The sequence below is a fragment of the Kitasatospora sp. NPDC088346 genome (genome assembly GCF_044740765.1).
In the GTDB taxonomy this organism is placed as follows: domain Bacteria; phylum Actinomycetota; class Actinomycetes; order Streptomycetales; family Streptomycetaceae; genus Kitasatospora.
In genome coordinates, this window is record NZ_JBIURH010000007.1 from 1 (window position 1) to 57,671 (window position 57,671).

41 protein-coding genes (1 of these 41 running past the window's edge) are annotated in these 57,671 nt (G+C 72.4%); 22 read left to right on the top strand and 19 right to left on the bottom strand.

The genetic code is table 11. From position 1 onward, the window contains the following. Positions 1 to 249: 249 nt before the first annotated feature. Positions 250 to 1,617 (top strand): L-serine ammonia-lyase, encoded by a 1,368-nt coding sequence (locus tag ACIOFR_RS12165; RefSeq protein ID WP_400995368.1) that lies wholly within the window; start codon positions 250 to 252, stop codon positions 1,615 to 1,617. 179 nt (positions 1,618 to 1,796) lie between these two features. Here the strand turns inward: ACIOFR_RS12165 and ACIOFR_RS12170 are convergent, their stop codons facing one another. Then, entirely contained in the window at positions 1,797 to 2,222 is a 426-nt protein-coding gene (locus tag ACIOFR_RS12170; RefSeq protein ID WP_400995371.1) for an ATP-binding protein, read from the bottom strand. 174 nt (positions 2,223 to 2,396) lie between these two features. Here ACIOFR_RS12170 and ACIOFR_RS12175 point away from each other — a divergent pair, with 174 nt between their 5' ends. From ACIOFR_RS12175 to ACIOFR_RS12185, 3 genes are all read left to right on the top strand, one after another. Further along, the gene (locus tag ACIOFR_RS12175; protein WP_400995831.1) at positions 2,397 to 3,185 is read left to right on the top strand and encodes a helix-turn-helix domain-containing protein; all 789 of its coding nucleotides are present in this window, start codon (positions 2,397 to 2,399) and stop codon (positions 3,183 to 3,185) included. Next, complete coding sequence (locus ACIOFR_RS12180) at positions 3,182 to 3,376, top strand: DUF397 domain-containing protein (RefSeq protein WP_400995373.1); 195 nt, start codon at positions 3,182 to 3,184, stop codon at positions 3,374 to 3,376. The genes ACIOFR_RS12175 and ACIOFR_RS12180 overlap by 4 nt, the downstream gene beginning before the upstream one ends. Before the next feature lie 276 nt (positions 3,377 to 3,652). After that, on the top strand, positions 3,653 to 4,558 hold the full coding sequence (locus ACIOFR_RS12185; RefSeq protein WP_400995375.1) for a hypothetical protein: 906 nt from the start codon (positions 3,653 to 3,655) through the stop codon (positions 4,556 to 4,558). 366 nt (positions 4,559 to 4,924) lie between these two features. Here ACIOFR_RS12185 and ACIOFR_RS12190 read toward each other — a convergent pair whose 3' ends face one another. The 3 genes from ACIOFR_RS12190 to ACIOFR_RS12200 form a co-directional block, all read right to left on the bottom strand. After that, a complete protein-coding gene (locus ACIOFR_RS12190) occupies positions 4,925 to 5,395 on the bottom strand; it encodes an ATP-binding protein (protein ID WP_400995377.1) in 471 nt (156 codons plus the stop codon). Positions 5,396 to 5,599: 204 nt separating this feature from the next. Beyond that, positions 5,600 to 6,832, bottom strand: a complete 1,233-nt coding sequence (locus ACIOFR_RS12195; RefSeq protein ID WP_400995379.1) for an Ig-like domain-containing protein — start codon at positions 6,830 to 6,832, stop codon at positions 5,600 to 5,602. A gap of 171 nt (positions 6,833 to 7,003) precedes the next feature. Beyond that, positions 7,004 to 8,269: an Ig-like domain-containing protein gene (locus ACIOFR_RS12200; protein WP_400995381.1), complete on the bottom strand. Its 1,266-nt coding sequence runs from the start codon at positions 8,267 to 8,269 to the stop codon at positions 7,004 to 7,006. Positions 8,270 to 8,671: 402 nt separating this feature from the next. On the opposite strand from ACIOFR_RS12200, the gene glgX reads away from it, so the two are divergent. From glgX to ACIOFR_RS12215, 3 genes are read left to right on the top strand one after another with little or no spacing between them, the layout of a single operon-like run. Then, positions 8,672 to 10,933, top strand: coding sequence for a glycogen debranching protein GlgX (glgX, locus tag ACIOFR_RS12205; RefSeq protein ID WP_400995383.1), 2,262 nt, complete (start codon positions 8,672 to 8,674; stop codon positions 10,931 to 10,933). Positions 10,934 to 10,976: 43 nt separating this feature from the next. Next, on the top strand, positions 10,977 to 12,827 hold the full coding sequence (locus ACIOFR_RS12210; protein ID WP_400995385.1) for an ABC transporter ATP-binding protein: 1,851 nt from the start codon (positions 10,977 to 10,979) through the stop codon (positions 12,825 to 12,827). Beyond that, positions 12,824 to 14,653: an ABC transporter ATP-binding protein gene (locus ACIOFR_RS12215; RefSeq protein WP_400995388.1), complete on the top strand. Its 1,830-nt coding sequence runs from the start codon at positions 12,824 to 12,826 to the stop codon at positions 14,651 to 14,653. The genes ACIOFR_RS12210 and ACIOFR_RS12215 overlap by 4 nt, the downstream gene beginning before the upstream one ends. 17 nt (positions 14,654 to 14,670) lie before the next feature. Here the strand turns inward: ACIOFR_RS12215 and ACIOFR_RS12220 are convergent, their stop codons facing one another. The 3 genes from ACIOFR_RS12220 to glgP all read right to left on the bottom strand — a co-directional run bounded on the left by ACIOFR_RS12220 (position 14,671) and on the right by glgP (position 19,245). After that, positions 14,671 to 15,783 carry an AAA family ATPase gene (locus ACIOFR_RS12220; RefSeq protein ID WP_400995390.1) on the bottom strand — a complete coding sequence of 371 codons (1,113 nt, stop codon included), beginning with the start codon at positions 15,781 to 15,783 and terminating at the stop codon, positions 14,671 to 14,673. Next, entirely contained in the window at positions 15,780 to 16,427 is a 648-nt protein-coding gene (gene pnuC, locus ACIOFR_RS12225) for a nicotinamide riboside transporter PnuC (RefSeq protein ID WP_400995393.1), read from the bottom strand. The genes ACIOFR_RS12220 and pnuC overlap by 4 nt, the downstream gene beginning before the upstream one ends. Positions 16,428 to 16,524: 97 nt before the next feature. Then, positions 16,525 to 19,245, bottom strand: a complete 2,721-nt coding sequence (glgP, locus tag ACIOFR_RS12230; RefSeq protein ID WP_400995395.1) for an alpha-glucan family phosphorylase — start codon at positions 19,243 to 19,245, stop codon at positions 16,525 to 16,527. Positions 19,246 to 20,188: 943 nt separating this feature from the next. Between glgP and ACIOFR_RS12235 the strand changes: the two genes are divergently transcribed. The 7 genes from ACIOFR_RS12235 (at position 20,189) to pyk (ending at position 33,260) form a co-directional block, all read left to right on the top strand. Next, positions 20,189 to 22,144, top strand: a complete 1,956-nt coding sequence (locus ACIOFR_RS12235) for an alpha-1,4-glucan--maltose-1-phosphate maltosyltransferase (protein ID WP_400995833.1) — start codon at positions 20,189 to 20,191, stop codon at positions 22,142 to 22,144. Continuing rightward, the gene (gene treS / locus ACIOFR_RS12240) at positions 22,141 to 23,844 is read left to right on the top strand and encodes a maltose alpha-D-glucosyltransferase (protein ID WP_400995398.1); all 1,704 of its coding nucleotides are present in this window, start codon (positions 22,141 to 22,143) and stop codon (positions 23,842 to 23,844) included. The genes ACIOFR_RS12235 and treS overlap by 4 nt, the downstream gene beginning before the upstream one ends. 255 nt (positions 23,845 to 24,099) lie before the next feature. Then, positions 24,100 to 25,590, top strand: a complete 1,491-nt coding sequence (locus ACIOFR_RS12245) for a maltokinase (protein WP_400995400.1) — start codon at positions 24,100 to 24,102, stop codon at positions 25,588 to 25,590. A 35-nt stretch (positions 25,591 to 25,625) separates the two neighbouring features. Further along, positions 25,626 to 28,130 carry a 1,4-alpha-glucan branching protein GlgB gene (gene glgB, locus ACIOFR_RS12250; protein WP_400995402.1) on the top strand — a complete coding sequence of 835 codons (2,505 nt, stop codon included), beginning with the start codon at positions 25,626 to 25,628 and terminating at the stop codon, positions 28,128 to 28,130. Positions 28,131 to 28,383: 253 nt separating this feature from the next. Beyond that, the gene (gene pta, locus ACIOFR_RS12255; protein WP_400995404.1) at positions 28,384 to 30,519 is read left to right on the top strand and encodes a phosphate acetyltransferase; all 2,136 of its coding nucleotides are present in this window, start codon (positions 28,384 to 28,386) and stop codon (positions 30,517 to 30,519) included. Then, positions 30,516 to 31,727, top strand: a complete 1,212-nt coding sequence (locus tag ACIOFR_RS12260) for an acetate kinase (RefSeq protein WP_400995406.1) — start codon at positions 30,516 to 30,518, stop codon at positions 31,725 to 31,727. The genes pta and ACIOFR_RS12260 overlap by 4 nt, the downstream gene beginning before the upstream one ends. Positions 31,728 to 31,829: 102 nt before the next feature. After that, a complete protein-coding gene (gene pyk, locus ACIOFR_RS12265) occupies positions 31,830 to 33,260 on the top strand; it encodes a pyruvate kinase (protein WP_033821714.1) in 1,431 nt (476 codons plus the stop codon). Positions 33,261 to 33,334: 74 nt separating this feature from the next. Here the strand turns inward: pyk and ACIOFR_RS12270 are convergent, their stop codons facing one another. The 6 genes from ACIOFR_RS12270 to trxA all read right to left on the bottom strand — a co-directional run bounded on the left by ACIOFR_RS12270 (position 33,335) and on the right by trxA (position 43,026). Next, positions 33,335 to 33,850, bottom strand: coding sequence for a hypothetical protein (locus tag ACIOFR_RS12270; RefSeq protein WP_400995408.1), 516 nt, complete (start codon positions 33,848 to 33,850; stop codon positions 33,335 to 33,337). Positions 33,851 to 33,869: 19 nt separating this feature from the next. Further along, complete coding sequence (locus ACIOFR_RS12275) at positions 33,870 to 38,495, bottom strand: LamG domain-containing protein (protein ID WP_400995410.1); 4,626 nt, start codon at positions 38,493 to 38,495, stop codon at positions 33,870 to 33,872. Between the two features lie 322 nt (positions 38,496 to 38,817). Next, entirely contained in the window at positions 38,818 to 40,095 is a 1,278-nt protein-coding gene (locus tag ACIOFR_RS12280) for a hypothetical protein (RefSeq protein WP_400995412.1), read from the bottom strand. Then, on the bottom strand, positions 40,092 to 40,649 hold the full coding sequence (locus ACIOFR_RS12285) for a DUF6114 domain-containing protein (protein ID WP_400995414.1): 558 nt from the start codon (positions 40,647 to 40,649) through the stop codon (positions 40,092 to 40,094). Before ACIOFR_RS12285 ends, ACIOFR_RS12280 begins: the two co-directional genes overlap by 4 nt. A 130-nt stretch (positions 40,650 to 40,779) precedes the next feature. Continuing rightward, positions 40,780 to 41,442, bottom strand: coding sequence for a DUF6230 family protein (locus ACIOFR_RS12290; protein ID WP_400995416.1), 663 nt, complete (start codon positions 41,440 to 41,442; stop codon positions 40,780 to 40,782). A 582-nt stretch (positions 41,443 to 42,024) separates the two neighbouring features. Further along, positions 42,025 to 43,026, bottom strand: coding sequence for a thioredoxin (gene trxA / locus ACIOFR_RS12295; RefSeq protein WP_400995419.1), 1,002 nt, complete (start codon positions 43,024 to 43,026; stop codon positions 42,025 to 42,027). A gap of 364 nt (positions 43,027 to 43,390) precedes the next feature. Between trxA and ACIOFR_RS12300 the strand changes: the two genes are divergently transcribed. Continuing rightward, positions 43,391 to 44,086, top strand: coding sequence for a TetR/AcrR family transcriptional regulator (locus tag ACIOFR_RS12300; protein ID WP_400995421.1), 696 nt, complete (start codon positions 43,391 to 43,393; stop codon positions 44,084 to 44,086). Between the two features lie 81 nt (positions 44,087 to 44,167). On the opposite strand, the gene ACIOFR_RS12305 is transcribed toward ACIOFR_RS12300, so the two are convergent. The 3 genes from ACIOFR_RS12305 to ACIOFR_RS12315 form a co-directional block, all read right to left on the bottom strand. After that, entirely contained in the window at positions 44,168 to 45,853 is a 1,686-nt protein-coding gene (locus ACIOFR_RS12305) for a methylmalonyl-CoA mutase (protein WP_400995423.1), read from the bottom strand. A 220-nt stretch (positions 45,854 to 46,073) separates the two neighbouring features. After that, complete coding sequence (locus tag ACIOFR_RS12310) at positions 46,074 to 46,406, bottom strand: DUF3817 domain-containing protein (RefSeq protein ID WP_400995426.1); 333 nt, start codon at positions 46,404 to 46,406, stop codon at positions 46,074 to 46,076. A gap of 116 nt (positions 46,407 to 46,522) precedes the next feature. After that, entirely contained in the window at positions 46,523 to 47,041 is a 519-nt protein-coding gene (locus ACIOFR_RS12315; RefSeq protein ID WP_400995429.1) for a MarR family winged helix-turn-helix transcriptional regulator, read from the bottom strand. Between the two features lie 503 nt (positions 47,042 to 47,544). Between ACIOFR_RS12315 and ACIOFR_RS12320 the strand changes: the two genes are divergently transcribed. Further along, positions 47,545 to 49,188 carry a M4 family metallopeptidase gene (locus ACIOFR_RS12320; protein ID WP_400995432.1) on the top strand — a complete coding sequence of 548 codons (1,644 nt, stop codon included), beginning with the start codon at positions 47,545 to 47,547 and terminating at the stop codon, positions 49,186 to 49,188. Between the two features lie 346 nt (positions 49,189 to 49,534). Continuing rightward, complete coding sequence (locus ACIOFR_RS12325; protein ID WP_400995434.1) at positions 49,535 to 51,151, top strand: M4 family metallopeptidase; 1,617 nt, start codon at positions 49,535 to 49,537, stop codon at positions 51,149 to 51,151. Positions 51,152 to 51,241: 90 nt separating this feature from the next. On the opposite strand, the gene ACIOFR_RS12330 is transcribed toward ACIOFR_RS12325, so the two are convergent. Next, positions 51,242 to 51,625, bottom strand: a complete 384-nt coding sequence (locus ACIOFR_RS12330; RefSeq protein ID WP_400995436.1) for a DUF3817 domain-containing protein — start codon at positions 51,623 to 51,625, stop codon at positions 51,242 to 51,244. Between the two features lie 226 nt (positions 51,626 to 51,851). Between ACIOFR_RS12330 and ACIOFR_RS12335 the strand changes: the two genes are divergently transcribed. The 5 genes from ACIOFR_RS12335 (at position 51,852) to ACIOFR_RS12355 (ending at position 55,722) form a co-directional block, all read left to right on the top strand. Then, positions 51,852 to 52,625: a DUF2127 domain-containing protein gene (locus ACIOFR_RS12335; RefSeq protein WP_400995836.1), complete on the top strand. Its 774-nt coding sequence runs from the start codon at positions 51,852 to 51,854 to the stop codon at positions 52,623 to 52,625. A gap of 103 nt (positions 52,626 to 52,728) precedes the next feature. After that, positions 52,729 to 53,367 carry an AIM24 family protein gene (locus ACIOFR_RS12340; protein WP_400995438.1) on the top strand — a complete coding sequence of 213 codons (639 nt, stop codon included), beginning with the start codon at positions 52,729 to 52,731 and terminating at the stop codon, positions 53,365 to 53,367. After that, entirely contained in the window at positions 53,367 to 54,017 is a 651-nt protein-coding gene (locus tag ACIOFR_RS12345; protein WP_400995441.1) for an AIM24 family protein, read from the top strand. Before ACIOFR_RS12340 ends, ACIOFR_RS12345 begins: the two co-directional genes overlap by 1 nt. 158 nt (positions 54,018 to 54,175) lie before the next feature. After that, a complete protein-coding gene (locus ACIOFR_RS12350) occupies positions 54,176 to 55,069 on the top strand; it encodes an AIM24 family protein (protein WP_400995839.1) in 894 nt (297 codons plus the stop codon). 137 nt (positions 55,070 to 55,206) lie between these two features. Beyond that, the gene (locus ACIOFR_RS12355) at positions 55,207 to 55,722 is read left to right on the top strand and encodes a MarR family winged helix-turn-helix transcriptional regulator (RefSeq protein ID WP_400995443.1); all 516 of its coding nucleotides are present in this window, start codon (positions 55,207 to 55,209) and stop codon (positions 55,720 to 55,722) included. Positions 55,723 to 55,800: 78 nt separating this feature from the next. Here ACIOFR_RS12355 and meaB read toward each other — a convergent pair whose 3' ends face one another. Both meaB and ACIOFR_RS12365 read right to left on the bottom strand, forming a co-directional pair. Continuing rightward, positions 55,801 to 56,757: a methylmalonyl Co-A mutase-associated GTPase MeaB gene (gene meaB, locus ACIOFR_RS12360; protein WP_400995445.1), complete on the bottom strand. Its 957-nt coding sequence runs from the start codon at positions 56,755 to 56,757 to the stop codon at positions 55,801 to 55,803. Positions 56,758 to 56,854: 97 nt separating this feature from the next. Beyond that, positions 56,855 to 57,671, bottom strand: partial view of an acetyl-CoA C-acetyltransferase gene (locus ACIOFR_RS12365; protein ID WP_400995447.1) — the 3' portion only. 371 nt of this gene lie beyond the right edge of the window; 817 of the gene's 1,188 nt are visible here — the last part of the coding sequence; its start codon lies beyond the right edge, outside the window; it ends in the stop codon at positions 56,855 to 56,857.

Consider the following 57,671-nt stretch of genomic DNA (forward strand, 5'->3'; position numbering starts at 1 on the left):
ATCGCCCAGGCCCTCCTCCCCGCCTTCGACGACGCCAAGGCCACCGCACTCAAGGCCCGCGTCACCGCCCTGGCCGAGAAGTACCCGCTCTACCCGAACCTGTAGTTCACCGGGGGGTGGGACGGGCGACCTCCGCCGTACCCCCCGGTTCGCCGGGGCACCGCGCACACTGGACAGTGGACCGCGGTGCCCCGCGCCGTGCCCGCACCCTCTAGCACGTCTCCACGAGACCAGACAAGGACGTCCCCCGTGGCCATCAGCGTCTTCGACCTCTTCTCCATCGGCATCGGCCCGTCCAGCTCGCACACCGTCGGCCCGATGCGGGCGGCCCGGATGTTCGCCCGCCGGCTGAAGTCCGAAGGGCTGCTGACCCAGGTCACCACCGTCCGGGCGGAGCTCTTCGGCTCGCTCGGCGCGACCGGGCACGGCCACGGCACCCCCAAGGCCGTCCTCCTCGGCCTGGAGGGCAACTCCCCCCGCACCGTCGACGTCGACCAGGCCGACCTGGACGTCGAGCGGATCAAGGCCGACCAGCGGCTGCGGCTGCTCGGCGCCCACGAGATCGTCTTCGACCCGGACACCCAGCTGGTCCTGCACCGGCGCAAGTCCCTGCCCTACCACGCCAACGGCATGACCCTCTGGGCCTTCGACGCCGCCGGCAGCAGCGTCCTGGAGAAGACCTACTACTCGGTCGGCGGCGGCTTCGTCGTCGACGAGGACGCCATCGGCGCCGACCGGGTGGTGCCCGACGACACCGCCCTGCGCTACCCCTTCCGCACCGGCGAGGAACTGCTGCGGCTCACCCGGGAGACCGGGCTGTCGATCTCCGGCCTGATGCTGGAGAACGAGAAGGCCTGGCGCACCGAGGCCGAGATCCGCACCGGACTGCTGGAGATCTGGGGCGTGATGAAGGAGTGCGTCGACGCCGGCATGGCCCGCGAGGGCATCCTGCCCGGCGGCCTCAAGGTCCGCCGCCGAGCCGCCTCCGGCGCCCGCGCGCTGCGCGCGGAGGGCATCGGGCCGGCCAACGCGATGGAGTGGGTCACCCTCTACGCGATGGCCGTGAACGAGGAGAACGCCTCCGGACAGCGCGTGGTCACCGCCCCGACCAACGGCGCGGCCGGCATCATCCCGGCCGTCCTGCACTACTTCCAGAACTTCATCCCCGGCGCCGACGACGACGGCATCGTCCGCTTCCTGCTCGCCGCGGGCGCGATCGGCATGCTCTTCAAGGAGAACGCCTCCATCTCGGGCGCCGAGGTCGGCTGCCAGGGCGAGGTCGGCTCCGCCTGCTCGATGGCCGCCGGCGGCCTCGCCGAGGTCCTCGGCGGCAGCCCCGAGCAGGTCGAGAACGCGGCCGAGATCGGCATAGAACACAACCTGGGCCTCACCTGCGACCCGGTCGGCGGCCTGGTCCAGATCCCGTGCATCGAGCGCAACGGCATGGCGTCCGTCAAGGCCGTCACCGCCGCCCGGATGGCCCTGCGCGGCGACGGGCGGCACCACGTGTCGCTCGACAAGGCGATCAAGACCATGAAGGAGACCGGCGCGGACATGAAGATCAAGTACAAGGAGACCTCGCGCGGAGGACTCGCGGTCAACGTCATCGAGTGCTGATCCGCCGGCCGGTCGGAGGCCGACCGGTCCGGGGAGCGTGAGGGTCCGCGAGCGCCCCTCCCGTACTCCGACGAGCCGTGCCGCACCGGGGCACCGGGTGGCACGGCTCGACGAACGGGACACCGTGACGGCCGCCGGGGACGAGTGCGCCCCGTCCCGTCGGCCCTCCGTCGTCCCGGTCACTCGGCCGAAGGTGCCTCGCCCCTGCCGAGTTCGAACCAGACCGTCTTGCCCGGGCCGGACGGCCGTGGGTGGCTGCCCCAGGCGGTGGCGAGGGCGGAGACGAGGGCGAGGCCCCGGCCGGACTCGTCGTCGGGGGCGGCCCGACGGGGGTGGGGGACGCCGTCACCGGGGTCGGAGACCTCCACGCGCAGGACGCCGTCCCGCAGGGTGCAGCGGATGCCGACCCGCCGGCCCGGAGGGACCCGGGCGTGCCGGCAGGCGTTGGTGACCAGCTCGCTGAGCAGGAGCAGTGCGGTCTCCGTCGTCTCCCCGGGCAGGCTCCACGCATGGGCCCGTGCCCGCAGCAGCGCGCGGGCACGGCCCGCACTGCGGGCGCGCAACGGCAGCAGCCACTCGGTGGGAACGGCGGTGTGTGCGGTCATGGTCGTCCTCGGGCCGGTTCACTCACGGGCGCGTTCTGCGCCGATCGACGCTCCCAAGGTGCCGGTCGGGCCCTACGCTCAGGAGTGACGCCACGGGTACAGCAGGTGGTCGTACCCGGCGCGTACCTGGAGAGGGGACGGCACCCGGTGACGAGCGAGACCGCCCGGCCGCCGATGGCGTGGCGCTACTGCGGCAACCAGATCAAGCTCTGGCGCACCCACGCGGGCGTCACCCGTGAGGAGTTGGGCCGCGCGGCCAACTACGAACCGGAGAGCGTGAAGTCGATGGAGCAGGGGCGGCGCAGACCCACCCTGCGGCTACTGGAGGTGGCGGACGAACTCTGCGGCGCGCAAGGGAAGTTGGTCGCCGCCACGGAGTACCTCACCCCGGAGCGGTTTCCGGCGCGCACGCAGGAGTTCATGACGCACGAGGCCGAGGCGATCGCCATCCACTGGTTCGAGACGCTGCTCGTCCCGGGCCTGCTGCAGACCGAGGAGTACGCCCGGGAGTTGATCGGCAACAGCTGCCCGCCGCTGGACGACGAGACCGTCGAGGCGCGAGTCGCCGGCCGACTCCAGCGGCAGGAGAGGCTCAGGCACTCGCCGACCGTGCTGTTCGCGTTCGTGATCTACGAGGCCGCGCTCCGCACCCTGGTCGGAGGCGGAGCCACCATGAGGCGCCAGCTCCGGCACCTCGTCGAGGTCGGCAGGCTGCGCAACGTGGTCATCCAGGTGCTGCCGGCCGACCGGGTGGCCTACCCGGGGCTGAGCGGCCCCCTGGTCCTGCTGGAGAACGCCGATCACGAGCAATTCGCCTACGTGGAAGGGCAGGAGACCGGCGCGCTGTATGCCGATCCGCTCAAGGTGAGCACCCTCGCCCAGCGCCATGGAATGATCCGGATGCAGGCTCTGAGCGCCGAGGAGTCGGCGCTGTTCATCATGAGGGTGGCGGAGGAACTGTGAGCAACACCGAGCTGACGTGGTTCAAATCCGGCTACAGCGACGACCAGGGCGGCGCCTGCGTCGAGGTCGCCTCCTCCCCCGGCACCGTGCACGTCCGGGACTCGAAGGACCGGGGCGGCCCGACGCTCGGGTTCCCGTCCGCCGCGTGGGCCGAGTTCGTTGCGTTCGCGGTGCGGCAGGAGCCTTCGTAGCCCCGAAGCTCAAGCCGCGGGGGTCGAGCTCTCTCTTGTCGGAACGGGTGGGTTACCCCTTCCCACCCACCCACCCAAGTGCCGCTGCGGCCATCAGATATGACCAATCGTCACCGAGTCGCGACCATGCGTCACGGCCGTGTAGCGTGCGCAGCAACGAAACGACCCCCGCCGGCGCTACCAACACCGAACGGGGGTCTGACCACACCAACCGGACAAGGCAATCCTGTGGCTTCCTCAGACTTTAGCGCTCCCCCGGCCCCTCACGCGCATCCGATGGCCAACACCGGCTTCGGAAAGCGGTCCGCACCGGCCGAAATCCCGTACAGCGCAGCGAACTTCGCACACCTGTCCGCCCGCGAGGCTTACCTGGCGGCGTTCATCGACCGGCTCCCCGAGGGCGCGGCGATCGACACCAAGACGCTCGCCCGCGAGCAGCCGTACTACGGCCAGCAGGCCGTGCGGTCCGCCCTGCGCAAACTGTCCGAGGCGGGCCACCTGCGCCGCTTCCGGGAGAACGCCGGTACGGACGGCGTCCGTTGGGTGCAGCGGACGTACTTCTCCCGGGTGCCGCGCTCGGACGCCTGGTGGCTGGCGTTCCTCGGCCGCGGCGTGCCCGCCGACGATCCGCCGGACGACTCCCCGCCCGCCGCCGATCCGCCACGGCCCCCACGGCCGTCGCGTCCGGCGCCGTCCGAGCGGGCCGCCCGCTCGGACGCGTACGAGACGCTGGCCGGTCTCGGCCGGGTCGACGCCCGGATGATGCTGTCCGCCGCCGAGTGCGCCGCGCTGGAGGGCGCGGCGGCCGAGTGGCTGGCGCGCGGTGCGACGCCGGAACAGCTCACGATCGCCCTCACCTCGGGGCTACCGCAGTCCGTGCACTCCCCGGGTGCGCTGGCCCGCAGACGCCTGGTCGAGAAGCTGCCGCCGGCGCCGCCCCCGCGGGCCGCCGCCGCGGCGCCGCGGGTGCGGATGATGGAGTGCACCGACTGCGGCAGACCCGGGCCGCCGAGGACCCTGCCGGGCGGCGTGTGCCACGACTGCCGCCGGGGCCCGGCCCCGCCGCGGCCGGCCCCGGAGTGGAGCGCGGCGGCGGGCCGGCACGTCGCACGGATGAAGGACCTGATCCGCGCCGGCCGCCCCGGTCAGCCCCTCGCGCCACCCGTTCACCGCAAGGAGTGAGTCGCCGAGCCGGGGGTTCACCCTCGGGTGCGTCCGGCCCGCCGACCGCGCCTGCGGTCGGCAGTGACGGAAAGATGGCCATCGACTGAATAATCACAGGCAGGCACGCGAATCCATACACACACCTAAGGTGAAGTGGGTTACGTGCCTTCCAATCCAATTTGCTCACATGCTGAGGCCGTGCAATAGTCGTACGAGTCCGGCGCTACGTGCGCCGACGCGATCCACGGCCTCCACGACCCGGTCCGGCCGTCACCACTGCGCGGCATGCACCCCCATCGGCCTGCGCGGTGACCTGCAGGGGCCCCCAGACCACGCACCATCGTGGACGGGGGGCCCCGCACTGGTTTCCGGGGCCGGCCGGGATCAACCCGCCACGCGTTCACGCACCTTGAGCTCGAACCAGACGGCCTTGCCGCGCGGCAGCAGGTCCGCGCCCCAGCGGTCGGAGACCTCCGAGACCACCCGCAGCCCGTGGCCGCTCTCGTGCAGCGGCTCGGTGGAGAGGATCAGGCAGGGCAGGGCCCGCGAGGAGTCCCGCACCTCCACCCGGACGCAGCCGGGCCTGCGCGCCATGCGTAACCCGATCGTGCGCCCCCCGGCGTGCCGCACGGCGTTCGCGACCAGTTCACCGGTGAGCAGTTCCCCCGCCGCCAGGTGCTGGTGCAGCCCCCAGTCCGCCAGGACGGCGAGCACCACCCGGCGGGCGACGCCGGCCGACTGCGGACGGGACGGGAGTCGGGCCTCCTCGTCCGGGGAATGGCCCCTGAGCTGCTGGAACGCGGCCCTCTGCAGTTCCGGGGGAGTGCGCCGTTCCAGCTCCGACAGTGCCGGCACCCGGCACGTCGAAAGGCCGTCATCGGCCAGTGCGGCCAAGGAATATGATGCCTGGTCCGCTTCGCCCCATCCTGCCATGCGCCCATCATTGCGGAACGCATGCAGGCGCGCACGGACAATGACCAAACGATCACTATTCGTCTGGCATATGCCCGGCGCAACCGAACACCGGCCCGGACCGGCCGTTCGAACCGCGGCCGGCGCCTACCAGGAGGCCCAGTCGAGGTTCCAGCCGCTCAGCCCGTTGTCGGCCGAGACCTTGCCGCCCTTGGAGTTGACCACCGTGACCACGTCGCCGACCAGCGAGGAGGCGTAGAACTTTCCCGCTCGCGACCCGGCGGTGCCACCCTTGCCGTCGGCCAGGCCGATGCAGCCGTGGCTGGCGTTGTAGGAGCCGAACGCGTTGCCCCAGTAGTTGCCGTGCACGTACGTGCCGGAGTCGGTCAGCCGCATCGCGTGCGGCACGTCGGAGATGTCGTACTCGTCGCCCGAGCCGACCCCCGCGACGCCCTGCGAGGTCATCCGGGTGGTCTCGGACATGTCCTCGATCACCATCGTGCCGTTCCAGGTGTCGAAGCCCGGCTTGCCCGCCGTGAACGGCACCGTGTCGACCTGCTGCCCGTCGCGCACCACCGCCATCTGGTGGGTGGCCACGTCCGCCGTGCTGAGCTGCGAGCGGCCGATGGTGAACGGCTCGTCCCGGTCCACCCCGCCGTAGACGCCGGGCGCGACCTCGACGCTCTTCAGCCGGTAGTGCATGGTGACCTTGGTGCCGGCCTTCCAGTACTCGGCCGGGCGGAAGTCCACCCGCTGGTTGCCGAACCAGTGACCCTTGACCACCGTGCCGTCCGAGGTCTCGAAGGTGACGCCCTTCTCCACCGCCGCCCGGTCCTTGACCGGCCGCTCGAAGGTCAGCGAGACGATCATCCCGACACCGTAGGTGGCGTTGTCGGCGATGTTGTCGTGGGCCCCGGCGTCCTTGGCCGGGGTGAGGGTGGTGAAGCCGCTCTGGGCCGTCGTCGCGATCCCGTTCGCGTCGGTCGCCGTCGCCGCCACCCGGTACTGCGAGGAGACCGCGAGGTTGCCGGCCGGCACCCAGCTGAGCCCGTCCGCGGCGAGTGCACCGGGCACCTGGGCACCGTCCGGGCCGGTGACCGCAACGGTGGTCAGCTTGCCGCCGGTCACCCCGACCTTGAGCGCCCCCGCGGGCTTGACGCCCTTGGCGCCGTCGGCCGGCTCGATGCTCAGCACCGCCGCGGAGGCGGTGGGCGCGGCGGAGGTGGGGGACGTCGCCGGGGTCGGGGCGAGCGCGGCCGCCGGGCCCGCGGCCGTGCCGCCGCCGGCCGCGTTGCAGCCGGTCGCCAGCAGCACCAGCGCGCCGGTGACCGCTCCTGCCGCCAGACCCGTACGTATCGACTTCACTCGCTTGCTCCCCATCTCCCCAGTCGGCCGTCAGCCCTTTACACGTGGGGTCCTCCCGCAAGGTTGCGTGACCAGGGTCGAGATTCGGTCACGAACAGAGCACGGCCCGGTCGTTCCGGAGAACGACCGGGCCGTGACGGCTCCGGGGACGGTTCGCGGTGCGACACCGCGTGACCGGGGGACGGACTACCAGCTGCCCCAGGCGACGTTCCAGCCGCTCAGGCCGTTGTCCGGGGAGACCTGCTTGCCCTTGGAGTTCACGATCTTGACCACGTCGCCGACCATCGAGCCGGACCAGAACTTGCCGGCGGTCGAGCCGTCGTCGCCGCCCTTGCCGTCCTGCATCGAGATGCAGCCGTGGCTGGCGTTCGACTTGCCGAAGGCGCTGCTCCAGTAGTTGCCGTGCACGTAGGTGCCGGAGTTGGTGAGCCGCATCGCGTGCGGGACGTCCGGGACGTCGTACTCGCCGCCGACCACGTTGGCCACCGTGGCCGAGTTCATCCGGGTGACCTTCTCCTTGCTGGAGACGACCATGGTGCCGTTCCACGACGGGTTGTCGTCGTTGCCGGCGGTGATCGCGATGGTCTGGGTGGTGCCGTCACCCTTCTTGACCGTCATCTGGTGGCTGGCCGCGTCCGCGGTGCTCACCTGGTAGCGGCCGATGGTGAACGGCTCGTCCTTGTCCACGTCACCGTAGACACCGGGTGAGACCTCGACGTTCTTCAGGCGGTAGTGGATGGTCACCTTGGTGCCGGGCTTCCAGTACTCGGCCGGACGGAAGTCCAGCCGCTGGGTGCCGAACCAGTGGCCCTTGACGACCGTGCCGTCGGAGGCCTCGAAGGTGATCCCCTGGGTGACCGCCTCCTTGTTCTTGATCGGCTTGCTGAAGGCCACCGAGACGATCATCCCGACACCGTAGGTGCTGTTGTCCGAGATGTTGTCGTTGGTCGCCGCGGTCTTCGCCGGGGTCAGCGTGGTGAAGGTGCTGGTCGAGGCGGCCTCCAGGCCTGCCGCGTCCTTGGCCTGCGCGTTCACCTTGTAGACCATGCCGACGGCGAGCGCGTCGGTCGGCTTCCAGCTCAGGCCGTCGGCCGCGATCGCGCCGGCCACCGCCTTGCCGTTCTTGTCGGTCACCTCGACGTTGGTCAGCTTGCCGCTGGCCACCGCGACCTGCAGTCCGTTCGGGGCCACGTCGGTGGCGCCGTCCTTGGGCGTCACGGTCAGCTGGGCGGTCGAGACCTTCGCGGGCTCGGCCGCCGAGGCCGAGGAACCCCCGCCACCCGTCCCCCCGCCGGAGCCCCCGTCGCTGGAGCCGCCGCCCCCGGAGCTGCACGCCGACCCGAGCAGCAGGACGCCACCCATCAGCACCGCGACCCCGGCCTGGCGGACGGCCCGTCCGGTCGTCCCCGTGTTTCTGCGTATTGCGGCGTCGGCCGCCTGAACCGGCTTCACGTCGGTCTCTCCCCTCCCGGTAACCCAAAGCGAATACACGCGCTGTGCCCGGGTCGGGTTGCACCGGGCGAAGGACTTCTTTTTTTCGCGCTGCTCGCCGGACACGGACCCCGGACCGGCGCGGGAGGTCAGGATAACTGGCCCGTCCGGGTGAATCTTCGAGGGGCGGCAGGTGCCGTTTCCGTGAATGGCCGGCCGTCGGCCGGGGCGCTTCACCCGGGGACCACCACATGGACCCGGGGACACGGGGGAACGAGTTCACCCATCGGGCGCCGTCCGGACGCACGGCGGGACACAATCGTTCACAGTCCGTCACGAGGGCCTTCGCCACGTGACGGCGGCATCCGATCAGGGAACAACAGGAAGGCGGGGACGGGACCCCCGCGCTGGGAGGGTGCGGCGATGACTGCGTGGCAGGAGCTGGACACGGGGACGGACCGGGACGCGCCACGGCCCCGTACCGCGTCCTCCAACGGCACGGCGCCCCACCCGGTCCCGCCCGACCCCTGGCCCGGCAGCTGGCAGCCGCTCGGCGCCCGCTTCCGCACCGACCCGCACGGCGGCCGGGGCACCAACTTCGCGCTCTGGGCACCCGCCGCCGAGGCCGTGGACCTCTGCCTCTTCGACGAGCAGGGCCGCGAGAGCAGACACCGGCTGACCGAGCAGACCTTCCAGACCTGGCACGGCTACCTGCCCGGCGTCCTGCCCGGCACCCGGTACGGCTACCGCGTGCACGGCCGCTGGGACCCGTGGACCGGCGCCCGGTGGAACCCGGCCAAGCTGCTGCTCGACCCGTACGCCCGCGCCGTCGACGGCCACTACACCGCCCACGACGCCACCTGCGCCGCCGTCCGCAACTGGCCCGAGCACGAGGTCGCCGACACCGTCCGGGACAACCGCGACTCCGCGCCCTACGTGCCCCGCGGCGTGGTGGTGCACGACGACGACGACTGGTACGACGACCACCGGCCCAAGACCCCCTGGGCCGAGACCGTCCTGTACGAGCTGCACGTGCGCGGCTTCACCATGCGCCACCCGGACGTGCCGCCGCACCTGCGCGGCACCTACGCGGGCCTGGCCCACCCCGCGGCGATCGAGCACCTGACCCGGCTCGGCGTCACCGCCGTGGAGCTGCTGCCCGTCCACCACCACGTCAGCGAGGACCACCTCCAGGCCCGCGGCCTGACCAACTACTGGGGCTACAACACCCTCGGCTACTTCGCCCCGCACGCCGGCTACTCCTCCGCCGGCAGCCGCGGCCAGCAGGTCGGTGAGTTCAAGCGGATGGTCCGCGCCCTGCACGCGGCCGGCATCGAGGTGATCCTCGACGTGGTCTACAACCACACCGCCGAGAGCGGCACCATGGGCCCGGCGCTCTCCCTGCGCGGCATCGACAACGGCGGCTACTACCGGCTGGACCGCAGCCGCCGCGGCTACGCCGACTACACCGGCTGCGGCAACACCCTGGACACCCGCCAGCCGCACACCGTCCGGCTGATCACCGACTCGCTGCGGTACTGGGTGACCGAGATGGGCGTCGACGGCTTCCGCTTCGACCTCGCCTCCGCCCTCACCCGGGGCAGCGACGGCGTGGAGATGCACCACCCCTTCCTCGGCGCCGTCTCCCAGGACCCCCTGCTCAGCCGGGTGAAGCTGATCGCCGAGCCCTGGGACGTCGGCGCCGGCGGCTACCAGGTCGGCGGCTTCCCCCCGTTGTGGGCCGAGTGGAACGACAAGTACCGCGACACCGTCCGGGACTTCTGGCGCGGCGCCCGGCCCGACGTCCGCGAGCTCGGCTACCGGCTCTCCGGCTCCTCCGACCTCTACCAGCGCGGCGGCCGCCGCCCGTACGCCTCGGTCAACTACGTCACCGCGCACGACGGCTTCACCCTGCGCGACCTGGTCTCGTACAACCAGAAGCACAACGAGGCCAACGGCGAGGACAACCGGGACGGCACCGAGGACAACCGCTCCTGGAACTGCGGCGCCGAGGGCGAGAGCACCGACCCGGCCGTCCTCGACCTGCGCCGGCGCCAGCTGCGCAACCTGCTCACCACGCTGCTGCTCTCCACCGGCGTCCCGATGCTCACCGCCGGGGACGAGCTCGGCCGCACCCAGCACGGCAACAACAACGCCTACTGCCAGGACGACGCCACCAGCTGGCTGGACTGGTCCCTGCTGGAACAGCCCGAGTGGCGCGCGCTCGCCGACCTCACCGGCCGGCTGATCGCCCTGCGCCGCCGGCACCCGGTGCTGCGCCAGCGCGCCTTCTTCTCCGGCCGCGCCGCCGTGCCGGGCGGCCAGCGGGACCTGGCCTGGTTCACCGGCACCGGCCGGGAGATGACCGAGGCCGACTGGTTCACCCCCACCGCCGCCCTCGGAATGCTGCTCTCCGGCTCCGCGATGTCCGAACGCGACGAGCACGGCCGGCCGCTGCGCGACGACAGCTTCCTGCTGCTGCTCAACGCCGGCCCCCAGGCGGTCCCCTTCACCCTTCCGGGTGCGCCCTGGGCGGCGGCCTACCGGACCGAGGTGGACACCGCCCGGGACGAGCCCGCGCCGGACGAGCACCCCGCACTGACCGACCTCACCCTGGCCGCCCGGTCCTGCCGGCTGCTCCGGGTGGTGGACGACCATGGCCGGTTCCCGCCGACAGGCGCGTAAAACCGGATGAGAAATGTCATGGCCCCGGCCTACCCTCTCGGCGATGGCCGAGAACGAGCACACCGCGCAGACCACCGCCGAGGACCTCGACCCACCGCCGGTCGACAGATCCGATCCACCGGACAGACCGGCACCCCGGTCCACGGTGCGCTCCCTGCTGCGCATGTGGCCGTACGCCCGCCCGGCCCGCTGGCGGCTGGCCGGCGCCGTGGTCGCCGCCCTGATCGCCTCCGGCAGCGTGCTCGGCGTCCCGGTCGTGCTCCGCCGGATCGTCGACGGACCGATCGCCCACCGCGACCTGGACGCCCTGTGGCCGCTGGCCGGGCTGCTCCTGCTGCTCGGCCTGGTCGAGGCCGGGCTGTTCGGGGTCCGCCGGGTGATCGTGGCCCGCCCGCTGGCCCGGGTCGAGACCGCGATGCGCGGCGACCTCTACGCCAAGCTCCAGCGGCTGCCGGTCTCCTTCCACGACCGCTGGTCCTCCGGCCAGCTGCTCTCCCGGGCCACCTCCGACATGTTCACCATGCGGCTGTTCCTGGCCTTCCCGCTGGTCTTCCTGATCGTCAACACGATGGTCTTCCTGACCGGCACCGCCCTGATGTTCGTGCTCAGCTGGCAGCTCGCGCTGATCACCCTGGTCCCCGCCGTCCCGCTGATGGTGCTCACCCGGTACTTCGAACACGGGTACGCCGCCTCCGCCCGGCAGGCCCAGGACCAGAACGGCGACCTGGCCACCGTGGTCGAGGAGTCCGTCCTCGGCATCCGCATCCTCAAGGCCTTCGGCCGCCACCGCGCGATGACCGAGGAGTTCGCCGGCCACAGCCGGCGGCTGCGCGGCACCGAGCTGCGCAAGGCCGACCTGCTGGCCAACCTCTGGGCCGTCATCGTCGGCCTGCCCGAACTCGCGCTCGGCTGCGCGCTGGCCGTCGGCGCCGTCCAGGTCGCCCACGACACCCTCTCGGCCGGCACCCTGGTCGCCTTCCTCTCCACCGCCCTCGCACTGCGCTGGCCGGTAGAGTCGCTCGGCTGGCTGCTCGCCTACGCCAACGAGGCCGCCACCGCGACCGACCGCTACTTCGAGGTCATGGACGAGCCCGACCCGGGGGAGACGCCGACCGGCGCCGCACCGGCCGCCGACCGGGGCATCCGCCTCACCGGCGTCCGCTTCCGCTACCCCGACGCACCCGCCGGCACCCCCGACCTGCTGGACGGCGTCGACCTCCACATCCGGCCGGGCGAGACCCTCGCCCTGGTCGGCGCCACCGGCAGCGGCAAGACCACGCTCACCGCCCTGCTCCCCCGGCTGTACGAGACCACCGGCGGCACGATCACCCTCGACGGCCGCGACGTCCGCGACATCCCCCGCGAGGAGCTGCGACGGCTGGTCTCCGTCGCGTTCGAGGAGCCGACCCTGTTCTCCGCCTCGGTCCGGGACAACGTGCTGATGGGCGCACCGGAGGCCGGTCCCGACCGGCTCGCCCGGGCCCTGGACACCGCCCAGGCGTCCTTCGTCGACCGGCTGCCCGCCGGTCCCGACACCCAGGTCGGCGAGCAGGGGCTGAGCCTGTCCGGCGGCCAGCGCCAGCGCCTGGCCCTGGCCCGGGCCGTGGTCGGGGAGCCGACCTTCCTGGTCCTGGACGACCCGCTCTCCGCCCTGGACGTGCACACCGAGGCGCTGGTCGAGCGCGCCCTGCGCGAGGTGCTCTCCGGCACCACCGCCCTGGTCGTCGCCCACCGGCCGAGCACGGTGCTGCTCGCCGACCGGGTCGCCCTCCTCGCCGACGGGCGGATCACCGCCGTCGGCACCCACCCGGAGCTGCTGCGGAGCTCCCCGGCCTACCGGGCACTGATGTCCGGCGAGGCCGCCCAGGAGCTCGAAGGGAGCACCCGGCGATGACCACCACCCTGGAGCCGGCCGAGGAGCTGGAGGAGCTCGGCACCCCGGCACCGGACGACGAGGACATCCCCGTCCCCCCGGGCGCGGCCCGCGCCCTGCTCGGACAACTGCTCGGCCCGCACCGCCGCCGGATCCTGCTGGCCATGCTGGTGATCCTGGTCCAGCAGGCCGCCCTGCAGACCGGCCCGCTGCTGGTCGCCGTGGCGATGGACCGCGGCATCCCGGCCCTACGCGCGCACGACGACGGCCCGCTGATCGCGGTCACCGTCGCCTACCTGGGCTGCGCCCTGCTCTCCACCTACCTGCAACGGCTGTTCATCCGGTACAGCGCCCGGATCAACCAAGACGTCCTGCTGGACCTGCGCGGCCGGATCTTCCGGCACGCCCAGCGGCTCAGCCTGGACTTCCACGAGCGCTACACCTCCGGCCGGATCATCTCCCGGGCCACCAGCGACGTGGACGCGCTGCGCGAGCTGCTGAACGAGGGGCTTCAGGAACTGCTCTCGGTCGCGCTGTCGGTCAGCTTCATCTCGGTGGTGCTGCTGGTGATGGACTGGCGCATGGGGCTCGCCGCACTGGCGTCCTTCCTGCCGATGTACCTGATCATCCGGTCGTTCCGACGGCGCTCGCTGCGGGTCTACCGGCGCTCGCGGACCGCCGTCGCCTCGGTGATCGTGAAGTTCACCGAGACCATGAACGGCATCCGGCCGGTGCAGGCGTTCCGCCGTGAGCGGGCCAACGAGGAGGCCTTCGGCACCGTCAACCGGCAGTCCGCCGCGGCCACCGCCGACGGCCTGCTGGAGATGGCCCGCTACGTCGGCTTCTCCCGCGCCGTCGCCAACGTGTGGATCACCGGCATCGTGGTGCTCGGCGCGTACCTGGTCACCGACGGCAGCCTGGAGCTCGGCGTCCTCACCGCCTTCGTGCTCTACCTGCGCCGCCTCTACGACCCGATCGACCAGCTGGCGATGTTCCTGAACAGCTACCAGTCGGCCGCCGCCGCACTGGAGAAGATGGCGGGCCTGCTGGCCCACGAACCGTCCGTGCCCGAGCCCGCCGACCCCGTCGCCCTGCCGGCGGCCGCCGGCACCGGCCGCACGGTCGACTTCCGGGGCGTGCGGTTCGCCTACCGCACCGGCAAGGAGGTGCTGCCGGTCTTCGACCTGACGCTGCCCGCCGGCCAGACCACCGCCGTGGTCGGCGCCACCGGCGCGGGCAAGTCCACCCTGGCCAAGCTGCTGGCCCGGTTCTACGACCCGACCGACGGCCGGATCACGCTGGACGGCACCGACCTGCGCGAACTGGCCACCCCGGAGCTGCGCCGCAACGTGGTGATGGTGACCCAGGAGTCCTTCCTGTTCTCCGGCACGGTCGCCGAGAACATCGCGATCGGCCGCCCGGAGGCCACCCGTGCCGAGGTCGAGCGGGCCGCCGAAGCGATCGGGGCGCACGAGTTCATCGCCGCGCTCCCGAACGGCTACGACACCGACGTCCGCAAGCGCGGCGGCCGGATCTCGGCCGGCCAGCGCCAGCTGGTCGCCTTCGCCCGCGCCCTGCTGGCCGACCCGGCGGTGCTGATCCTGGACGAGGCGACCTCCTCGCTGGACGTGCCGGGCGAGCAGGCGGTGCAGCGCGCCATGCGGACGGTGCTGGCCGGCCGCACCGCCGTGATCATCGCCCACCGGCTCTCCACGGTGGAGATCGCCGACCGGGTCCTGGTGATGGACCAGGGCCGGATCGTCGAGGACGGCTCCCCCGCCGACCTGATCGGTGGCCAGGGCCGCTTCGCCCACCTGCACCGGACCTGGAAGGACAGCCTGGTCTGAGCGGGCCGCGGCGGGCGTCAGCCGGGCGGGTCCGCCAGCAGGGCGCCCTGCGCGAGCATCCGGTCGACCGCGGCGAGCGCCTGTCGCAGGCGTTCGCCGCGGTCACCGTCCAGTTCCAGCCAAGGTGTCCGGCCGGCCGTCAGGACCTCCCGGAACAGGCCGGTCATCCACGGCCGCAGGTGCTCGCCGTCCCGCAGGCCGTCGTCGTGGAACGGCACGTCCCGGTCCGTGGTCAGCAGGTAGAGGGCGCGCGGGGAGAGCCCCGCGGCCAGCCGCCGCACCGGCTCGGTGACCGCGCCCCGGTAGCGACGCTGCCAGACGGTGGTGGCGAGCGCGTCCGTGTCGCAGACCAGCACCGGTCCGCCGCCGCGGGCTGCCCGTTCCTCCGCCTCGCCCTGCCGGCGGCAGACCAGTTCGAAGTCGGCGTCGTCCCACTCCAGGTCGAACACGGTCGGCTCCGGGCCGGCCGGGTCCGCCGTGGCCCGGGCCACCGCCAGCTTGGCCGCCGTCAGCTCCCTGCCGTACTCCGGCACCCAGCCGGTCAGCGCGTACGGGCCGCCGCGCGCCCGCAGGGCGGCGGCCAGGTCCCGGGAGAGCGTGGTGGTGCCGGTGGACTCGGCGCCGAGCACCACCACCCGCCGGGCGAGCCAGGCCCGCACCGGCGGCTCCAGCTCCGGCCAGTACGCCGCCGGGTCGGCCCGGACCTTCGTCCCGGAGACCGGGAACGTCTCCCGCGCCCGGTCCAGCACGACCGGCGCGGCCGCGAACCGCCGGGCCAGCTCCACCCCGTACGGCTCCGAGCTGAAGACCGCGTCCACCGGCCCAGCGGGCGGCGCGGCGGCCAGGCCCTCGCGCATCAGCGCGACCTGGGCGGCCCAGACCTCGGGGCTGTCGTAGTCCACCGGCAGGTTGTCGACCACGCCCGTCACCCGCACGTGCGGCTCGCCGGCCCAGGCCTCGGCCACCCAGGAGACCCGGGCGGCCAGCGGTATGGACTCGGTGTCGGCGGCCATCACCACCACCGTGACCCGCTCGCAGGCGTCGGCCGCGGCGCGGATCAGGAAGTGGTGGCCGGCGTGCGGCGGGTAGAACTTGCCGATCACCAGGCCGTGTCCGAAGCGCCCGCTCACGCCGTCACCACCGCCGGGGCGGCGAGACCGCGGTGCCAGGCCCGCAGACCGATCCCGCACATGCCGAGGAAGACCAGGTAGACCAGGGCCGTGAGGTCCAGCGCCTTGCTCAGGTAGAGCGGCACGTAGATCACGTCCGCGGCGATCCAGAAGTACCAGGTCTCGATCCGGCGGGTGTTCAGCAGCCACTGCGCCGCCAGCGAGAGCGCGGTGGTGAGCGCGTCCCAGAACGGCGCGCTGTCGCCGGCGCGGTCGAGCAGCACGGTCAGGCCCCAGGTGACCGGCACCAGCAGGGCCAGCAGGGCCGCCACGGTGCGCGGGCCGGCCCGGTGGAACACCTCGGGGGCGCCGGCCGCACCGCCGCGGAGCCACCGCCACCAGCCGTGCGCGCCGAGCGCCAGGAAGACCAGTTGCAGGGCGGCGTCGGCGTAGAGCCGGGCACCGGCGAAGAGCACCAGGAAGAAGACGTTGTTGGCGATGCCGACCGGGAAGTTCCAGATCCTCGCCCTGACGGCGAGCCAGACGCCGGCCGCGCCGGTGGCGAAGCCGAGCAGTTCGGCCCAGGTCACCTCGTCGTCGCCGACGTGGCCGAGCACGGTGGTGAGCGGTGCGGTGAGCTCGCTCAGGAAATCGCTGACGGGCATGGGTACGGCCCCTCCTGGTCATTATGGTCAGAGTGACGATAATGACCGGGGAGGGGCCGCGCAAGCGTGATTCCCGGGCGGGTACGGCCCGCGGGGCTCAGCGCAGGACGCCCGCGTCCATCCCGACCGCCTCCGGGGGGAGGGAGATCAGCCCGAGTTCGGCCGGGGAGGCCAGCAGCGGATGGGACGGCAGCACGCGCACCGTGTAGCCGAACGGACCGGTGCGGGAGAGCTCCAGCGAGCCCTCGTAGCGCCGGCGGCCGTCCAGGTCGGGGCCGCCGGCCGGCTTGAGCGCGATCGCGACGGCGTCGGAGATGCCGTCGCTCTCGTCCACCCGGCCGGAGACCACCTGGACCTCGACGTCGGTCGGCTGCAGCGGGCCGAGCGAGACCTGCACCCGCAGGGCCAGCGTCGCGCCCAGCTCCTGGGCCTCGTCCGGCCCGTCCGCCTCGACGTGCTCCACCCGGACGGCCGGCCAGGCCTGCCGGACCCGCGCCTTCCACTCCGCCAGCTCCCGGGCACCCGGGTAGGACGGGCCGCCGGGCTCGGCCGCGGCCAGCTCGCGCCGGGCGCCGGCCGCCGGGGCGTACAGCCGCTCGACGTACTCCCGGACCATCCGGCCGGCCAGCACCTTCGGGCCGAGCGTGACCAGGGTGTGCCGGACCATCGCGATCCACCGGTGCGGCAGCCCGTCCGCCCCGCGGTCGTAGAACCGGGCGGCGACCTGGTGCTCGATCAGGTCGTAGAGCGCGGCGGCCTCGATGTCGTCCCGCTTCTCGGCCTCGGCGCTCTCCGGGTCGAGCCGGCCGAGCCCCGCGCTGTCCGCGGTGGGGATGGCCCAGCCGTTCTGCCCGTCGTACCACTCGTCCCACCAGCCGTCCAGGATGGACAGGTTGAGGCAGCCGTTCAGGGCGGCCTTCATCCCGGAGGTGCCACAGGCCTCCAGCGGGCGCAGCGGGTTGTTCAGCCAGACGTCGCAGCCCGGGTAGAGGTGGGTGGCCATCGCCATGTCGTAGTCCGGCAGGAAGACGATCCGGTGCCGCACCGCGGGGTCGTCGGCGAAGGCCACCAGCTGCTGGATCAGCCGCTTGCCGCCGTCGTCCGCCGGGTGCGCCTTGCCCGCCACCACGATCTGCACCGGCCTGGTCGGGTGCAGCAGCAGCGAGCGCAGCCGCTCCTGGTCCCGGAGCATCAGCGTGAGCCGCTTGTACGAGGGGACCCGGCGGGCGAAGCCGATGGTCAGCACGTCCGGGTCGAGGGCCGTGGCGACCCAGCCGAGCTCGGCCTCGCCGGCGCCGCGCTGGCGCCAGGAGGCGCGCACCCGGCTCCGGGCCTCCTCCACCAGCTGGGCCCGCAGGGTGCGGCGCAGCTCCCAGACGTCGGCGTTGCCGATCCGCTCCAGGCCGGTCCAGCGTTTGGCCTCGCCGATGGTCATGGCGTCCTCGGCCCGTTCCAGACCGATCTCGCCGGCGCCGAGCCGGACCACCGCGGGGTCGATCCAGGTGGGGGCGTGCACGCCGTTGGTGACCGAGGTGATCGGCACCTCGGCGGCGTCGAAGCCCGGCCACAGGCCGTTGAACATGGCCCGGCTGACCTCGCCGTGCAGGGTGGAGACGCCGTTGGCGCGCTGGGCCAGCCGCAGGCCCATGGCCGCCATGTTGAAGAGCTTCGGGTCCCCACCCGTCCAGCTCTCGGCGCCGAGCGCGAGCACCTGCTCCACCGGGACGCCGGCCAGCGCGGCGTCGCCGCTGAAGTGCCGGGCGACCAGGTCCCGGTCGAAGCGGTCGATGCCGGCCGGGACCGGGGTGTGGGTGGTGAACAGGGTGCCGGCCCGGACGGCCTCCAGGGCCGCGCCGAAGTCCAGTGGCTCGTCGGTGGCGGCGGCGCCCTCGACCGGCTTCTCCTCGGCGCCGACCAGCTCGCGGATCCGCTCCAGACCGAGGAAGCCGGCGTGGCCCTCGTTGGTGTGGAAGACCTCGGGGGCGGCGTGCCCGGTGAGCCGGCAGTAGCTGCGCACGGCCCGGACGCCGCCGATGCCCAGCAGTATCTCCTGCATCAGCCGGTGCTCGCTGCCGCCGCCGTAGAGGCGGTCGGTGACGTTGCGCTCGGCGGGGCCGTTGGCCTCGATGTCGGAGTCCAGCAGCAGCAGCGGGACGCGCCCCACCTGGGCCTTCCAGATGTGCGCGGCCAGGGTGCGGCCGGCCGGCAGGGCGAGGTCGACCCGGCAGGGCGAGCCGTCCTGCTCGCGCAGCAGGCTGACGGCCAGCTCGTCGGGGTCGAGCAGCGGGTAGCGCTCCTGCTGCCAGCCGTCGCGGGAGAGCGACTGCCGGAAGTAGCCGTGTCGGTAGAACAGGCCGACGCCGATGATCGGCACGCCGAGGTCGCTGGCGGCCTTGAGGTGGTCGCCGGCCAGGATCCCGAGGCCGCCGGAGTACTGCGGCAGGGCGGCGGCGATGCCGTACTCGGGCGAGAAGTAGGCGATGGCGGCGGGCAGCGGGCCCGCGCCGTCTCCCGGGGGGAGGGCGGACTGGTACCAGCGGGGGCCGGTGAGGTAGTCGCGGAGGTCGTCCGCGAGGTCGCCGAGTCGGCGCAGGAACCGCCGGTCGACGGCGAGTGCCGAGAGCCGGGCCGCCGGTACCTCGCCGAGCAACCGGACCGGGTCCTCCCCGACGGCGGCCCACACCTCGGGGTCGACCGAGCGGAACAGCTCCCTGGTCTCGGGGTGCCAGGACCAGCGCAGGTTGAGCGCGAGTTCGTGCAGCGGCTGGAGTTGCTCGGGCAGGACAGTGCGGACGGTGAATCTGCGGATTGCCTTCACGACCTGAAGCGTAGACCCCGCGAGACGCCTGAAGGGGCGTCAACTACCGCATTGCGCACCCGTTCGGACCATTGGTGAGATCGCATTGGGCGCACTCCGGCACACGGGGGGCGCAGGGGGCGCACGATGGCCGGAGGGCGCGCCCTGGGCGCGTAAACACTTGGGAACAGCTGCATGTCGCGTGTCTGATTTGCCCCCGTTCATCGGCCAAAAACGGGTGCGTACCCGTCCCCAGGACTTGCCGGTGGTGCGAGGATGCACAAAGGTCGTTGGTGCCGCGGGGAGTGCGAGCCGGTTGGCGCGCCCTGCTGCTCCAGGTCCGGGAGCACCTCGTTGACGAACCGTTTTCCTTCTTAGCCCATTCGGCCCTGAGCTGCGTTCTGAACGCGTGTCCTCATCCCTGCTCCGCTCGTTTCCGGTTGGGTTGGGTCACCTCGGGGCGTACCCCGAGCGGCGCGCGCCGGGACGCGCACGCCTGCTCGGGACCACGAGTCGCGGTCGCGGGCCGGTGGGCAGGTTGCCGGGCGCGTCGGTGCGGGCAGGCTTCCGGTCGCACGTCCTTCCTCAGCCAGCAGTTCCTCCGGCACTCCCCGGCCACCGGCCCGCGGGAGCCGCCGCCGATCTCGGGCAGGAGTTTGGCATGCACGGCGACACGCGGGACCAGTCCACCTCGCCGTCGGGCTCACCCGACACACCGTCAACCACGGAGCAGCCCTTGCCGGCCCCGCGCGCGGGTGGACCCGACGGCACCACCGCCGCAGGCGCCGCCCCGGCCCGCCGGGCCGCCCCTCGCAAGGCCGCCCCCCGCAGAACCACCCCCGGCGCCACCGGCGGCGGCACCACCGCGGCCCGGACCTCGGCCGCCGCGGGCACCGGCCGGCCGGCGCCCCGCAAGACCACCGCGCGCAAGACGACCGCCCGCACGACGACAGAGAGCGACACCGTGATCGGCCGCATCCCCGTCCTGGACGTCACCCCCCTAGTGGACGCCGGGCGCCGCCCGGCCAAGGCCGTGGTCGGGGAGTCCTTCCTGGTCAGCGCCACCGTGTTCCGCGAGGGCCACGACGCCGTCAACGCCAACGTGGTGCTGCGCGACCCGCGCGGCCGCAGCGGCCCGTGGACCCCGATGCAGGAGCTGGCCGAGGGCACCGACCGCTGGGGCGCGCGGGTCACCCCGACCGCCGCCGGCCGCTGGTCGTACCTGGTGGAGGCGTGGAGCGACCCGGTGGCCACCTGGCGCAAGCACGCCGCGGTGAAGCTCCCGGCCGGCATCGACACCGCGCTCGTCCTGGAGGAGGGCGCTCAGCTGCTGGAGCGCGCCGCCGCCGGGGTGCCGAAGAAGGACGGCCGGGCCCACGTCCTGGCCGCCGTGGACGCGCTGCGCGACACCGGCCTGCCCACCCTCAGCCGCTACGCCGCCGCGCTGGCACCGGAGGTGACGACCCTGCTGGCCCGCTTCCCGCTGCGCGAGCTGGTCAGCGCCTCCCGCCCGCTGCCGCTCCAGGTGGACCGGCAACGCGCGCTGTACGGCGGCTGGTACGAGTTCTTCCCGCGCTCCGAAGGCGCGCTGGTCGACCCGTCGGGCGACGCGCCGCCGGTCTCCGGGACGCTGCGGACGGCCGCCGAACGGCTCCCCGCGGTCGCCGCGATGGGCTTCGACGTGGTCTACCTGCCGCCCGTCCACCCGATCGGCCGAGCCTTCCGCAAGGGCCCGGACAACAGCCTGACGGCCGGCCGGCACGACGTCGGATCGCCCTGGGCGATCGGCTCCCCCGAGGGCGGCCACGACGCGGTCCACCCCGACCTGGGCACCATCGAGGACTTCGACCACTTCGTCGCCGAGGCCGGTGCGGTGGGGCTGGAGGTCGCCCTCGACTTCGCCCTCCAGTGCTCCCCCGACCACCCGTGGGTCAACAAGCACCCGGAGTGGTTCACCCACCGCACCGACGGCACCATCGCCTACGCCGAGAACCCGCCGAAGAAGTACCAGGACATCTACCCGATCAACTTCGACCAGGACTTCGACGGGATCGTCAAGGAGACCCTGCGCATCCTGCGGTTCTGGATGGCCCACGGGGTGCGGATCTTCCGGGTCGACAACCCGCACACCAAGCCGGTCAGCTTCTGGGAGAAGGTGCTGGCCGACATCGCCAGGACCGACCCCGACGTGGTCTTCCTGGCCGAGGCCTTCACCCGCCCGGCGATGATGCACACCCTCGGGAAGATCGGTTTCCACCAGTCCTACACGTACTTCACCTGGCGCGACACCAAGCAGGACATCACCGAGTACCTGACCGAGCTGAGCGGCGAGACCGCCGCCTACATGCGGCCGAACTTCTTCGCCAACACCCCGGACATCCTGCCCGAGTACCTCCAGCAGGGCGGGCCGGCCTCCTTCGCGGTCCGCGCCGTCCTGGCCGCCACCCTGGCCCCCAGCTACGGCGTCTACGCCGGATTCGAGCACTACGAGAACGAGCCCGCCCACCCCGGCTCGGAGGAGTACCTGCACTCGGAGAAGTACGAGCTGCGCCCCCGCGACTGGACCCGCCAGGACAGCCTGGCGCCGCTGCTCACCGCGCTGAACCGGCTGCGCCGCCGGCACCCCGCACTGCAGCAGCTGCGCAACCTGCGCTTCCACCCGACCGACAACGACCAGGTGATCGCCTACTCCAAGTCCGCGGCCACCGAGGACGGCATCGAGGACCACGTGATCGTGGTGGTCAACCTGGACCCGAGGCACGCCCAGGAGGCGACCGTCACCCTCGACGGCGACCACCCGCTCACCGTGCACGACGAGCTCACGGGCGCGACCTACACCTGGGCGCGGCACAACTACGTCCGGCTCGACCCGTCCGCCGGGCCGGCCCACCTCCTCACCGTTCGGAGGCATCCTCAGTGACAGTCAACGAGCCCGTCCCCGACACCTTCGCCGAGACGCCGCGCAAGGACCGGGATCCCGACTGGTTCAAACGCGCGGTCTTCTACGAGGTCCTGGTGCGGTCCTTCCAGGACAGCAACGGCGACGGCGTCGGGGACCTCAAGGGCCTCACCGAGAAGCTCGACTACCTGCAGTGGCTCGGCGTGGACTGCCTCTGGCTGCCGCCGTTCTTCGCCTCCCCGCTGCGGGACGGCGGGTACGACGTGGCGGACTACAAGTCGGTGCTGCCCGAGTTCGGCGACCTGGCCGACTTCGTCGAGTTCGTGGACGCCGCCCACCTGCGCGGGATGCGGGTGATCATCGACTTCGTGGTCAACCACACCAGCGACCAGCACCCGTGGTTCCAGGCGTCCCGCAACGACCCGGACGGCCCGTACGGCGACTTCTACATGTGGGCCGACGACGACAAGCAGTACCCGGACGCGCGGATCATCTTCGTCGACACCGAGACCTCCAACTGGACCTACGACCCGGTCCGCAAGCAGTACTTCTGGCACCGGTTCTTCTCCCACCAGCCGGACCTGAACTACGACAACCCGCGGGTCGAGGAGGAGGTGATCGCGGCCCTGCGGTTCTGGCTGGACCTGGGGATCGACGGCTTCCGGCTGGACGCGGTGCCCTACCTGTACGCCCGCGAGGGCACCAACTGCGAGAACCTCCCGGAGACCCACGAGTTCCTGCGCCGGCTGCGCAAGGAGATCGACGCGGACTACCCGGACACCGTGCTGCTGGCCGAGGCCAACCAGTGGCCGGAGGACGTGGTCGACTACTTCGGCGACTTCGCCTCCGGCGGCGACGAGTGCCACATGGCCTTCCACTTCCCGGTGATGCCGCGGATCTTCATGGCCGTGCGCCGGGAGTCCCGCTACCCGGTCTCCGAGATCCTCGCCAAGACCCCGGACATCCCGTCCGGCTGCCAGTGGGGCATCTTCCTGCGCAACCACGACGAGCTGACCCTGGAGATGGTCACCGACGAGGAGCGCGACTACATGTACGCGGAGTACGCGAAGGACCCGCGGATGCGGGCCAACGTGGGCATCCGCAGGCGGCTCGCCCCGCTGCTGGAGAACGACCGGAACCAGATCGAGCTGTTCACCGCCCTGCTGCTCTCGCTGCCCGGCTCCCCGGTGCTGTACTACGGCGACGAGATCGGGATGGGCGACAACATCTGGCTCGGCGACCGGGACGGCGTCCGGACGCCGATGCAGTGGACGCCGGACCGCAACGCGGGTTTCTCCTCCGCCGACCCGGGCAGGCTCAGTCTGCCGCCCATCATGGACCCGGTGTACGGCTATCAGGTGACCAACGTCGAGGCACAGCAGAGCAGTTCGAGCTCGCTGCTGCACTGGACGCGTCGCATGATCGAGATCCGCAAGCTCAACCCTGCGTTCGGCCTCGGCAGCTACACCGAGCTGCCGTCCAGCAACCCCGCGGTGCTGGCCTTCGTGCGCGAGTACGAGGGCGACCTGGTCATGTGCGTGAACAACTTCTCGCGGTTCGCACAGCCGACCGAACTGGACCTGCGGCGGTACGGGGGACGGTACCCGGTCGAGCTGATCGGCGGCGTGCGCTTCCCGTCCATCGGCGAGTGGCCCTACCTGCTCACCCTGGCCGGACACGGCTTCTACTGGTTCCAGCTGCGCAAGCCCGGCGCGAAGTAGCACCGCGGCCGTCGAAGTAACGATCCATCAGGCCCCACAGCACCGAACCCTCCGGGGGCGCGAGAGCTCCACCCCGCGCCCCCGGAGGCCTCTGCACCACCGCGTACGGAGAACAGCCCAACGGCCACCCACACTATGGCGTGACACCCGAGCCCCGCTCGCGTGCCGTCGCCGCCGCGCCGCCGAAATCCGGAAGACTGACGGACCCGGCCAGGACCCGTCGGGCAGCCCGCCCGCTTCCGGGGAAAGGGAGTCATGTCCGAAACCTCCCGTTCTCAAGCCCAAGTGCACCGCGACACGCCCGACGGCGCCCCCGGGTCCGTCAGTACGCGCGGATCCGGGGCCCGGAGAACTGCCGCGGGGGTCAGCGAGCTGGTCCACGCCGCGCTGCCGCTGATCGCCGACTGGCTCCCCACCCAGCGCTGGTTCGCCGGCAAGGGGCGGGCCATCACCGGGCTCACCCCCGTGGTCGGCACCCCCCTCCAGGTCGGCGACCCCGCACTGCTGCACCTGCTGCTGCGGGTGGAGCAGGGCACCGGGCCGGCCGCCCAGGGCGACATCTACCAGCTCCTGCTGGGAATCCGCTCGAACGACCCCGGAGGGATCCCGCCCGGCGCCGTCCTCGGCCGGCTGGACGGCACCACCTACGACGGCGCCCAGCTCTACGACGCCGTGCACGACCCGGAGCTCACCGGGCGGCTGCTGGAGCACCTGGCCACCGGCGACCGGTTCGGCCCGCTCTCCTTCCGCCGCACCCCCGGCCCCGGCCTGCCGAGCAACCTGCCCGGCCGGGCCTCCACCGCCGAACAGTCCAACAGCTCGGTCATCTACGGCACCTCCTTCATCCTCAAGCTCTTCCGCCGCATCAGCCCGGGCACCAACCCCGACCTGGAACTCTCGCTCGCCCTCTCCCGGGCCGGCTCCACCCGGATCCCCCGGGTCGCCGCGTGGTTCGAGAGCCGCCTGGAGCGATCGGAACCGGCCACTCTCGGCCTCCTCCAGCGCTACCTGCCGGACGCCGAGGACGGCTGGGAGCTCGCCCTGGACCAGGTCGCCCGGCTCAAGGGCGACCCCGCCCCCGGCAACTTCGCCATCGAGGCGCACCGGCTCGGCCGGGCCACCGCCGAGGTGCACCGGGTGCTGGCCCGGTCGATGCCGACCGACCGGCTCGACCGGGAGCGGATCGCCCGGCTGGCCGGCGCGATGGCCGACCGGCTGGACAGCGCGGTCGCCGCCGTCCCCGGGCTGCTGCGCTACCGCTCGGCGCTGCGCGGCGCGTTCCAGCAGCTCACCGCCGACCACCTGGACGGCCTGCCGATCCAGCGGATCCACGGCGACCTGCACCTCGGACAGGCCATGCGCACCCCGCACGGCTGGGTGCTGCTGGACTTCGAGGGCGAGCCCGCCAAGCCGCTGGCCGAACGGCGGCTGCCGCAACCCGCCCTGCGGGACGTCGCGGCGATGCTCCGCTCGTTCGACTACGCGGCCGCCCACCTGCTGGCCGGCGCCCCCGGCACCGACCCCGAGCTCGCCCACCTCGCCGCCGCCTGGGCCGCCCGCAACCGGGCCGCGTACTGCGCCGGGTACACCGCGGGCGGCGGCGCCGACCCCGCGGCCGCCCCGGAGCTGATGCGCGCCCTGGAGATCGACAAGGCGGTCTACGAGGTGGTGTACGAGGCCCGCCACCGGCCCAGCTGGCTGCCCATCCCGCTGGCCGCCATCAACCGCCTGGCCCTCACCGTCTGACCCCCGCCCCACCACCGCCGCAGGAGGATTCCGTCGTGACACCGCTCGGCCCGAAGTCCGACCGCACCAACCCCGCCGTGCCCGCCACCTTCCTGCCGGAGCGAGGCACCCCGGCCCGGACGGGCCGGACGCGGGAGGCCGCGGCGCCTCGGCGGGCCGAGCCGTCCGACGGCCTGCCCGCGGACGGGACGCCCGTCGAGGAACCGCAGCTCGCCGATGTCTCTGAGGAGGCGCCTCCTGCCACGGTCACCCCGGCAGCCCCGGTGGCCCCGGCACCGGTGGCCCCTCGCGGCACCCGGGCCGCCAGGGCCGCCGCGCAGGTCCCGCAGCCGCGCCCGGACGCGGTGCTCCGGCTGCCGGAGGCCCCGCTGCCGCCGGCCGAGGTCGACCGGCTGGTGTCCGGCGGCCACCACGACCCGCACGCCCTGCTGGGTGCCCACCCCACCCAGGGCGGCACCGCGATCCGGGTGCTGCGGCCGTTCGCCGAGCGGGTGCTGATCGAGACCGAGCACGGACCCGCCGAACTGACGCACCAGCAGTCCGGCCTGTTCACCGGGCTGCTGACGGGCACGGACTTCCCGGCGTACCGGCTGCGGGTCGGCTACCCGGGCGCCGAACCGCTGCTCCAGGAGGACGGCTACCGGGCCGCCCCCACGCTGGGCGAGCTGGACCTGCACCTGATCGCCGAGGGCCGGCACGAGCAGCTCTGGCAGGCGCTCGGCTCGCACGTGCGCGAGGTGGACGGGGTGCGCGGCACGGCGTTCGCGGTCTGGGCGCCGAACGCGGTCGGCGTCCGGCTGATCGGCGACTTCAACCACTGGGACGGCACCGGCCACCCGATGCGTTCGCTCGGCTCGTCCGGGATCTGGGAGCTGTTCGTCCCCGGCCTCGGCGACGGCACCACGTACAAGTACCAGATCCGCACCCGGCAGGGCTGGGTGCTGGAGAAGGCCGACCCGCTGGCCCGCGCCACCCAGTGCCCGCCCGCCACCGCCTCCGTGGTGCACACCTCCGCGTACGAGTGGGGCGACGCCGAGTGGCTGGCCCGGCGGGCGAGGAGCGTCCACCACCGGGCGCCGATGTCGGTGTACGAGCTGCACCTGGCCTCCTGGCGGCCCGACCTGACGAGCTACCGGGCGATCGCCGAGGAGCTGCCCGGCTACCTGGAGGAACTCGGCTTCACCCACGTCGAGTTCATGCCGGTGATGGAGCACCCGTTCGGCGGCTCCTGGGGCTACCAGGTCTCCGGCTTCTACGCGCCGACCGCCCGGCTCGGCACCCCCGACGACTTCCGGTACCTGGTCGACACCCTGCACCGGCACGGCATCGGCGTGATCGTCGACTGGGTGCCCGCGCACTTCCCCAAGGACGACTTCGCCCTCGCCCGCTTCGACGGCGAGCCGCTCTACGAGCCCGCCGACCCGCTGCGCGCCGAGCACCCCGACTGGGGCACCCTGGAGTTCGACTACGGCCGCACCGAGGTCCGCAACTTCCTGGTCGCCAACGCGGTCTACTGGTGCGAGGAGTTCCACATCGACGGCCTGCGGGTGGACGCGGTCGCCTCGATGCTCTACCTCGACTACTCCCGCGAGGGCGGCGCCTGGACCCCCAACCAGTACGGCGGCCGGGAGAACCTGGACGCCGCCGCCTTCCTTCAGGAGATGAACGCCACCGTCTACCGGCGCTGCCCGGGCGTGATCACCATCGCCGAGGAGTCCACCGCCTGGGACGGCGTCACCCGCCCCACCGACTCCGGCGGCCTCGGCTTCGGCCTGAAGTGGAACATGGGCTGGATGCACGACTCGCTGGTCTACATGTCCAAGGAGCCGGTGCACCGCAAGTACCACCACAACGAGATCACCTTCTCGATGGTGTACGCCTACTCGGAGAACTACGTCCTGCCGATCTCGCACGACGAGGTCGTCCACGGCAAGCAGGCGCTGGTCGCCAAGATGCCCGGCGACTGGTGGCAGCAGCGCGCCAACCACCGCGCCTACCTCGGCTTCATGTGGGCCCACCCCGGCAAGCAACTCCTCTTCATGGGACAGGAGTTCGCCCAGGGCGCGGAGTGGGACCACGAGCACGGCCCGCAGTGGTGGGTGCTCGCCGACGACTGGCCGGCCGGCGCCGACCACCGGGGCGTCCAGCAGCTGGTCGGCGAACTCAACCGGGTCTACCGGGCCAGCCCCGCGCTGTGGGAGCGGGACAACACCCCGGACGGCTTCCGCTGGCTGGACGGCGGCGCGGCCGAGGACAACCTGCTCTCCTTCGTCCGGTACGCCGCCGACGGCACCCCGCTGGTCGCGGTCTGCAACTTCGCCCCCGTGGTGCGGCACGGCCACCGGATCGGCCTGCCCCGCCTGGAGCGCAAGGACCAGCTCTGGGAGGAGGCGCTGAACACCGACGCACCCCGGTTCGGCGGCGGCGGTGTCTCCAACTCCCGCCCGATCAAGGCCGAACCGACCTCCTGGAACGGGCAGCCCCGCAGCGCCGAGCTGATCATCCCGCCGCTCGCCACCGTCTGGCTGCGCCCGGCCTGAGCCGGACCGGCACCGCACCGGCCCCGCTCCCCGAAGGCACCGCACCACGCGGCACCGCACCGACCCCGGCCCGGCAGGGCCGGGGTCGGTGCGGTTCCCCGGGCGAGCCGAGCCGGCCGGCCCGGCCCGGCCGTCAAGGGCTTCGACCCCTGGTTTCCTGTGGCGACATCCACCTGTGCCCTTCCGTACGGACGGCGAATGTATGGTCGGAGCGAGGGATGCCCCACAACCGCGAGGGAACGGAGAGAGCCACGTGGCGCGCAGCGTGTACGTGACCGGGATCGATCGGGGGGACGGCCGGCAGGCCGTCGAACTCGGGGTCATGGAACTGCTCACCCGCCAGGTGGACCGGGTCGGCGTGTTCCGCCCGCTGGTGCACGCCCAGGCCCCCGGCGAGCACGGCACCGACCACGTGGTGGAACTGCTCAGGAACCGGTACCGGCTGGACCTGCCGGCCGAGCAGCTCTACGGGCTGACCTACGAGGACGCCGCCGCACTGCAGGCCGCCCAGGGCCAGGACGAGCTGGTCTCCACCCTGGTCGACCGGTTCCGCGCGCTGGAGCGCCGGTGCCAGGCGGTGCTGGTGCTCGGCACCGACTTCGCCGGCACCAACATCCCGGACGAGCTGGCGTTCAACGCCCGGCTGGCGAACGAGTTCGGCGCCTGGGTGCTGCCGGTGGTGGGCGGGCAGGGCGAGGACCCGCAGACCGTGATCGCCGAGGTCCGCAACGCCCACCGGGCCTACGCCGACCTCGGCTGCTCCACCCTCGCGATGATCGCCAACCGGGTGGCGCCCGGCGCCAAGCAGCAGGTCGAACGGACCCTCGCGCAGAAGCTGCCGGTCCCCGCGTACGTGATCCCGGAGGAACTGGCGCTCGCCGCACCGACCGTGGCGCAACTGGTCGAGGCGACCGGCGCGGAGGTCCTGCTGGGCGACGCGGCCGGGCTGGCCCGGGACGTGCGCTCGTTCGTCTTCGGCGGCGCGATGCTGCCGACCTTCCTGACCGCGCTCACCGAGGGCGCCCTGGTGGTCACCCCCGGGGACCGCGCCGACCTGGTGATCGGCTCGCTGGCCGCGCACGCCGCCGGCGCCCCGCCGATCGCCGGGGTGCTGCTGACCCTCGGCCAGCACCCCGGACCGAACGTGATGGCACTCGCCGCCAGGCTCGCCCCCGGCACGCCCGTCGCCGTGGTGCCGGAGGGCAGCTGGATCACCGCGGCCGCGCTCACCCACCTGGAGGGGCAGATCGGCCCGAACAGCCCACGGAAGACCGAGATCGCCCTCGGCCTGTTCGAACTCCACGTCGACACCGCCGAGTTGACCAAGCGGATCGAACTGGGCCGCTCCGAGCGGGTGACCCCGATGATGTTCGAGCACGAGCTGCTGGAACGGGCCCGTGCCGTGCGCCGGCACATCGTGCTGCCGGAGGGCACCGAGGACCGGATGCTGCGCGCCGCCGAGGTGCTGCTGCGCCGCAACATCTGCGACCTCACGCTGCTGGGCGACCCGGACACCGTGCACCGCCGGGCCGCCGCCCTCGGCATCGAGCTCCCGCAGCCGGGCGACACCGCCGACCGCGCCCAGGTCCGGATCGTCGACCCGGCGACCAGCCCGCTGCGCCGGCAGTTCGCCGAGCTCTACGCGAAGCTGCGGGCCCACAAGGGCATGACCGTCGAACTGGCCCTGGACGTGGTCACCGACGTCTCGTACTTCGGCACCCTGATGGTCCAGGAGGGGATCGCCGACGGCATGGTCTCCGGTTCGGTGCACTCCACCGCCGCGACCATCCGTCCCGCCTTCGAGGTGATCAAGACCGCGCCGGGCGCCGCGATCGTCTCCTCGGTGTTCTTCATGTGCCTGGCCGACCGGGTGCTGGTCTACGGCGACTGCGCGGTCAATCCGGACCCGGACGCCCGCCAGCTGGCCGACATCGCCATCCAGTCCGCCGAGACCGCCGCCCAGTTCGGCGTGGAGCCGCGGGTGGCGATGCTCTCGTACTCGACCGGCACCTCCGGGTCGGGCGCGGACGTGGACAAGGTCCGGCGGGCCACCGAGCTCGTCCGGGAGCTGCGGCCGGACCTGCCGGTGGACGGTCCGATCCAGTACGACGCGGCGGTGGACGCCCACGTCGCCGCCACCAAGATGCCGGGCTCGCCGGTGGCCGGGCGGGCCACCGTACTGATCTTCCCGGACCTGAACACCGGCAACAACACCTACAAGGCCGTCCAGCGCTCGGCCGGCGCGGTCGCGGTCGGCCCGGTGCTGCAGGGCCTGCGCAAGCCGGTCAACGACCTGTCCCGGGGGGCGCTGGTGGAGGACATCGTCCACACCGTCGCGATCACCGCCGTCCAGGCCCAGACCGCCGGCGCGGAAGGAGCAGCGCAGTGAGTGCAGGCACCCGGGTCCTGGTCCTGAACGCGGGGTCCTCCTCGCTGAAGTACCAGCTGATCGACATGCTGGACGGCAGCCGACCGGCCGCCGGCCTGGTCGAGCGGATCGGCGAGAGCGGCAGCCGGCTGGTGCACACCCCGCGCGCCGGCGCGCCGCGGGAGACCGGGCAGGGGTTCGCGGACCACGCCGCGGCGCTGGAGGCGGTCGCCGCGGAGCTGGCCGCGGACGGGCTCGGGCTGGACTCGCCCGAGCTCGCCGCGATCGGCCACCGGGTGGTGCACGGCGGCCGGCGGTTCACCGCGCCGACCCTGATCACCGACGAGGTGCTGGCCGAGGTCCGGCGGCTGGTCCCGGTCGCGCCGCTGCACAACCCGGCGAACATCACCGGCATCGAGGTGGCCCGCCGGCTGCGGCCCGACCTGCCGCAGGTGGCCGTGTTCGACACCGCCTTCCACGCCACCCTCCCGGAGTACGCGGCGCGCTACGCGATCGACCGGTCCGTCGCGGACGAGCACCGGGTCCGCCGGTACGGCTTCCACGGGACCTCGCACCAGTACGTGTCCCGGGCCGCCGCCGCGCTGCTCGACAAGGAGCCGGCCGAGGTCAACGTGATCGTCCTGCACCTGGGCAACGGGGCGTCCGCCTCGGCGGTGGCCGGCGGGGTCTGCGTGGAGACCTCGATGGGGCTCACCCCCCTGGAGGGGCTGGTGATGGGCACCCGATCGGGCGACGTCGATCCGGGCGCGGTGTTCCACCTCCACCGGGTCGGCGGACTGACTATCGATGAGATCGACACGCTCCTGAACCGCCGCAGCGGCCTGCTCGGGCTGTGCGGGGACAACGACATGCGCGAGATCCTGCGCCGCCGTGACGAGGGCGACGCGGACGCCGCGCTGGCCTTCGACGCCTACGTCCACCGGCTGCGCAAGTACCTGGGCGCCTACTACGCGGTGCTCGGCCGGGTGGACGCGGTGGTGTTCACCGCCGGGGTGGGGGAGAACGCGGCGCCCGTCCGGGAGGCCGCCTGTGCCGGCCTGGAGGAGCTGGGGATCGTGGTCGACGCCGACCTGAACTCGGTCCGATCGGGTGAACCGCGGATCGTCTCGCCCGCCTTCGCGCGGGTGGCGGTGGCCGTCGTGCCGACCGACGAGGAGCTGGAGATCGCGCAGCAGGCCTTCGCGCTGGTGCACACTTCTGGGGACTGAGCTGACTACCACTCAGTATCCCACCCCTCGGGATGGTTCGTTGGCGATCCCTCAGCTTTCGAGCGGAATGCACCGATAACACGAACGGATAGACTGACCGATATGCGCCGAGCGAAAATTGTCTGCACCCTGGGTCCTGCCACGGACTCCTACGAACAGCTGAAGGCCATCGTCGAGGCGGGCATGAACGTCGCCCGACTGAACATGAGCCACGGCACCCACCCCGAGCACGAGGAGCGGTACCGCAAGGTCCGCCAGGTGGCCGAGGACACCGGCCGCACCATCGGTGTGCTGGCCGACCTGCAGGGCCCGAAGATCCGCCTGGCGACCTTCGCCAACGGTCCGGTGACCGTCGACAACGGCGACACCTTCACCATCACCACCGAGGACGTGCCCGGGGACCAGCACATCTGCGGCACCACCTACAAGGGCCTGCCCGGCGACGTGAAGCCCGGCGACCCGATCCTGATCAATGACGGCGTCATCGCCCTGGAGGTCGTCAGCGTCGACGGCCCGCGGGTGAAGACCGTGGTGGTCGAGGGCGGCGTGCTCTCGAACAACAAGGGCATCAACCTGCCCGGCGCGGCCGTGAACGTGCCCGCGCTCTCCGAGAAGGACAAGGACGACCTCCGGTTCGCCCTGCGCCTGGGCGTCGACATGGTCGCGCTCTCGTTCGTCCGCAACGCCGGCGACATCGACGACGTGCACAAGGTGATGGACGAGGTCGGCATCCGCGTCCCGGTCATCGCCAAGATCGAGAAGCCGCAGGCCGTCGAGGCGATGGAGGAGATCGTCCTCGCGTTCGACGCCGTCATGGTCGCCCGCGGCGACCTCGCGGTGGAGTACCCGCTGGAGCGGGTGCCGCTGGTGCAGAAGGAGCTCATCACCCTCTGCCGCCGCAACGCCAAGCCGGTCATCGTCGCCACCCAGATGATGGAGTCGATGATCCACGCCTCGCGGCCCACCCGCGCCGAGGTCTCCGACGTCGCCAACGCCATCCTGGACGGCGCCGACGCGGTCATGCTGTCCGCCGAGTCGAGCGTCGGCAAGTTCCCGGTCGAGACGGTCAAGACCATGAGCCGGATCGCCGAGACCGCCGAGCAGCAGCTCGTCTCCCAGGGCCTGCAGCCGCTCAACCCGGGCCGCAAGCCGCGCACCCAGTCCGGCTCGGTCGCCCGCGCCGCCTGCGAGCTCGGCGACTTCCTCAACGGCAAGGCGCTGATCGCCTTCACCAAGTCCGGCGACACCGCCCGCCGGCTGTCCCGCTACCGCTCGCCGATCCCGGTGATCGCCTTCACCCCGGACTCCGCCACCCGCAACCAGCTGTCGCTCAGCTGGGGCGTCGAGGCGTACGTGACGGAGCAGGTGGCCACCACCGACGAGATGGTCGAGCAGGTCGACCGCGAGCTGCTGCGCCTGGACCGGCTGGCCGAGGGTGACACCGTCATCGTCACCGCCGGCTCGCCCCCCGGCATCCCCGGCACCACCAACATGGTCCAGGTCCACCACCTGGGCACCCGCGTCAAGAACTGACGCCCGCGGCAGCGCCGAGGGGCGGTCCCTTCCCGGCTGGGAAGGGACCGCCCCTCGGCGCTTTCGGCGGTCGGCTACCGCGTCCAGGAGGCCACGTCGAGGTCCACGCCGGCCTCCCGCTCGCGGGCGAGCCACCGGTCGAAGGCGCCCACGCCCTCCAGTCGGATCCCGAAGTGCCAGCCCGGATCGGCGAACACCGGCCAGGCGTCCTCGAACTCGAACTCCGCACAGCGCACGACCCCCGCGGCGGCGTCCGAGCCCGGGTCGGTCACCCACCGGATCCGGGTGATCCGGAAGCCCCGGTGGGCGTCGGCCAGGAACGGCTCCCCGAAGGAGGCGAGCGAGAACTCCTCGTCCTCGTCCAGGAGCGCCTCCGGAACCTCCACGTCGTCCACCCGGCGGACGGCCAGCTGGCTGCGGCCGGCGACCGAGTCCAGCCGGAGGAACCCCTCCGACAGCGCCACGTAGACCGCCGCCGAGAGCGGGACGAACTGCGGGTGGCGACCGTCCCGGTCGATGAATCCGGGGACCTGGACGTCCCACGCGGACTCCGGCACGAGGGCCTGGGCCAGTTCTTCCATCGAGGTCATGACCGCTTCCCTCCCCGCCTCATCCGGCCGCGCCGAGCATCTGGATCGCCAGGTCCCGACCCGTCCCGGACTGCAGCAGCGTCCAGAACTCGCCGCCCTCGGTGAGGATCAGCGTCAGGCCCTCGCCACGGAAGACACGGCCCGGTCCGGAGTCCCGGTTGAGGGTTCCCAGCCCCTCGTCCTTGAACCTACCGGACTTGATCATCTCCTGCAGGTCGCCGAGGAACTCCGCGCCCTCGTCCGTCTTCCACTTCGGGTACTTCTTGCCGAGCACCTTCTCCATCAGCGCACGGTGGTCGAGGTAGTGCGCCTTGAAGTTCTTGCCGGCGGTGATCGCCAGCCGGAGGCACTCCTCGGGGTTCCCGGACGCTCGGGCGACACTCTTCGCGGCCGCGGCCTTGGCCGATGCCGCGAAGGCGGCCGCGTCACCGCCGGTCGCGGCGGCGCCGGTCGCGGCGGCGCCGCCCTTCGGCTGAACGGCGAACGCACCCGCACCGCCCGCGGCCGGGCCGAGCAGCCCGCCCGGACCGCGCTCCACCGGTGCAGCGAAGGCCGCCCGTGCGGACGCGGTTCCCGGCAGCGTCGGGCAGCCCGGCGGCTTCGGCGCCTTACGGGCCCGCTCGACGACCGCCCGGAGCCGGTCCAGGATGCGCTTGCCGGCCTCGGCCTCCTCGAAGAACTTCGCGAGCCCACCGGCGATCCTGACGATCGCCTTGGAGACGGCGGGCAGCTTGCCGACCACCAGCAGCAGGCTGCCGACGTTGACCACGGTCCACAGGCACGCCTCGACGTCGCCGCTGCCGAAGCACTTCCTGGCGTCGGTGATCCCCAGGACGTCCAGCAGGATCTGGCCGCCGTTGGCCTTCACCCAGTCGATGACGTCCTTGTCCGCGTCGGCCCGCGCCTTGCGGTACTCGTCGACGCAGCTCTGCCCGCACTCGGCGAAGAGGACCTGTTCGTCGTCGGCGCTCAGCGCGGCGCCGGAGCCACCACCGACACCGGTGGTGCCACTCGCCATGGCTGCCTCGCGAGCCGCCTGCTGCTCGCGGCGCTCCTCCTCCTCGGCCGCGGCGGCGGACTGGTCCGCCTCCGCCGCCGCGTTGCGGGCGTTGGCCGCCGAGGCCTCGGCCGCGGTGGCGTTGCGCTCCGCCGTGGCAGCGGTGCCGCGGGCGGCGGAGGCGCTGTTCTCGGCCCCGGTCGCAGCGCGGTGGGCGCTCGCGGCGTCCTTCTCCGCGTCCGTGGCCGAGGCCCGGGCCGCGGAGGCGTCGGCAGCGGCGTCCCGCGCGGAGAGTGCCGTCTGCAGGGCGTCGAGATGGGCCTGCCGGTCGTACTCGGCCGTGCGGACGTCCGATTCCTGAGCCGTCCTGGCGTCCTTGGCCGCGGCGGCGGCCGACACCTGGGCCTTCTGCAGCGACACCGCGGCCCTGGCGGCATCGGCCGCCGCGGCCGCGCTCGCCTGGGCCGCCGCCTTGGCGTCGGCCCCGGCCCTGGCGGCGGCGTCGGCCGCGTCCCGGGCCGCCCGGGTGGCCTCCTCCGCGCGGGCCGTGGCGACGTCGGCCTGCTGCTGCGCCAGCGTCTTGCCGCTCTGGCCGACCAGGACGGCGAGTGCGGCCGAGGCGTCGGTCTCCCGGAAGGGGGTACCGAGGGCGATCGCGGTGTTGCCGGCGACGGCCGCGGCCGCACTGGTGTCGCGGGCCGCCGTCGCGGCGAGCGAAGCCGCGTAGGCCTGCCCGGCCGTCCGGGCACTGTCCGCCGTCGCCAGGTCGGCCTCGGCTCGGGCGCCACGGGCGGCGACCAGGGCCTTGGCGGAGGCGGCCCCCGCCTTCTGCACCTGTGCGTCCGCGTTCCTCACGTTCTGCGCGGCCTGCGCGGAGGCTTCGACGGCGTCCGCGGCGGCGGCGTGCGCCGTCGCCGCGGCGGCACCGGTCGTGGCCGCGTCCGCCTGCGCCGCCCAGGAGGCCGAGTTGGCCCGCTCCGAGGCACCGTCGGCCTCGGTCGCCGCGGTCCTCGCGGAGACCGCCGCCGCACCGGCCTGGTCGGCCGCCGACCGCGCGCCGACGGCGGCGTCGGTGGCCCTGACGGCCGAAGCACGGGCCTCGGTGGCCGCCTCGCGGGCGGCGGTCGCGTCGGCCGTTCCGTCGGCGGCCGCGGCGGCCGCCTCCAAGGCCTTCGCGCGGGAGAGCGCCGCGTTCCGGTTCGCCTCGGCGGTCGCCGCCGCGTCGCGCGCCTCGTTGGCCCGTCCTTCGGCCTCCTCGGCGGCCAGCGCCCGGGAGAGAGCCGTCTGCCCCTGGCCCCTCGCCGCCTGCAACGCGCTGTCGGCGGCGGCCTGCTGGGTCTTCGCGACGGACTCGGCCTGAGCAGCCCTGGCCCGTTCGGCGTCGGCCTTCTGCCGGGCCGCGGCCGCGTTGGCCCGCTCGGTCTCGGCGACGCCGCGCTGGGCCTTGGCGTCGGCGGCGGCGGACTGGGCCGTCTGCTCCGCCTGCTGGGCCTGCTCGCGGTCGGCCTTGGCCCTGGCCGCGGCCTTCGCCGCCAGGTCTGCCTGCACCGCGGCGGCATCGGCGGCCGCCTTGGCCTGGGCGGCGGCCTCCTGGGCCGCGACGCGCTGGAACTCGGCCGCCGTGGCGTGCGTCTGGGTGTCGGCCAGGGCGTAGAGCGCCTGGCTGTCCGCCTGCGTGCCCGAGACCGTGTTCAGCGTGGTCTCGATCGCCTTGGAGGCCGACTGGGCGGCGGCGGCCGAAGCCTTGGCCACCTGGACCGACTGCTGGGCGTAGGCGAGCCCGCGGCCGTACGGCGTGCCGTTGGCGGCCGCGATCCTCGCGGCGTCGGCTTGCGCGGCCGCGGCCTTGTCCGCCTGGCTCTTCGCCGAGGCGGCCGCCTTCTGCGCCACCGTGAGCTGCGCGGAGACGGCAGCCCTGGCGGTGGCCATCTCGGTCGTCGCCTGGGCGAACTTCTGCGGCGTCGGGTAGCCCGACTCGGTCGTCGGCTTGCCCTGCCAGTACTTCTGGAAGGCCAGCATCCGGCTGACGATGAATCCCTGCCCCTGGGCCTCGACCATGGCGGTGGTCGCGGTGCGCAGGTCCTGGTAGGCCTGGGAGTCGGCAGCGAGGATGTCACCGCGCTGCCTGCCCTGGGCGGCCTGTTCGGCCTGCCACTCGGCACTGGCCGTGGCCACGACCTCATCGAGCTTGTGGCCCGGGTCCAGCGGGTCGCCGGCGTCACATCCCGCCCACTGGGCCTTGAGGTCCTCGACCTCGACCCGGAACTCCAGCGAGTCCTTCACCGGGCTCACCATGGGCAGACCGCCCTGACGGATGAAGCGGGCGATCTGGTAGGACGACATCCGCCGCAGCGCGTCCTCGTTGGCGTAGAGGCCGTAGGCGCTGTACTGGACGTTCCCCTCGGCCGCCTGGCGTTCCCTGCTGATCGCGATCGCGCGGTCGAGCGCGGCCTGGGACGGCTTCGGGGCCTCCCCGGGGCCGACGGAGCCCGTGCCGAGGAACGCCCAGATGGGCGCGCCGTAGCCCGGCTTGTTCAGGAAGGAGATGTAGTCCGGGCCGAAGACCGCGAACTGCTTGGTCACCGCCGTCCAGGCCTCTTCCCTGGCGAGCTCGGTGTCCTGGAGCGCCCGCTGGTCCCGCTCGTCGTCGAGCATCGCGACGACGGCCGGCCCGTAGCCCCAGGCGCTGGCCGCCGCGTACCGGGTGTCGGCAACCGTTCCGCCCAGGGCCTGGGACATCAGGGCCCTGAGCTTCGGGCCGCCCGCGTGGAAGTACGACCCGGCGGTGCAGCGGTCCGCCCGCACCACCCGGTCGGCGATCGCCACGTCGGAGGCCTCGATGTCCGGCAGGGCCCGCTGCCAGACCCGGACGTCGGCCAGCCGGCCCGGGAAGTAGTCGCCCGCCTGGCCGGCCCACTTGCCGCGGCCGACCTCGATCTGGCCGGCGGCGTGCCAGGTCGCGGTGTGCGCGGTGCTGGCGACCCGGGTGCCGTTGACGTAGAGCCTGATCTGGCCCGCGGCCGAGTCGTACACGCCGGTCAGGTGGGTCCACTGGTCCTGGACGAGCGGGACGCCACCGTTCGCGGTGTCCCAGCCGGTCTGCTCGGAGTCCCCCCGCGGCATGCCGAACAGCGGCTTCCCGTCAGGGTTCAGCTTCAGGTAGAACCCGGAGACCCGGTCACCGGGTTCGGTGACCACCGAGAACGACTGGCCGGCCGGCTTGTTCAGCTGCACCCAGGCCGACACCGAGAACGACTGCTCGGTGGGCACCGTGACCGGAACGGACATGTACTGGTTGGTGCCGTTGAGCCTGAGGCTGCGCACCGTGTGCCCGGGGATGCCCCAGATCGACTCGTTGTCGGTCCCGGGGCCGACGAACGCACCGTTCTGGTGGGTGCCCCGCGGACCGCCCTCGATCGTGTTCGGCGAGTAGCCGGGCTCGCTCCACGCGAAGTCGTAGTGCGCCACCTCTCCGTTGACCGCGTAACCGGGCGCGGGCGCCGGGTCCGCGGCCGGGGTGGCCGCCAGTGCCGGGGTCTGCGCCCCGGACATCACCAGCGACGCGGCCGTCGCCAGCGCCGTGGCCGTGAACGCCTTGGCGAGGGCGCGTCGCGCCCTCGCCAGACGAAGGGGATGTCTCGTTCGCATTCGCTCGCCGCCTCCTGAAGGATCTGGTCAGACCCGGAGGGGCACGACGGCGGTGAGCACCGACGGTGCGTCACATGCCGTGCAAACACTCACCTTTGTGCCTCGACGGCAAACGGCTCGTGAAACCCGCCCCCCACGGGCGAGCAAATCTTCACACGTGGACGAACGGCTCGACACCCCCGTTCGGCGGGTGACCACCCCGCCGAACGACGGGGACGCCAAGCCCAAAAGGCCTGACGTGAAACGGAGTTGACATACCGTCGGACATGCTTCCAGCCCGCCCGGCTCGGAGGCCGGACGGGCTGGGCTAAACGAGGGGCCGTCAGTTCTCGTACGGCGTCTCGTCGTTGTAGAGCTTCATCCCGGGGATCTTCAGCGTGCCGCCGAACTGCCCCGCCTGCACGGCGGTGGCGTTGTTCAGGGTGATGTCGAGCGGGATCGGGACGCCGCTGAGCAGGTCCCAGAGCCACTTGGGCAGGGTGTCCGGGGTGAGGGTGATCTCGCCCAGGTCGATCGGGATCGGCAGGCCGTAGATCTCCGCGAGGTGGCCGGACAGGCGCTCGACGTACATGGTGATCGGGCCGTTGCGCATGGTCGAGGTGGAGTTCGGCGCGCTCTTCACGTGGAAGGTCAGGCCGGGGATCTCGATGGTCGACATGTCGAGGTTGCCGATGTCCACGCTGGCGGTGGTGAACTTCAGGACGCGCTTGGTGCCGGTCGGGGTCTTCACGTCGTAGACGCCGTTGAAGACCGAGCCGTGCAGGGCGAGCCGGGAGGACTTGAGGGTCCAGTTCTGCTCCGGCACCACGTGGCCCGGGCCGGCCGCCTTGGCGGCCACGTCACGGGTGTCCAGCACGCAGTTCGGGCCGGCCGAGGCGGAGGCGGACGGGGTCGGCGACGGGGTCGCCGCCTTGCCCTTGGCCACCGGGGCCTTGCTGCCGGCGGCCGCGGAGGCGGACGGTGCGGCGGCGGTCGGCGCGGACGGCGCGGGTGCCGGCGAGGCGGCCCCCGACGGCGCGGCCGGCGACGACGGGCCGGTCGGCGCGGTCGAGGTCTCGGTCCTGGGCGCGGGCGGCACCGGGCTGGCGGTGGGCGTGGCGCTCTTGGCCGCGTTCGGGTGGAATATCCCGTCCACGATGTCGTCGATCAGCCCGGCCTGCTGCACCCCGGACGTCTGCGCCCCGGAGGTCTGCACGCTGTGGCCGCCGGTGGAGGTGGTGTAGACCGCCGGGTCGGTCCGCGCGGCGGCGGACTGCTGGGCAGGCACCTTCGCCGCGGCCTGGGTGGCGGGCTGCGTGGTGGCCTTCGTGGTGGACTTCGTGGTGGCGGACTTCCCCGCCGGGTCCGTACCCGGGGTGATCTTGATTTCGCTCTGCGGGACCGGGGTCTCCTCGATCACCGTGTCGGGGGCGCTCGCGCAAGCCTTGTCGGTCTTGGAGTCCGCCATCGCCAGGGTGGGCGCGTAGGCGCCGACCAGCAGGACGGTCGGCACGGCGGCGATCGCCAGTGCGCGACCGCGCAGCCGGCTGCCGACACCGCTGCGGGGAGCGGCGTGGCGCGGACCGGGCACCCGGCCCGTCGAGTCGTCTCGCTCGGTCACCGCGGCTCCTCCGGGTCGACGGCGGCCGGGGCGGCGGCGTGGGCCGGCGGCTGCGCCTCGGAGGCGGCCGGCACCTCGTGCGCGACCGGCTCCTCGTGGGCGGTCCGCTCGGCCGCCGGCACCTCGCCCGCGGCGTCCTCCGCCGGGGGCTTGAGCGGCGTCCAGGCGACCAGCAGGCCACCGGCGATCAGACCCGGCGTCACACCGAGGCCGAAGCCGCCGAGGTTGGACACCGGGATGGAGATCAGCGACAGGATGGTGGTGGCCACGCCGCAGAAGACCCGCACCAGCGGCTGGAACCAGGCCGTCAGACCCAGCGCGATCATCAGCAGGCCGATGATCAGCGAGCCGGCGCCGGCGGTGGTCGCCATCGAGACCGTCAGCCCGCCGAGGCTCAGGTGCGCGTAGGGGAAGTAGAGGATCGGGACGCCGGCGAACATGGCCAGCAGGCCGCCCCAGAACGGCCGGGTACGGCGCCAGGCGCGGAAGTTCATCCGCGCGCGCACGTGAGCCGGCGCTTCCTCGGGCCAGGATTCGGCGGTTGCGCTGGACATGGTGCAACTCCTCGATGGTGTCTACGAGGGGGGAAAGCCAAGGAATTCGGCCGGGGGCAACGGAGATCCGCCGCCCCCGGCCAGGAGTCCGCGAGGACGGTGCGCCGGTGGGCGCCCCGTCAGCTCACGATCAGTAGCACTCGACGCCCGCGCCGGAGCCCCGGTTGATGTTGAGCTTCAGGCCGCTCAGCTTGAACGTGCCGGCCGAGGTCGCCCAGGCGGTCTGCTCCACGTTGGTCAGGTGGGCGGACTTGGCGGCCTGGGCGAAGCCCCTGGTGCCGGTCGGCGTGGTGTTGCCGAGGGCGCGGTACTTCTCGATCACGCCGCCCTTGGGGGCGTCCAGGGTCGACGCGTCCTGACCGATGTTGATGTCGGTGAAGGTGGCGTCGGCGTTCAGCTGGTCGAGGTCGATCAGCAGGTTGGCGGCCTCGACCGGCTTGCCGGCCTCGTTGCCCGCCTTGAGGACCAGGGTCCAGTTGCCCAGCGGGCCGAGGTCGGTGACCACGGACTGGCACAGGCCGGTGATGGTCGCGGTGTCGAAGGCCGACACGGCGATCGGGTGGACCTTGTTGCCGTTCTTGTCCGGGGTGCCCTGGTCGACCGAGCCGAACTGGGAGAAGCCCTGACCGTTCAGGTCCGCGGCGGTGACCTTGAAGCTCTGGCCCGACACGCTGAACGAGGCAGCCAGTGCGCTGTTGGCGAGGCTGACACCGATGGCGGCGGTCGCGGCGATGCTGGGGACCATCACGACGGCGAAGCGACGCCAGCGCGTCTTGCCGAAAGTCTGGGACATGCAGTCCTCCTTCTAGGACGTACATCTCCGGCCGGGTTCCGGTGCGACCCGCACTGGCCCGGCCCGGGATGGCAGAGAGCTACGTCCTCGGTAGCGGAGAGCGCCAGACCGTCGTGGGACCGACGGTCGCGGCGATCACCCCCGAGCGACAACCGACGGCCGCACGGGGTGCGCGACCGACATGAGGCCAGGAGCCGCGGTGTGGGATCTGCGGCTACCCCCCTGTCCTCCAGACACCGGCCTGGGCCGGCGGCTGCCCGGTGGGGATCCCTCGGTGAGGGACCGGGCGTGGCCGATCGTGCTTGAATCCCGGGCGAAGCACAAGAGGTGCGTTACTGACGGGTAATCCAACAACAGGTGCCGATGATCATGGAATCGAAGGCAAAGTTACCCAGAGTGACATTCTGAAGAATTTGTGGCGCCGCAATGCCCACGAAACAGGAACGAAACACCCCTCCTTGGTCACCTGTGGTGAACAAGGAGGGGCTCTGTCAAGATTTGATAAAGCTCTGGGTTTTTGGTGCGATTGTCGCCAAATCAACGACGACACCGCAGGTCATCCGGCGTGCCACCGAACCGGCGTCAGAAGAGCACGCGGGCCAGCGCCGTGCGGGCGGAGACCACCCGCGGATCGTCCGCGCCGATCACCTCGAAGAGCTCCAGCAGGCGCAGCCGGACGGTGTCCCGGTCGTCGCCGAAGGTCCTGGCCACCGTCGCGACCAGCCGGCCGAAGGCGTCCTCGACGTGACCGCCGACCAGGTCCAGGTCGGCCGCCTCCAGCTGCGCCCCGACGTCCTTCGGGTCCGACGCCGCGGCAGCCCGTACGGCTTGCAGGTCCAGGCCCTCCACCCGGCGCAGCAGCTGCGCCTGGGCCAGGCCGAGCTTGGCCTCGATGTGGCCGGGACGGTCGGCGAGCACGTTCTGGTAGGCCTGGATGGCGCCCCCCAGGTCACCGCGGTCCAGCGCGTCGTGCGCGGCCTCCAGGGCCGGGTCGGCTGGCACCCGCGCGGCCTGCGCGGCGCCCTCGCCCGCCTCGGCGGCGGCGGCCGGGTCGACCGGTGCGCCGACGATCCCGAAGCGCTGCTCGGCGACGGCGATCAGCTGGTCGAGGATCTTGCGGACGTTGGCCTCGTTCTCCGCGCCCTGGAAGAGCGGGACGAGCTGGCCGGCCACCACCGCCATGACGGCGGGGATGCCCTGGATGCCGAACTGCTGGGCGATCAGCTGGTTGGCGTCCACGTCGATCTTGGCGAGCACGATCCGGCCGGAGTACTCCTCGGCCAGCCGCTCCAGGATCGGGCTGAGCTGCTTGCACGGGCCGCACCACTCGGCCCAGAAGTCGATCACCACGGGCACTTCGGCCGACCGCTGGACGACCTCGGTCTCGAAGGTCTCCTCGGTGACGTCGATGACCAGCGGCTGGGCCGGCGGCGCGGCCGGGTCGCCCCCGGCGGCGGTCTGACGGGCCCGCTCGGCCCGGGCCTGCTCGGCCTTCTGAGCGGCCTCACCGGCGGCCTTGACGGCGGCGAGGTCGACCGCACCGCGCAGGGCGGAGCTGTTGAGACGCGAATTCCGTGACTGCATGACACCATCCTCCCCCGTCGACGCGGCTGACGGGCGCCAACCGCCCGGAAAGGTCGTGCCGAGCCTTCCCCGCCCTGTCGCCCACCATGCGGCGGGCCCTGCTCCCCGGTAGCCGTGCGTCCGGCGCGGATCCCCATCCGCACCCGCGCCCGCCCGATCCCATGGGCCGGGGCGCGTGGTTGTCGCTCTTTCGCTACGAGTCGTAGCGTATCTGCACCACGGGCCCGTCCCGCAAGCCCCCCTCGCCCTCCACGGACGTGAGCTGCCCCACTTTCGGGGCGCACCCCCCTGCAAGTCCGACCGAACGGTCGCTACGGTGGCATTCCCCGACAAGTTACTTATCGGTAGAACGCAAGGAGGCTCGGTGGCCCCCACCACCCGGCAGCCCGCCGGACCCGACCGGGCCGCGGACGAAGCGCCCTGCGGCGCGCCCGGCCGCGGCAAGGGACGGCCCCGCAGCGCCACCGCCGACCGCGCCATCCTGGACGCCACCAGGGCCGCCCTCGCCGAGATCGGCTGGGGCGGGCTGACCATGGGACACGTCGCGACCCGGGCCGGCGTCGCCAAGACCACCCTCTACCGGCGCTGGCCGTCCAAGAACGAGCTCGTGGTGGACGCCGTGGCCAGCCTGTTCGACGACCTGGAGATGGCCGACCTGGGCAGCCTGCGGGCCGACATCGAGGCCGTGGTGGCGCAGTTCGCCGACCTGCTGGCCCGACCGGAGACCCAGGCCGCGCTGCTCGCGCTGTTCGCCGAGGGCAGCCGGGACCCGCTGCTGCGGCAGCGGATCCGCGAACGCATCGTCGACCCGCAGAAGCACCTGGTGCGACTGGGACGGGCCCACGCCCAGGCCCGCGGCGAACTCGACCCGGACCGGGACGAGGACACCGCCTGCGAGGAGATCGACATCATCTTCGACACCATCGCCGGGACCGTGGAGCACCGGATGCTGGTCAGCGGCGAGCCGATCACCGCCACCTGGATCAACCGCTTCACCACCCTGCTGCTCAGCCCCCTGCCGGGCCTGACCGCAGCGCTCTCCGAGACCCCGCGGACCTGACGGGCCGAAACGCGCGGCCGGGCGCCGGACGCGCCGAGGGGGCGCCGGGGGTGACCCCCGGCGCCCCCTCGGGCCTCCCGGTCAGAACGAGGCGTTCTCCCGGTAGACGCCCCACTCGTCCCGCAGCGCGTGGCAGATCTCGCCCAGCGTCGCCTCGGCCCGGACGGCCCGGAGCATCGGCGGGATCATGTTCTCGCCGGAGCGTGCGGCGGCGAGCATCTCGTCCAGCCCGGCCCGGACGGCGGCCTCGTCCCGGGTGGCCTTGCGGGCCCCGAGCTCCCGGACCTGCTCGCGCTCGACCTCGTGGCTGACCCGGAGGATCTCCAGCTCCTTGGTGACGCTGCCCGGGTGGCAGTTGACGCCGACCACCCGCTTCTCGCCCTTCTCCAGCGAGCGCTGGTACTGGAAGGCCGCCTCGGCGATCTCCCCGGTGAACCAGCCCTCCTCGATGCCCCGCAGGATGCCGGAGGTGATCGGCCCGATCGGGTGGTCGGCGGTGCCCTTGTCGAGGATCCGCTGGAAGATCTCCTCGGCCTGCGCCTCGATCCGGTCGGTGAGCGCCTCCACGTACCAGGAACCGCCCAGCGGGTCGGCCACGTTGGTGACGCCGGTCTCCTCCATCAGCACCTGCTGGGTCCGCAGGGCGATCTCGGCGGCCTGCTCGGAGGGCAGCGCGAGGGTCTCGTCGAGGGCGTTGGTGTGCAGCGAGTTGGTGCCGCCGAGCACCGCCGACAGCGCCTCGACGGCGGTGCGCACCACGTTGTTGTACGGCTGCTGCGCGGTGAGCGAGACGCCCGCGGTCTGGGTGTGGAAACGCAGCCACTGAGCCTTGTCGGTCTTCGCCCCGAAGCGGTCGCGCATCCAGCGCGCCCAGATCCGGCGGGCGGCCCGGAACTTGGCGATCTCCTCGAAGAAGTCGAGGTGCGCGTCGAAGAAGAAGGACAGGCCGGAGGCGAAGTCGTCCACGTCCATGCCGCGGGACAGGCCGAGCTCCACGTAGCCGAAGCCGTCCGCGAGGGTGTACGCGAGCTCCTGCGCGGCCGTCGCGCCGGCCTCCCGGATGTGGTAGCCGGAGACCGACAGCGGCTTGTACGCCGGGATGTTGGCCTCGCAGTACTCCATCAGGTCGCCGATCAGCCGCAGGTGCGGCTCGGGTGCGAACAGCCACTCCTTCTGGGCGATGTACTCCTTGAAGATGTCGGTCTGCAGGGTGCCGTTGAGCACGCCGGGGTCGACGCCCTGGCGCTCGGCGGCCACCAGGTACATGCAGAACACCGGGACGGCCGGGCCGCTGATCGTCATCGAGGTGGTGACGTCGCCGAGCGGGATGCCGCCGAACAGGACGTCCATGTCGGCGGCCGAGTCGATCGCCACCCCGCAGTGGCCGACCTCGCCGAGCGAGCGGCCGTCGTCGGAGTCGTAGCCCATCAGGGTGGGCATGTCGAAGGCGACCGAGAGCCCGCCGCCGCCGGCCTCCAGGATCATCCGGTATCGCTCGTTGGTCTGCTGCGCGTTTCCGAAGCCGGCGAACTGCCGGATGGTCCAGGTGCGGCCTCGGTACCCGGTCGGGTGCAGGCCGCGGGTGTACGGGTACTCACCGGGCCAGCCGATCCGCTCGAAGCCCTCGTAGGGCAGGCCCGCGGGCGGCCCGTAGACCGGTTCGACCTCGTCGCCGCTCAGCGTGGTGAAGTCCGCGTCGCGCTTGCGGGCCTTGTCGTAGCGCTGCTGCCAGCGCTGGCGGCCGGCCTCGATCTCGTCGGCGTCCATCGACTCCGAACTCCGCTCCGTGCGGCCGTCCGTTCCGGGACGACACTGCCAGTAGGACGTCTGGTGGGACGTACCACCAAAGTACTCGGACGTCCTAGTATCTGTCGATGGCCGTCCCGGCGTGGCCCCGGCGAAGAGCACGGAGGCCGCCGAAAGCACGAAGAAAGGCGCCCCCTCCCGGCCGGGAGGGGGCGCCTGGCAGAAGCCGAGCGGGGGCGGGTCAGACGCCGACCGGCTGCGCGTCCTGGATCAGCGGGGCCACCTCGCGGGAGACCCGGCGCTCGACGAAGAACACGGCGGTGGGGACGGTGCCGGCGAGCAGCACCCAGGCCAGCTTGCCGATCGGCCACTTGGCCTTGGTGCCCAGGTCGAAGGCGAGCACCAGGTAGACCACGTACAGCCAGCCGTGCGCGATGCCGACGGCGGTGGTGAAGCCGGCCGCGCCCGAGACGTCGAGGACGTACTTGGCGACCATGCCGAGGGTCAGCAGGATCAGGAGGACGCCGGTCACATACGCCAGGGCCCGGTAGCGGGTCAGCACACTCTGCTTCATGGCATCGAGGGTAACCGCCCTCACGGCGGGCCCCCGCCGCGCCCCGGCCTGCGCCGACACCCGGGCGGGCCGGCCCGCGCCGGGCCGCGCCCGACCCCGGGCTCGGGCGCCGGGACTCAGGCCTGCCCGGGCTCGCTGAAGTCGCCGGCCGCCACCCGCAGCGGGCGCAGCAGGTCGAACACCTGGCGGCACTTCTCCTCGTCGTAGCCCTCCAGCCCGAAGTCGACGGCCATCAGCTCGCGGGTCGCCTCCTCCACCACCTCGCGGCCGCGGGCGGTGATCGAGGCGAGCACGCCCCGGCCGTCCAGCGGGTTGGGGCGGCGGGCGACCAGCCCGGCCCGCTCCAGGCGGTCGACGGTGTTGGTGACGCTGGTCGGGTGGACCATCAGCCGCTCGCCGATCTTGGAGAGCGAGAGTTCGCCCGTTCTGCTGAAGGTCAGCAGGACCAGCGCCTCGTAGCGGGCGAAGGTCAGGCCGTACGGCTTGACCACCGCGTCCACCCGGGAGAGCAGGATCTGGTGGGCGCGCATCACCGAGGTGATCGCCGGCATGGCGGGGACGCTTCCCCACCGGCGCTCCCAGAGCTCGTCGGCGCGGGCGATCGGATCGAAGTCGAGTGCGAGGGGCTTGGCCACGCTCCCAACCGTACCGGCGGGCCCGCGGGCGGGTAGCAGGTGTCCACGATGCTGGACAAGGGCGACTCCTGGCGGAATCCCGCCAGCCCGTTCAACGGTCCGTAGGAGTGCGGTCAAAGCTGTGGATATTCCGGCAATATTCAGTTGAATCAACCGAGTTGTCGGATTTCGCCAGGCGTTCAGCCTGAGTTCGGGTGTAAACCCCCTGCAAGCGCTGAGTTTTGCGCGCTTTGCCCGGTTCGTCCAGCGACCGTCGGCCCCTCCCTCACGCCCTGAGCTGGCGAGACATGGCCAACTCTTGCTGGAGACCTGTCATTTGATCACCTCGATTGTCATGCTTCTCGCCAACCCCGTGAGGCACTCCTGCCAACCCCACCCCGGCAGTGGCCTCTTGACCGCACGGGCCAGCACGTCAGTGCCCGTTCCGCCCCAGCAGGCACCACGTCCGGTGCCCCGGAACGCGGCGCGACCGCGCACGCGGTTGATCCGGAAGGAATCCGCACGTGAAGCGAAAGCTGACAGTCGGAGCCGTTCTCTCTGCCTCGGCCCTGCTCGCCGGCGCGATCCAGGTCAGCGCCGGCATCGCCCAGGCCGCACCCGTCCCCACCGCCGAGGCTCCGGCCGCCGGCAAGCAGCGCGCCGAGCTGATCGCCCTCGCCACCGCCCAGGCTCCCGCCGCCGCCCGCGCCCTCGGGCTGGGCGGCCAGGAGCAGCTGATCGCCAAGGACGCGGTCGTCGACGCCGACGGCAGCCGCCACCTGCGCTACGAGCGCACCCTCGGCGGCCTGCCGGTGATCGGCGGCGACGTGATCGTGCACCAGGACGCCAAGGGCGTCGTGCAGTCCACCGGCCGCGCGGTCGAGGGCTCCGTCGCCCCGGCCACGTTCAGCCCGAAGCTCTCCGCGGACCAGGCCGCCGCCAAGGCCGCCGGCGCCGTGCAGGCCACCGTCGGCATCGCCAAGGACGCCGACGAGCCCGCGCTCACCTCGGTCGGCGGCGCGAGCGGCGCCAAGCTGGTCGTCTGGGCCGCCTCCGGCACCCCCCGACTGGCCTACCAGACCACCGTCGAGGGCGTCCGCGCCGACGGCACCCCCAGCAACCAGCTGCTGGTCACCGACGCCGCCACCGGCGAGGTGCTCTCCAGCCACGAGCAGGTGCAGACCGCCACCGGCACCGGCAAGGGCGTGTTCGTGGGCAGCGTCCAGCTGACCACGACGCTCTCCGGCTCGACGTACCAGCTCAAGGACGCCGGCCGCGGCGGGATGTACACCACCACCCTGGCCGGCAAGACCTCCGGCAAGGGCACCCTCTACACCGACGCCGACAACGCGTGGGGCACCGGGCTCGCCTCCAACACCCAGTCCGCCGCCGTGGACGCGCAGTTCGGCGCGGCCGCCACCTGGGACTACTACAAGAACTCCTTCGGCCGCCTCGGCATCCGGGGCGACGGCGTCGGCGCGTACAGCCGGGTCCACTACGGCAAGAACTACGTCAACGCCTTCTGGGACGACAGCTGCTTCTGCATGACCTACGGCGACGGTGACGGCAACAGCCACCCGCTGACCGAACTGGACGTCTCCGGCCACGAGATGACCCACGGCGTCACCGCCAACACCGCGGGCCTGAACTACTCGGGCGAGTCCGGCGGCCTCAACGAGGCCACCAGCGACATCTTCGGCACCATGGTCGAGTTCTCCGCCAACCTGGCGTCCGACAAGCCGGACTACCTGATCGGCGAGCTCATCAACATCAACGGCGACGGCACCCCGCTGCGCTACATGGACAAGCCCTCCAAGGACGGCGGCTCGGCCGACTACTGGTCCTCGACCGTCGGCAACAAGGACGTCCACTACTCGTCCGGCGTCGCCAACCACTTCTTCTACCTGCTCGCCGAGGGCAGCGGCGCGAAGGTGATCAACGGCGTCAGCTACAACAGCCCGACCTACAACGGCGCCGCCGTCACCGGCATCGGCCGGGACAAGGCCGCCAAGATCTGGTACCGGGCGCTGACCGTCTACATGACCTCCACCACCAACTACAAGGGCGCCCGCACCGCGACCCTGAACGCGGCGACCGACCTCTACGGGGCGACGTCCGCGGAGTACAAGGCGGTCGCGGCCGCCTGGACCGGTGTCAACGTCAGCTGACCCGGGGCCATCACCGGCCACCTGAACGCGCGGCTGCCGGGCCCTCCGGAGGGGAGGTCCGGCCGCCGCGCCGCAGGCCCTGGCGGTGTCCGGTATCGCCGGATGCCGGACACCGCCGGGCTGACGAGATTCTGCCAATTGTCGTCGCAGACCTGTCATTTGACGGACTCGATTGTCATGCTACTGACCAGCCCCGTACGGCGTCCGCCACCACCCCACCGGCAGACGCCTGTTGACCGCACGGAGCAGCACGTCAGCGTCCGTTCCGCCCCAGCAGGCACTAACCCCGGTGCCCCGGAACGCGGCGCGACCGCGCACACGCGGTTGATCCGGAAGGAATCCGCACGTGAAGCGAAAGCTGACACTCGGAGCCGCTCTCTCCGTCTCGGCCCTGCTCGCCGGCGCCGTCCAGGCCGGCGCCGGACTCGCCGAGGCCTCCCCCGCCCCGGCCGCCGCCCAGCAGCGGGCCGAGCTGATCGCCCAGGCCGCCGGCCAGGCCCCCGCCGCGGCCCGCGCCCTCGGTCTCGCCGCCCAGGAGAAGCTGGTCGTCAAGGACGCGGTCGTCGACGCCGACGGCAGCCGCCACCTGCGCTACGAGCGCACCTACGCCGGCCTGCCCGTGCTCGGCGGCGACCTGGTCGTGCACCAGAACCCGCAGGGCGTCGTCACCTCGGTCGACCGTGCCGTCGAGGGCTCGCTGGCCCCCGCCTCGCTCAGCCCGAAGCTCTCCGCGGACCAGGCCGCCGCCAAGGCCGCCGGCGCCGTGCAGGCCACCGTCGGCACCGCCAGGGACGCCGACGAGCCCGCACTCACCTCGGTCGGCGGCGCGAGCGGCGCCAAGCTGGTCGTCTGGGCCGCCTCCGGCACCCCCCGGTTGGCCTACCAGACCACCGTCGAGGGCGTCCGCGCCGACGGCACCCCCAGCAACCAGCTGCTGGTCACCGACGCCGCCACCGGCGAGGTGCTCTCCAGCAACGAGCAGATCCACACCTCCAACGCCACCGGCACCGGGTACGGCGTGTTCGACGGCACCGTGACGCTGACCACCAACTACACCGGCAGCACGTACCAGCTGAAGGACAACACCCGCGGCGGCATGTACACCGTCGACAAGAACGGCACGCTCTACACGGACGCCGACAACATCTGGGGCAACGGCCAGGCCAGCAACGGCCAGTCCGCCGCCGTGGACGCGCAGTTCGGCGCGGCCACCACCTGGGACTACTACAAGAACGTCCACGGCCGCAACGGCATCAAGAACAACGGCGTCGGCGCGTACAGCAAGGTGCACTACGGCACCAACTACGTGAACGCGTTCTGGGACGACGGCTGCTTCTGCATGACCTACGGCGACGGCTCGGGGAACACCCACCCGCTGACCGCCATCGACGTGGCCGGCCACGAGATGACCCACGGCGTCACCTCGGCCACCGCCAACCTCAACTACTCCGGCGAGTCCGGCGGCCTCAACGAGGCCACCAGCGACATCTTCGGCACCATGGTGGAGTTCTACGCCAACCTGTCGGTGGACAAGCCCGACTACCTGATCGGCGAGCGGCTCAACCTGAACGGCAACGGCACCCCGCTGCGCTACATGGACAAGCCGTCGAAGGACGGGGCCTCCGCCGACTACTGGTCCTCGACCGTCGGCAACAAGGACGTCCACTACTCGTCCGGCGTCGCCAACCACTTCTTCTACCTGCTCGCCGAGGGCAGCGGCGCGAAGGTGATCAACGGCGTCAGCTACAACAGCCCGACCTACAACGGCGCCGCCGTCACCGGCATCGGCCGGGACAAGGCCGCCAAGATCTGGTACCGGGCGCTGACCGTCTACATGACCTCCACCACCAACTACAAGGGCGCCCGCACCGCGACCCTGAACGCGGCGAGCAGCCTCTACGGCTCGACCTCGGCGGAGTACAAGGCGGTGGCCGCGGCCTGGACCGCCGTCCACGTCAACTGACGCCGGCGCCGCCCCGCAGACCCGCGGCGGCCGGGCTCTCCGTCAGGGAGGACCCGGCCGCTGCGCCAATGCCCGGAACACCCCGAGGGGTCACGCCGCGCTGGCCGCGCCGGCGGCGGCGGCCGGGTACTCGCCGCGCTCCTCCCTGGCCAGCATCCGCTCGGCGAAGAACCCGCCGGTGGGCAGCACCGACAGGACGAACAGCACGACGCCGCGCCTGGCGTCCCAGCGCTGCTTCTGCCAGGCGAGCGCCAGGAACACCAGGTAGAGGATGAACAGCACGCCGTGCACCATGCCCATCACCGGCACGGCGTTGAAGCTGGTGGTGCGCTTGAGCACCGAGCAGACCAGCAGCAGGATGAACGACAGGCCCTCGGGGCCGGAGACAAGGCGCAGGCGGTGGACGGCGCTGCTCTTCACGGGCGGGTTCCTCACGGGCGGGTCGGCCGGGCAACGGGCGGTCGGCCGGGCCATCGACGGGGACGACTTGTGAACGGGCGCACAAGCCGCCACCCATTATCACCGACCGCACGCCCCGGCCCGGGGCGGGGTGGCGGGGCTCACCCGGCGGGCCGGGGTTCGTCACAGCCGCGCCACGGAACACGCCGGCGGCTCGGGATCCGTCCGCCGTCCCCCCTATCCTGCTGCGGCGCGGCCTGACGGACAGGCCAGCCACGGACACGGGGGCTGCTGAACGATGTTGAAGCTCGACTGGGACCGCCGGACCTGCTCGCGGCGCGGCCACATCACCTACGCACCGGCCGAGCCCGAGCTGCGCGAGCGGCTGCACGCGCGCACCGCGGTGGGCGACGCCTGGCGCTGCCTGCGCTGCGGGGACTTCGCCCTGGGCGCCCCGCACGGTGCGGGGCCGGCCGACGAGGCTCCGCTGGTGCCCCGCGGGCGGGCCCTGCGGGACCTGTTCATCCTGCGCTTCCTGGCGGTCGAGCGGGGCCTGCGCGGACTGCTGGTGCTGGTCGCCGCCTGGGCGGTGTGGAAGTTCTCGAACAGCCAGGACGCGGTGCAGCGGATCTTCGACGAGAACCTCACCGTGCTGCGCCCGGTCGCCGACCACTTCCACTGGGACCTGGAGCACTCCCCGGTGGTCGACACCGTCCGCAAGGCCTTCGGCCACGAGCACCGCACCCTGGTGCTGCTGGCGGCCGGCCTGGTCGCGTACGCGGTGATCGAGATCGTCGAGGCCGTCGGCCTGTGGATGAACCGGCGCTGGGCCGAGTACCTGGCGGTGGTGGCGACGGCCGCCTTCCTGCCGATCGAGGTCTACGAGCTGACCGAGCACATCAGCGTGCTGAAGATCTGCACCCTGCTGCTCAACGTCGTCGCGGTGCTGTGGATCCTGCTCTCGAAGCGCCTGTTCGGACTGCGCGGCGGGCACGCGGCCTTCGAGGCGGAGCGGCACTCGGCGTCCCTGCTGGAGGTCGAGCAGGCGGCCGGAGCCGTCCCCGTCAAGGCCTAAATATCGGACAAATCACCCCAGAACGACCGCTTCTGTCGCAGCTGGGTACCGAATGGCCCGAGCCCCCTCCCCCCGGGGGGCCCGGTGCCGTTACATTCGCCCGGTGGCACAGTTTCGACTCCAAGGGTCCAAGGTGCTCGCCGTCGACATGACGGGCGACACCGTCAAAGCACGTAACGGGACGATGGTCGCCTACACCGGGCAGATGGGCTTCAAGAAGCTCTCCGGTGGCGGCGACGGGCTGCGGGGCATGGTCACCCGCCGGCTGACCGGTGAACAGATGGTGGTGATGGAGGTCAAGGGGCAGGGCACCTGCTTCTTCGCCGACAGGGCCAGCGAGGTGAACCTGGTGCGGTTGAACGGCGAGACGCTGTACGTCGAGGCCGAGAACCTGCTCTGCACCGAGGCGACCCTGCACACCGGCACCAGCTTCACCGGCCTCAACGGGATGGCGTCCGGCAACGGCCTGTTCACCACCAAGGTGGAGGGACACGGCTGGGCCGCGCTGACCTCGCGCGGTCCGGCGATCATCCTGCGGGTGTCCCAGGGCACCCCGCTGCGGGTCGACCCGGGCGCGTACATCGCGCACACCGGGAACCTCAACCGCAGCCTGAAGTCGGGAGCGGGCTGGACGACGCTGATCGGCGAGGGCGGCGGCGAGGCGATGCAGGTGGAGTTCGCCGGCGAGGGCCTCGTCTACGTGCAGCCGTCCGAGAAGATGACCTTCGGGGGTGACGTCTGATGCCGTTCAACAAGATCAACAACAAGATGGTCGAGGCCCAGGTGCTGCCCGGCCAGAAGGTGTTCAGCCAGCGCGGCGCCATGCTCGCGTACACCGGCGAGGTCTCCTTCACGCCCAACGTGATGGGCGGCCAGGGCGGCGTGCTGTCGATGATCGGCCGCCGGGTGGCCAACGAGGACACCCCGCTGATGACCGTCGAGGGCCACGGCAAGGTGATGTTCGGCCACGGCGGGCACAACGTCCAGGTGATCGACCTCACCGGCGACACCCTCTACGTGGAGGCCGACCGGCTGCTCGCCTTCGACGGCAGCCTGCAGCAGTCGACCATGTTCATGGGCCAGCAGGGCGGCGTGATGGGCATGGTCCGCGGCCAGGTGACCGGCCAGGGCCTGTTCACCACCAAGCTGGACGGCCACGGGTCGGTCGCGGTGATGGCGCACGGCGGCGTGTTCGAGCTGCCGATCAGCCCCGGCCAGCCGGTGCACGTCGACCCGCAGGCGTACGTCGCGCACCGCGGCCAGGTCACCAACAAGCTGTCCACCGCACTCGGCTGGCGCGACATGGTGGGCCGCGGCTCGGGCGAGGCCTTCCAGTTGGAGCTGTCCGGGCACGGCATGGTGTACGTGCAGGCGAGCGAGGAGAAGCTCTGATGTCCTACCCGCCGCAGCAGCCCCCGTACGGGCAGCAGCCCTACGGCCAGCCGCAGCAGCCGTACGGGCAGCCCCAGCCCTACGGCCAGCCGCCGCAGCCCGGCCAGCCCTACTCGCAGCAGCAGTACGACCAGGCCTACCAGCAGACCCAGGTCGGCATGCCCGGGCAGCCCTACGGCGCCCCGCCGCAGCAGCCCTACGGCCAGCCGCCGCAGGGCGCGTACGGCGCCCCGCTGCCCTACGCCGCCCCGGGCGCCGAGGGCCCGACGGTGCACGACGCGCACAGCCTGCCGGCCAACGACAACGTCAACCCGTACGCGTTCTCGGTGGACCTCAACGGGGCCTACTACCTGCAGAAGGGCAAGATGATCGCCTACTACGGCGACATGCGCTTCTCGGGCATCGGCCGCGGTGCGATCGACCAGATGCTGGAGCGGAACTTCAACTCCCCGCTGCACGCCTCGGACTGGGTGGTCGCCGAGGGCCGCGGCAAGCTGCTGCTGGCCGACCGGGCCTTCGACCTCAACTCGTACGACCTGGAGAACGGCAACCTCACCGTCCGCTCGGGGAACCTGCTCGCCTTCGAGCCGACGCTGCAGCTGAAGCAGTCGATCATCCCGGGCTTCCTGACCCTGATCGGCACCGGCAAGTTCGTCGCCGCCTCCAACGGGCCGGTGCACTTCGTCGAGCCGCCGATCAAGGTGGACCCGCAGGCCCTGGTCGGCTGGGCGGACTGCCCCGCGCCCTGCCACCACTACGACCACGGCTACATGCACGGTCTGATCGGCGGGCTGCGCCACCTCACCGGGCTCGGCGGCGCCTCCGGCGAGGAGCACCAGTTCGAGTTCATCGGGGCCGGCCAGGTCCTGCTGCAGTCCTCGGAGAAGCTGATGGCCGAGCGCTCGGTGGGCGTGGTGCACGCCGAGGCCGGCGTGCCCGGCGCCGGTTTGCCGCACCAGCCGGCCGGGCACGGTCAGCAGCAGCAGCTGCCGAACGTCAACATCCCCGGTCTCGGCAACCTGGGCGACCTCGGCCGGCGCTTCGGCCTCTGACCGCCCGGTGGCCGGTCGCCCGTCGACCGGCCACCGAACGGCAGGCGGCGAACGGCAGGCCGTGGACCGCCGACCGGCCGCCGACCCACCCGGTCAAATGTTGTACAACTTTTAACAAAACGGGTTATGCTGGCGCCATGGAAACGAACCTGACCGAAGCGTCGGCGATCCCCGCCACCGGGTCCGGGGCCCAGACGCCCTGGCTCACCGCCGCCGAGCAGCGGTTCTGGCGCGCCCATCTGGAGGTCAGCAAGCTCCTCGACTACCAGCTCAGCCGCGAACTCCAGCCGCACAACCTCGCCATCAACGACTACGAGATCCTGGTCGTCCTCTCCGAGGCCCCGGACCGGCGGATGCGGATGACCGACCTGGCCACCGCCACGCTCCAGTCCAAGAGCCGGCTCTCGCACCAGATCACCCGGATGGAGAACGCCGGTCTGGTGCTGCGCCAGGAGTGTCCGGGCGACCGCCGCGGCCTCTACGCCAACCTCACCGCGCTCGGCTGGGAGACCATGCAGAAGGTCGCGCCGGACCACGTCCGCAGCGTCCGCGAGCACTTCGTCGACCGGTTCACCCCGGAGCAGATGGACGCGATGTACCAGGCCCTGGCCCCGGTCGCCGAGCACCTGCGCAACCTCCGCGGCAGGGGCTGAGCACCGGGCGGGGCCACCCGCGCTCCGGCCACGGTGCCCAGGTCCGCCCGGGCCCGCTCGGACCCGCGCCGGGCCCGGTCAGGTCCCGGTCAGGTCGGCCACCAGCTGGTCGGCCGCGCCGTAGGGGTCGAGTTCGCCCGCCGCCACCCGCTCGGCCAGCGCGGACAGCCGCCGGTCGCCGTGCAGGTCCCCGATCCTGGCCCGCAGCGCCGCCAGCGCGATCGCCTGGACCTCGTCGGCCGCGCGCCGGCGCCGCCGGGCGGCCAGCTCGCCGGTCTCGGCCAGCCAGGCGCGGTGCTTCTCCAGCGCCTCGACCACCTCGTCCATGCCCTCGCCGCGGGCGGCGACGGTCTTGACGATCGGCGGGCGCCAGTCGCCCGGGTTGCGGGACTCGCCGAGGCCGAGCATGTGGTTGAGCTCCCGGGCCGTCGCGTCGGCGCCGTCCCGGTCGGCCTTGTTGACCACGAACAGGTCGCCGATCTCCAGGATCCCGGCCTTCGCCGCCTGGATCCCGTCCCCCATGCCGGGGGCCAGCAGCACGACCGTGGTGTCGGCCTGCGCGGCGATCTCCACCTCGGACTGGCCCACGCCCACGGTCTCCACCAGGATCACCTCGCAGCCGGCGCCGTCCAGCACCCGCAGGGCCTGCGGCGCCGCCCACGACAGCCCGCCCAGGTGGCCGCGGGTGGCCATCGAGCGGATGAAGACCTCCGGGTCGGTGGCGTGGTCCTGCATCCGCACCCGGTCGCCGAGCAGCGCGCCGCCGGAGAACGGCGAGGACGGGTCGACCGCCAGCACGCCGACCCGCTTGCCGAGCCGCCGGTAGGCGGAGACCAGCGCGGACGTCGAGGTGGACTTGCCCACGCCCGGCGAGCCGGTCAGCCCGACGGTGTAGGCCTGCCCGGTGTACGGGGTCAGCGCGGCCATCACCTCGCGCAGCTGCGGCGCGGCGTTCTCCACCAGCGTGATCAACCGGGCGACGGCCCGCGGCCGGCCCTCCCTGGCCTGCGCGACCAGCGTGGTGACATCGACCATCAACGTGCTCCTCGATCGGGAACAGGGCTGCTCGCCGGGACGGTCGTCGTCCCGGCGAGCAGCCCTCGTGTCTGTGCCCTGTGTCCGTGCCGGCCGGTCAGGCCCGGGGCACCCGGACGATCAGGGCGTCACCCTGCCCACCGCCGCCGCACAGGGCGGCCGCACCCACACCGCCGCCGCGGCGCCGCAGCTCCAGCGCCAGGTGCAGCACCACGCGGGCGCCGGACATCCCGATCGGGTGGCCGAGTGCGATCGCGCCGCCGTTGACGTTGACGATCTCCTCGGTGATGCCCAGGTCCTTCATGGACTGGTGGGCGACGGCCGCGAAGGCCTCGTTGATCTCGACCAGGTCGAGGTCGGCGACCTCCAGGCCCTCCTTGGCGAGGGCGTGCTTGATCGCGTTGGACGGCTGCGACTGGAGCGAGTTGTCCGGGCCGGCCACGTTGCCGTGCGCGCCGACCTCGGCGATCCAGCTCAGGCCCAGCTCCTCGGCCTTGGCCCTGCTCATCACGACGACGGCGGCGGCGCCGTCGGAGATCTGCGAGGAGGTGCCGGCGGTGATCGTGCCGTCCTTGGTGAAGGCCGGGCGCAGCCGGCCCAGGGTCTCCGCGGTGGTGTCGCCGCGGATGCCCTCGTCCTGGCTGAACAGCACCGGGTCGCCCTTGCGCTGCGGGATCTCGACCGGGGTGATCTCGGCCTCGAAGACGCCGTTCTTCTGCGCGGCGGCGGCCCGCTGGTGCGAGAGCGCGGCGAGGTGGTCCTGCACCTCGCGGCCGATGCCCAGGCGGGCGTTGTGCTTCTCGGTGGACTCGCCCATCGGGATGTTCTCGTGGGCGTCGGTGAGACCGTCGTACGCCATCGCGTCGAGCAGCTCGACCGCGCCGTACTTGTAGCCCTCGCGGGACTTCGGGAGC

Excerpts from the sequence above, each read along its gene's own strand:
- ACIOFR_RS12170 (WP_400995371.1), bottom strand. The coding sequence starts at position 2,222 with ATGACCGCACACACCGCCGTTCCCACCGAGTGGCTGCTGCCGTTGCGC.
- ACIOFR_RS12175 (WP_400995831.1), top strand. The coding sequence starts at position 2,397 with ATGGCGTGGCGCTACTGCGGCAACCAGATCAAGCTCTGGCGCACCCAC.
- ACIOFR_RS12185 (WP_400995375.1), top strand. The coding sequence starts at position 3,653 with ATGGCCAACACCGGCTTCGGAAAGCGGTCCGCACCGGCCGAAATCCCG.
- ACIOFR_RS12195 (WP_400995379.1), bottom strand. The coding sequence starts at position 6,832 with ATGGGGAGCAAGCGAGTGAAGTCGATACGTACGGGTCTGGCGGCAGGA.
- glgX (WP_400995383.1), top strand. The coding sequence starts at position 8,672 with ATGACTGCGTGGCAGGAGCTGGACACGGGGACGGACCGGGACGCGCCA.
- ACIOFR_RS12210 (WP_400995385.1), top strand. The coding sequence starts at position 10,977 with ATGGCCGAGAACGAGCACACCGCGCAGACCACCGCCGAGGACCTCGAC.
- ACIOFR_RS12215 (WP_400995388.1), top strand. The coding sequence starts at position 12,824 with ATGACCACCACCCTGGAGCCGGCCGAGGAGCTGGAGGAGCTCGGCACC.
- pnuC (WP_400995393.1), bottom strand. The coding sequence starts at position 16,427 with ATGCCCGTCAGCGATTTCCTGAGCGAGCTCACCGCACCGCTCACCACC.
- ACIOFR_RS12245 (WP_400995400.1), top strand. The coding sequence starts at position 24,100 with ATGTCCGAAACCTCCCGTTCTCAAGCCCAAGTGCACCGCGACACGCCC.
- pyk (WP_033821714.1), top strand. The coding sequence starts at position 31,830 with ATGCGCCGAGCGAAAATTGTCTGCACCCTGGGTCCTGCCACGGACTCC.
- ACIOFR_RS12270 (WP_400995408.1), bottom strand. The coding sequence starts at position 33,850 with ATGACCTCGATGGAAGAACTGGCCCAGGCCCTCGTGCCGGAGTCCGCG.
- ACIOFR_RS12275 (WP_400995410.1), bottom strand. The coding sequence starts at position 38,495 with ATGCGAACGAGACATCCCCTTCGTCTGGCGAGGGCGCGACGCGCCCTC.
- ACIOFR_RS12285 (WP_400995414.1), bottom strand. The coding sequence starts at position 40,649 with ATGTCCAGCGCAACCGCCGAATCCTGGCCCGAGGAAGCGCCGGCTCAC.
- ACIOFR_RS12290 (WP_400995416.1), bottom strand. The coding sequence starts at position 41,442 with ATGTCCCAGACTTTCGGCAAGACGCGCTGGCGTCGCTTCGCCGTCGTG.
- trxA (WP_400995419.1), bottom strand. The coding sequence starts at position 43,026 with ATGCAGTCACGGAATTCGCGTCTCAACAGCTCCGCCCTGCGCGGTGCG.
- ACIOFR_RS12305 (WP_400995423.1), bottom strand. The coding sequence starts at position 45,853 with ATGGACGCCGACGAGATCGAGGCCGGCCGCCAGCGCTGGCAGCAGCGC.
- ACIOFR_RS12310 (WP_400995426.1), bottom strand. The coding sequence starts at position 46,406 with ATGAAGCAGAGTGTGCTGACCCGCTACCGGGCCCTGGCGTATGTGACC.
- ACIOFR_RS12330 (WP_400995436.1), bottom strand. The coding sequence starts at position 51,625 with ATGGCCCGGCCGACCGCCCGTTGCCCGGCCGACCCGCCCGTGAGGAAC.
- ACIOFR_RS12345 (WP_400995441.1), top strand. The coding sequence starts at position 53,367 with ATGCCGTTCAACAAGATCAACAACAAGATGGTCGAGGCCCAGGTGCTG.
- ACIOFR_RS12350 (WP_400995839.1), top strand. The coding sequence starts at position 54,176 with ATGCCCGGGCAGCCCTACGGCGCCCCGCCGCAGCAGCCCTACGGCCAG.
- ACIOFR_RS12355 (WP_400995443.1), top strand. The coding sequence starts at position 55,207 with ATGGAAACGAACCTGACCGAAGCGTCGGCGATCCCCGCCACCGGGTCC.
- meaB (WP_400995445.1), bottom strand. The coding sequence starts at position 56,757 with ATGGTCGATGTCACCACGCTGGTCGCGCAGGCCAGGGAGGGCCGGCCG.